This window comes from Streptomyces sp. NPDC001492 (assembly GCF_053597275.1).
Genome location: NZ_JBSFHW010000055.1, coordinates 1 through 57,671, shown reverse-complemented (window position 1 = coordinate 57,671; position 57,671 = coordinate 1). Strand labels below are relative to the sequence as shown.

Annotated in this window: 48 protein-coding genes and 1 pseudogene; 24 read left to right on the top strand and 25 right to left on the bottom strand. The window is 70.3% G+C overall.

What is annotated here, in order from left to right; genetic code table 11:
* Positions 1-48: 48 nt before the first annotated feature.
* Positions 49-2,667 (top strand): glycosyltransferase family 1 protein, encoded by a 2,619-nt coding sequence (locus ACWC1K_RS43435; RefSeq protein WP_450838971.1) that lies wholly within the window; start codon positions 49-51, stop codon positions 2,665-2,667.
* A 136-nt stretch (positions 2,668-2,803) separates the two neighbouring features.
* Here ACWC1K_RS43435 and ACWC1K_RS43430 read toward each other — a convergent pair whose 3' ends face one another.
* From ACWC1K_RS43430 to ACWC1K_RS43400, 7 genes are all read right to left on the bottom strand, one after another.
* Positions 2,804-3,322 (bottom strand): DUF1990 family protein, encoded by a 519-nt coding sequence (locus tag ACWC1K_RS43430; RefSeq protein WP_450838970.1) that lies wholly within the window; start codon positions 3,320-3,322, stop codon positions 2,804-2,806.
* Positions 3,323-3,391: 69 nt separating this feature from the next.
* Positions 3,392-5,056 (bottom strand): M4 family metallopeptidase, encoded by a 1,665-nt coding sequence (locus tag ACWC1K_RS43425; protein ID WP_450838969.1) that lies wholly within the window; start codon positions 5,054-5,056, stop codon positions 3,392-3,394.
* Positions 5,057-5,292: 236 nt separating this feature from the next.
* Positions 5,293-7,314, bottom strand: coding sequence for a M4 family metallopeptidase (locus ACWC1K_RS43420; protein ID WP_450838968.1), 2,022 nt, complete (start codon positions 7,312-7,314; stop codon positions 5,293-5,295).
* 242 nt (positions 7,315-7,556) lie between these two features.
* Positions 7,557-9,311, bottom strand: coding sequence for an ABC transporter ATP-binding protein (locus ACWC1K_RS43415; RefSeq protein ID WP_450838966.1), 1,755 nt, complete (start codon positions 9,309-9,311; stop codon positions 7,557-7,559).
* Positions 9,308-11,104, bottom strand: a complete 1,797-nt coding sequence (locus tag ACWC1K_RS43410; protein ID WP_450838965.1) for an ABC transporter transmembrane domain-containing protein — start codon at positions 11,102-11,104, stop codon at positions 9,308-9,310. The genes ACWC1K_RS43415 and ACWC1K_RS43410 overlap by 4 nt, the downstream gene beginning before the upstream one ends.
* Positions 11,105-11,146: 42 nt before the next feature.
* Positions 11,147-13,006, bottom strand: a complete 1,860-nt coding sequence (locus tag ACWC1K_RS43405) for an ABC transporter ATP-binding protein (RefSeq protein ID WP_450838964.1) — start codon at positions 13,004-13,006, stop codon at positions 11,147-11,149.
* A complete protein-coding gene (locus ACWC1K_RS43400; RefSeq protein ID WP_450838962.1) occupies positions 13,003-14,847 on the bottom strand; it encodes an ABC transporter ATP-binding protein in 1,845 nt (614 codons plus the stop codon). Before ACWC1K_RS43400 ends, ACWC1K_RS43405 begins: the two co-directional genes overlap by 4 nt.
* A gap of 205 nt (positions 14,848-15,052) precedes the next feature.
* Between ACWC1K_RS43400 and ACWC1K_RS43395 the strand changes: the two genes are divergently transcribed.
* Genes ACWC1K_RS43395 through ACWC1K_RS43380 form a run of 4 tightly spaced genes read left to right on the top strand, consistent with a single transcriptional unit; the run spans position 15,053 to position 18,650 of the window.
* Positions 15,053-15,979: an ABC transporter ATP-binding protein gene (locus ACWC1K_RS43395; protein WP_450838960.1), complete on the top strand. Its 927-nt coding sequence runs from the start codon at positions 15,053-15,055 to the stop codon at positions 15,977-15,979.
* A complete protein-coding gene (locus ACWC1K_RS43390; protein WP_450838958.1) occupies positions 15,976-16,710 on the top strand; it encodes an ABC transporter permease in 735 nt (244 codons plus the stop codon). The genes ACWC1K_RS43395 and ACWC1K_RS43390 overlap by 4 nt, the downstream gene beginning before the upstream one ends.
* A 25-nt stretch (positions 16,711-16,735) precedes the next feature.
* The gene (locus tag ACWC1K_RS43385; RefSeq protein ID WP_450838956.1) at positions 16,736-18,004 is read left to right on the top strand and encodes a sensor histidine kinase; all 1,269 of its coding nucleotides are present in this window, start codon (positions 16,736-16,738) and stop codon (positions 18,002-18,004) included.
* A complete protein-coding gene (locus tag ACWC1K_RS43380; RefSeq protein ID WP_351475749.1) occupies positions 17,994-18,650 on the top strand; it encodes a response regulator transcription factor in 657 nt (218 codons plus the stop codon). The genes ACWC1K_RS43385 and ACWC1K_RS43380 overlap by 11 nt, the downstream gene beginning before the upstream one ends.
* Here ACWC1K_RS43380 and ACWC1K_RS43375 read toward each other — a convergent pair.
* The 3 genes from ACWC1K_RS43375 to glgX all read right to left on the bottom strand — a co-directional run bounded on the left by ACWC1K_RS43375 (position 18,647) and on the right by glgX (position 22,578).
* A complete protein-coding gene (locus tag ACWC1K_RS43375; RefSeq protein WP_450838954.1) occupies positions 18,647-20,071 on the bottom strand; it encodes a sulfatase family protein in 1,425 nt (474 codons plus the stop codon). The genes ACWC1K_RS43380 and ACWC1K_RS43375 overlap by 4 nt on opposite strands.
* Before the next feature lie 82 nt (positions 20,072-20,153).
* Complete coding sequence (locus ACWC1K_RS43370; protein ID WP_450838952.1) at positions 20,154-20,249, bottom strand: putative leader peptide; 96 nt, start codon at positions 20,247-20,249, stop codon at positions 20,154-20,156.
* Between the two features lie 85 nt (positions 20,250-20,334).
* Positions 20,335-22,578 carry a glycogen debranching protein GlgX gene (glgX, locus tag ACWC1K_RS43365; RefSeq protein WP_450838950.1) on the bottom strand — a complete coding sequence of 748 codons (2,244 nt, stop codon included), beginning with the start codon at positions 22,576-22,578 and terminating at the stop codon, positions 20,335-20,337.
* A gap of 327 nt (positions 22,579-22,905) precedes the next feature.
* Between glgX and ACWC1K_RS43360 the strand changes: the two genes are divergently transcribed.
* The 7 genes from ACWC1K_RS43360 to ACWC1K_RS43330 all read left to right on the top strand — a co-directional run bounded on the left by ACWC1K_RS43360 (position 22,906) and on the right by ACWC1K_RS43330 (position 30,044).
* Positions 22,906-24,153 carry an Ig-like domain-containing protein gene (locus ACWC1K_RS43360; protein WP_450838948.1) on the top strand — a complete coding sequence of 416 codons (1,248 nt, stop codon included), beginning with the start codon at positions 22,906-22,908 and terminating at the stop codon, positions 24,151-24,153.
* 164 nt (positions 24,154-24,317) lie between these two features.
* Positions 24,318-25,562, top strand: a complete 1,245-nt coding sequence (locus ACWC1K_RS43355; RefSeq protein WP_450838947.1) for a L,D-transpeptidase — start codon at positions 24,318-24,320, stop codon at positions 25,560-25,562.
* Positions 25,563-25,638: 76 nt separating this feature from the next.
* Entirely contained in the window at positions 25,639-26,406 is a 768-nt protein-coding gene (locus tag ACWC1K_RS43350) for an enoyl-CoA hydratase/isomerase family protein (protein ID WP_450838946.1), read from the top strand.
* A gap of 272 nt (positions 26,407-26,678) precedes the next feature.
* Positions 26,679-27,182, top strand: a complete 504-nt coding sequence (locus ACWC1K_RS43345) for an ATP-binding protein (protein ID WP_351475729.1) — start codon at positions 26,679-26,681, stop codon at positions 27,180-27,182.
* Positions 27,183-27,393: 211 nt separating this feature from the next.
* Positions 27,394-28,173, top strand: a complete 780-nt coding sequence (locus tag ACWC1K_RS43340) for a polysaccharide deacetylase family protein (RefSeq protein ID WP_450838944.1) — start codon at positions 27,394-27,396, stop codon at positions 28,171-28,173.
* Positions 28,173-29,357 carry a YncE family protein gene (locus tag ACWC1K_RS43335; RefSeq protein WP_450838943.1) on the top strand — a complete coding sequence of 395 codons (1,185 nt, stop codon included), beginning with the start codon at positions 28,173-28,175 and terminating at the stop codon, positions 29,355-29,357. The genes ACWC1K_RS43340 and ACWC1K_RS43335 overlap by 1 nt, the downstream gene beginning before the upstream one ends.
* A gap of 87 nt (positions 29,358-29,444) precedes the next feature.
* A complete protein-coding gene (locus ACWC1K_RS43330; protein ID WP_450838942.1) occupies positions 29,445-30,044 on the top strand; it encodes an ADP-ribosyltransferase in 600 nt (199 codons plus the stop codon).
* Here the strand turns inward: ACWC1K_RS43330 and ACWC1K_RS43325 are convergent.
* Complete coding sequence (locus tag ACWC1K_RS43325) at positions 29,998-30,666, bottom strand: GNAT family N-acetyltransferase (RefSeq protein WP_450838940.1); 669 nt, start codon at positions 30,664-30,666, stop codon at positions 29,998-30,000. The two genes, ACWC1K_RS43330 and ACWC1K_RS43325, sit on opposite strands and share 47 nt — an antisense overlap.
* Before the next feature lie 49 nt (positions 30,667-30,715).
* Between ACWC1K_RS43325 and ACWC1K_RS43320 the strand changes: the two genes are divergently transcribed.
* Both ACWC1K_RS43320 and ACWC1K_RS43315 read left to right on the top strand, forming a co-directional pair.
* Positions 30,716-31,627 carry a helix-turn-helix domain-containing protein gene (locus tag ACWC1K_RS43320; RefSeq protein ID WP_450838938.1) on the top strand — a complete coding sequence of 304 codons (912 nt, stop codon included), beginning with the start codon at positions 30,716-30,718 and terminating at the stop codon, positions 31,625-31,627.
* 58 nt (positions 31,628-31,685) lie between these two features.
* Positions 31,686-31,898 (top strand): EF-hand domain-containing protein, encoded by a 213-nt coding sequence (locus tag ACWC1K_RS43315; RefSeq protein WP_115905780.1) that lies wholly within the window; start codon positions 31,686-31,688, stop codon positions 31,896-31,898.
* Positions 31,899-31,964: 66 nt separating this feature from the next.
* On the opposite strand, the gene ACWC1K_RS43310 is transcribed toward ACWC1K_RS43315, so the two are convergent.
* Positions 31,965-32,873, bottom strand: coding sequence for an AraC family transcriptional regulator (locus ACWC1K_RS43310; RefSeq protein WP_450838936.1), 909 nt, complete (start codon positions 32,871-32,873; stop codon positions 31,965-31,967).
* A 102-nt stretch (positions 32,874-32,975) separates the two neighbouring features.
* On the opposite strand from ACWC1K_RS43310, the gene ACWC1K_RS43305 reads away from it, so the two are divergent.
* Positions 32,976-33,977, top strand: a complete 1,002-nt coding sequence (locus ACWC1K_RS43305) for a zinc-dependent alcohol dehydrogenase family protein (protein WP_450838934.1) — start codon at positions 32,976-32,978, stop codon at positions 33,975-33,977.
* A gap of 41 nt (positions 33,978-34,018) precedes the next feature.
* Entirely contained in the window at positions 34,019-34,741 is a 723-nt protein-coding gene (locus tag ACWC1K_RS43300; RefSeq protein WP_450838932.1) for an NADPH-dependent F420 reductase, read from the top strand.
* Positions 34,742-34,776: 35 nt separating this feature from the next.
* Here ACWC1K_RS43300 and ACWC1K_RS43295 read toward each other — a convergent pair whose 3' ends face one another.
* Complete coding sequence (locus ACWC1K_RS43295; protein WP_450838930.1) at positions 34,777-35,334, bottom strand: GH25 family lysozyme; 558 nt, start codon at positions 35,332-35,334, stop codon at positions 34,777-34,779.
* 125 nt (positions 35,335-35,459) lie between these two features.
* Entirely contained in the window at positions 35,460-36,323 is an 864-nt protein-coding gene (locus ACWC1K_RS43290) for a YihY/virulence factor BrkB family protein (protein WP_450838928.1), read from the bottom strand.
* A gap of 321 nt (positions 36,324-36,644) precedes the next feature.
* Between ACWC1K_RS43290 and ACWC1K_RS43285 the strand changes: the two genes are divergently transcribed.
* Positions 36,645-36,815: a hydrophobic protein gene (locus ACWC1K_RS43285; RefSeq protein ID WP_351475696.1), complete on the top strand. Its 171-nt coding sequence runs from the start codon at positions 36,645-36,647 to the stop codon at positions 36,813-36,815.
* Positions 36,816-37,184: 369 nt separating this feature from the next.
* Here the strand turns inward: ACWC1K_RS43285 and ACWC1K_RS43280 are convergent, their stop codons facing one another.
* A complete protein-coding gene (locus ACWC1K_RS43280) occupies positions 37,185-37,661 on the bottom strand; it encodes a MarR family winged helix-turn-helix transcriptional regulator (RefSeq protein WP_450838927.1) in 477 nt (158 codons plus the stop codon).
* A gap of 147 nt (positions 37,662-37,808) precedes the next feature.
* On the opposite strand from ACWC1K_RS43280, the gene ACWC1K_RS43275 reads away from it, so the two are divergent.
* The 6 genes from ACWC1K_RS43275 to ACWC1K_RS43250 all read left to right on the top strand — a co-directional run bounded on the left by ACWC1K_RS43275 (position 37,809) and on the right by ACWC1K_RS43250 (position 43,621).
* Positions 37,809-38,969: a PP2C family protein-serine/threonine phosphatase gene (locus ACWC1K_RS43275; RefSeq protein ID WP_450838925.1), complete on the top strand. Its 1,161-nt coding sequence runs from the start codon at positions 37,809-37,811 to the stop codon at positions 38,967-38,969.
* A gap of 142 nt (positions 38,970-39,111) precedes the next feature.
* Positions 39,112-39,996 (top strand): STAS domain-containing protein, encoded by an 885-nt coding sequence (locus tag ACWC1K_RS43270; RefSeq protein WP_450838923.1) that lies wholly within the window; start codon positions 39,112-39,114, stop codon positions 39,994-39,996.
* Positions 39,993-40,406 carry an STAS domain-containing protein gene (locus ACWC1K_RS43265; RefSeq protein ID WP_450838921.1) on the top strand — a complete coding sequence of 138 codons (414 nt, stop codon included), beginning with the start codon at positions 39,993-39,995 and terminating at the stop codon, positions 40,404-40,406. Before ACWC1K_RS43270 ends, ACWC1K_RS43265 begins: the two co-directional genes overlap by 4 nt.
* Entirely contained in the window at positions 40,406-40,849 is a 444-nt protein-coding gene (locus ACWC1K_RS43260; protein ID WP_450838920.1) for an anti-sigma regulatory factor, read from the top strand. Before ACWC1K_RS43265 ends, ACWC1K_RS43260 begins: the two co-directional genes overlap by 1 nt.
* Complete coding sequence (locus ACWC1K_RS43255) at positions 40,849-41,910, top strand: SpoIIE family protein phosphatase (RefSeq protein WP_450838918.1); 1,062 nt, start codon at positions 40,849-40,851, stop codon at positions 41,908-41,910. Before ACWC1K_RS43260 ends, ACWC1K_RS43255 begins: the two co-directional genes overlap by 1 nt.
* Positions 41,897-43,621: a PP2C family protein-serine/threonine phosphatase gene (locus ACWC1K_RS43250; protein WP_450838917.1), complete on the top strand. Its 1,725-nt coding sequence runs from the start codon at positions 41,897-41,899 to the stop codon at positions 43,619-43,621. The genes ACWC1K_RS43255 and ACWC1K_RS43250 overlap by 14 nt, the downstream gene beginning before the upstream one ends.
* A gap of 213 nt (positions 43,622-43,834) precedes the next feature.
* Here the strand turns inward: ACWC1K_RS43250 and ACWC1K_RS43245 are convergent, their stop codons facing one another.
* The gene (locus ACWC1K_RS43245; protein ID WP_450838916.1) at positions 43,835-44,344 is read right to left on the bottom strand and encodes a MarR family winged helix-turn-helix transcriptional regulator; all 510 of its coding nucleotides are present in this window, start codon (positions 44,342-44,344) and stop codon (positions 43,835-43,837) included.
* Between the two features lie 461 nt (positions 44,345-44,805).
* Positions 44,806-45,648 carry an RNA polymerase sigma factor SigF gene (locus tag ACWC1K_RS43240; RefSeq protein WP_450838914.1) on the bottom strand — a complete coding sequence of 281 codons (843 nt, stop codon included), beginning with the start codon at positions 45,646-45,648 and terminating at the stop codon, positions 44,806-44,808.
* A 529-nt stretch (positions 45,649-46,177) separates the two neighbouring features.
* Here ACWC1K_RS43240 and ACWC1K_RS43235 point away from each other — a divergent pair.
* Positions 46,178-46,792 carry a hypothetical protein gene (locus ACWC1K_RS43235; RefSeq protein WP_450838913.1) on the top strand — a complete coding sequence of 205 codons (615 nt, stop codon included), beginning with the start codon at positions 46,178-46,180 and terminating at the stop codon, positions 46,790-46,792.
* Positions 46,793-46,878: 86 nt separating this feature from the next.
* Here the strand turns inward: ACWC1K_RS43235 and ACWC1K_RS43230 are convergent.
* The 8 genes and pseudogenes from ACWC1K_RS43230 to ACWC1K_RS43195 all read right to left on the bottom strand — a co-directional run.
* A pseudogene (locus ACWC1K_RS43230) lies at positions 46,879-47,232 on the bottom strand (IS630 family transposase); the annotation flags it as partial.
* Positions 47,233-47,489: 257 nt separating this feature from the next.
* A complete protein-coding gene (locus ACWC1K_RS43225; protein WP_450838912.1) occupies positions 47,490-48,221 on the bottom strand; it encodes a hypothetical protein in 732 nt (243 codons plus the stop codon).
* Positions 48,222-48,231: 10 nt separating this feature from the next.
* Positions 48,232-49,440: a protein phosphatase 2C domain-containing protein gene (locus ACWC1K_RS43220; protein WP_450838910.1), complete on the bottom strand. Its 1,209-nt coding sequence runs from the start codon at positions 49,438-49,440 to the stop codon at positions 48,232-48,234.
* 5 nt (positions 49,441-49,445) lie between these two features.
* Complete coding sequence (locus tag ACWC1K_RS43215; RefSeq protein ID WP_450838908.1) at positions 49,446-51,470, bottom strand: serine/threonine-protein kinase; 2,025 nt, start codon at positions 51,468-51,470, stop codon at positions 49,446-49,448.
* On the bottom strand, positions 51,467-52,372 hold the full coding sequence (locus ACWC1K_RS43210) for a hypothetical protein (protein WP_450838907.1): 906 nt from the start codon (positions 52,370-52,372) through the stop codon (positions 51,467-51,469). Before ACWC1K_RS43210 ends, ACWC1K_RS43215 begins: the two co-directional genes overlap by 4 nt.
* A 306-nt stretch (positions 52,373-52,678) precedes the next feature.
* A complete protein-coding gene (locus ACWC1K_RS43205) occupies positions 52,679-56,413 on the bottom strand; it encodes an NACHT domain-containing protein (RefSeq protein ID WP_450838905.1) in 3,735 nt (1,244 codons plus the stop codon).
* Positions 56,410-56,781, bottom strand: coding sequence for a hypothetical protein (locus tag ACWC1K_RS43200; protein WP_450838903.1), 372 nt, complete (start codon positions 56,779-56,781; stop codon positions 56,410-56,412). The genes ACWC1K_RS43205 and ACWC1K_RS43200 overlap by 4 nt, the downstream gene beginning before the upstream one ends.
* Positions 56,782-57,440: 659 nt before the next feature.
* Positions 57,441-57,671: L-serine ammonia-lyase, iron-sulfur-dependent, subunit alpha (locus ACWC1K_RS43195; RefSeq protein ID WP_356674309.1), on the bottom strand; the 231-nt coding region annotated here is incomplete at its 5' end.

Below are 57,671 nucleotides of genomic sequence, written 5' to 3'. Positions count from 1 at the left end.
GGCGCACAGCGTTGTGCGTCCGCACAGCGACACGCGTCGAGGTGGAAAGTGAAGGCGATCCGTCGATTCACCGTCCGACCCGTTCTCCCTGAACCCCTGCGGCCGCTCAGCGATCTGGCCCGCAATCTGCGCTGGTCCTGGCATGCGGAGACCCGCGACCTGTTCCAGTCCGTCGACCCCGAGCGCTGGGCCGCCTCGGACGGCGATCCCGTACGGCTCCTGGGCAGCGTGTCGCCGGCGCGGCTCGCGGAGCTGGCCGGCGACCACCGCTTCCTGCGCCGGCTGACGGAGGTCTCGGGCGACCTGGACGACTACATGACCGGCGAACGCTGGTACCAGACCCACTCCGGGGAACTTCCCGCCGCCATCGCCTATTTCTCGCCCGAGTTCGGCATCACGGCCGCTCTGCCCCAGTACTCCGGCGGCCTCGGCATCCTCGCGGGCGACCATCTGAAGGCGGCCAGCGACCTCGGCGTACCCCTGGTCGGCGTGGGCCTCCTCTACCGGCACGGCTACTTCCGCCAGTCGCTGTCCCGGGACGGCTGGCAGCAGGAGCACTACCCGGTCCTGGACCCCAACGAGCTGCCCGTCGCCCTCCTGGAGGAACCCGACGGCACTCCCGCCCAGGTCTCCCTCGCCCTGCCCGGCGGCCGTCAGCTGCACGCCCGTATCTGGCTGGCCCAGGTCGGCCGTGTCCCGCTGCTGATGCTCGACTCGGACGTCGAGGACAACAACTTCGGCGAGCGCGGGGTGACCGACCGGCTCTACGGAGGCGGCAGCGAACACCGGCTGCTGCAGGAGATGCTGCTCGGCATAGGGGGAGTGCGGGCCGTACGGACCTACTGCCGCCTCACCGGCCACCCCGCCCCCGAGGTCTTCCACACCAACGAGGGCCACGCCGGCTTCCTGGGCCTGGAGCGGATCGCCGAGCTCTGCGACGGCGGGCTGGACTTCGACTCCGCGCTGGAAGCGGTCCGCGCCGGGACGGTCTTCACCACCCACACCCCGGTCCCCGCCGGCATCGACCGCTTCGACCGCGAGCTGGTCGCCCACCACTTCGGCCCCGAGGCCGAGCTCCCGCGCATCGACGTCGAACGCATCCTGCGCCTGGGCATGGAGACCTATCCCGGCGGCGAACCGAACCTCTTCAACATGGCCGTGATGGGCCTGCGCCTGGGCCAGCGCGCCAACGGCGTCTCCCTCCTGCACGGCCATGTCAGCCGCGAGATGTTCTCCGGACTGTGGCCGGGATTCGACCCCGAGGAGGTGCCGATCACCTCCGTGACCAACGGGGTGCACGCCCCGACCTGGGTCGCCCCCGAGGTGTTCCGGCTCGGCGCCCGGCAGATCGGCGCCCAGCGCACCGAGGACGCGCTGACCGTCGGCGGCTCGGACCGCTGGGACGCGGTGGGGGACATCCCCGACCAGGACATCTGGGAGCTCAGGCGCAACCTCCGCGAGCAGCTGGTGGACGAGGTACGGGTGCGGCTGCGCGCCTCCTGGCGCCAACGCGGCGCAGGAACAGCCGAGTTGGGGTGGATCGACGGCGTCCTCGACCCGGATGTCCTCACCATCGGCTTCGCGCGCCGCGTCCCGTCGTACAAGCGCCTGACCCTGATGCTGCGCGACCGCGACCGCCTCATGGACCTGCTCCTGCACCCGGAGCGCCCGATCCAGATCGTGGTCGCGGGCAAGGCCCACCCGGCGGACGACGGCGGAAAGCGCCTGGTCCAGGAACTGGTCCGGTTCGCCGACGACCCACGGGTCCGCCACCGCATCGTCTTCCTCCCCGACTACGGCATGGCGATGGCGCAGAAGCTCTACCCGGGCTGCGACATCTGGCTCAACAACCCGCTGCGCCCCCTGGAGGCCTGCGGCACGTCCGGCATGAAGGCGGCGCTCAACGGCTGCCTCAACCTCTCCGTCCTGGACGGCTGGTGGGACGAGTGGTTCCAGCCGGACTTCGGCTGGGCGATCCCCACAGCCGACGGGGCGGGCACCGACCCCGACCACCGCGATGCCATAGAGGCCGACGCGCTCTACGACCTGCTGGAACAGCGCGTGGCTCCCCGCTTCTACGAGCGGGGACAGCACGGCCTGCCCGACCGGTGGATCGAGATGGTCCGCCAGACCCTCACCCTGCTCGGCCCGAAGGTGCTGGCCGGCCGCATGGTCCGCGAGTACGTCGAGCGGCTCTACGCACCCGCCGCCCACGCGCACCGCGCCATGACCCCCGACTCCGCCCGCGAACTCGCCGCCTGGAAGAAAAGGGTGCGGGCCGCCTGGCACGGCGTCACCGTCGACCATGTGGAGACGTCCGCCGCCATGGCCACCGCGGAACTCGGCAGCACGCTCGGACTACGGGTGCACGTGGGCCTCGGCGAGCTCGGCCCCGACGACGTGGAGGTCCAGGTCGTCTCGGGCCGCGTCGACCCCGAGGACCGCATCGCGGACGCGACGACTGTCCCCCTCAAACCGGCGGGCGGCCCCGACCCGGAGGGCAGGTGGGTGTACGAGGGGCCGCTCTCCCTCGACCGCACCGGCCCCTACGGCTACACGGTCCGCGTCCTGCCGGCCCATCGACTCCTGGCGTCCGCTGTGGAACTGGGGCTGGTGGCGGTGCCTTCGGAGGAGACGGGGGAGGGCGCAGGGGTGCTGATGCGGTGAGCGGATCCAGCCCTGACGGGCACTCTCAGGCCGGGCGGGCATTTTCAGCCCGTCCGGCGTTTGAGGACGAGGCCGTTCAGGCCGAAGCGGGGGCCTGGGGGCGGCAGCCCCAGTCAACGGCGCCCAAAACCCCCGCTCACCCCTCGGAGAGCGGTGCGCACAATCCCCGCAAAACCTTCCCGCACCGCCGCGCGTAAGCGCTCTGCAGGCCCCGGGTAGCCGGACCGCCGGCCTTCGCGTACCACTTCTCGGGCCTGCTGAACGCGGACACCGTCAGCCACACCGTGCCGTCGCCCGTGCGTTCCACGAGGAAGAGCTCCTCGCCGCACTCCGGGTGGCCGGTCAGCGTGCCGTACGCCCAGCCCGCGCGGCGGGGTTCGTCGACCGTGTACACGATGCGGCACGGTGCCTTGATCACACCGGCGAGGGTGACGGTGACGTCGACGTCCGGTGCGGCACGCTCCGCGCTCGCGTCGATGCCCACGCCCAGTTCCCGGTGCATCTCCCAGGTGAGGACCGCCTCGGTCGCTCGGCGGAAGCAGGGTTCGCCCTCGCCGATGCGCGTGCGCACATGCATCGGGCGGAAACCCGGCGGGCAGAAACCGACGCGGCCGGTGCCGCCGACGTCGTCGTAGGTGAAGTCCTCCAGGCGCATGGGACACAAGAGTAGGGCGGCACCCGGGAATGCCTTCGTCCCGGGTACCGCCCGCCAACCCCCCTCGGGTCAGCTCACGTTGACCGCGGACCAGGCCGCGGCGACCGTCTTGTACTCGGTGCTGCTGGATCCGTACAGGCTCGCCGCCGCCGCCAGCGTGCCCGCGCGGGCCGCCTTGTAGTTGGTGGTCGAGGTGAACTGCTCGGTCAGCGCCTTGTACCAGATCTGCAGCGCCTTGTCCCGGCCGATGCCGGTGACCGTGGAGCCGTTGGACGTCGGCGAGTTGTAGCTGACGCCGTTGATCGTCTTCGAACCGCTGCCCTCGGCCAGCAGGTAGAAGAAGTGGTTGGCGACACCGGACGAGTAGTGGACGTCCAGGTTGCCGACGGAGGAGGACCAGGAGTCCGCCGAGCCGCCGTCCTTGCTGGGCTTGTCGAAGTAGCGCAGCGGGGTGCCGTCGCCGTTGATGTCGATCTTCTCGCCGATGAGGTAGTCACCCTTGTCGGACGAGTTGTTGGCGTAGAACTCGACGCCGACACCGCCGAGGATGTCGGAGGTCGCCTCGTTGAGGCCGCCGGACTCACCGCTGTAGTCCAGGCCGGCGGTGTTGGCGGTGACGCCGTGGGTCATCTCGTGGCCGGCCACGTCGATCGAGGTCAGCGGGTCCGTGTTGTTGTCACCGTCGCCGTACGTCATGCAGAAGCAGTCGTCGTCCCAGAAGGCGTTGACGTACGAGCTGCCGTAGTGGACGCGGGAGTAGGCGGCCACGCCGTCGTTCTTGATGCCGCTGCGGCCGAAGGTGCTCTTGTAGTAGTCCCAGGTCTCCTGCGCGCCGTAGGCGGCGTCGGCGGCGGCCGTCTGGTCGCTGGAGGAGCTGGAGGCGGTGCCGGTGCCGAAGGTGCTGGACGAGCTGGAGACCAGCGTGCCCTTGCCGGAGGTGCCCCGCTTGAGGTTGTACGTCTTGTGGCTGCCGCGGGTGGCGTCCGTCAGGTTGTACGTCGAGCCCGACTGGGTGACGCTGAGGCTGACCGTGCCCGAGTACAGGGTCTTGCCGGTACCGGTGGCGTTCTCGATGGCCTGGTACTGGAAGAGCTTCTTGCCCGTGGCCGCGTCGGTGATGACGTGCAGCGCGTTCGGGGTGCCGTCGTCCTGGAGGCCGCCGACGACGGTCTCGATGGCGAGGACGGGCTTGCCGGAGCCGGCCCAGATGACCTTGCGGGTCTTGTCCGCCGAGGTCTTGTCCGAACCCGCGGTCCTGGCGGCGGTCAGCGCCTGCTTCTCGGCCTTGGCCGTGGTGATCTGCGGCTTGAGCGAGGCCACCTTGATGGCCGCCTTCGTCGCCTTGACGATGCTCTCGGTCTTGCCGGCCTTCGTCGCGACGACCAGGTCGCCACCGAGGACGGGCAGGCCCGCGTAGGTGCGCTCGTAGCGGGTGTGGACCGTGCCGTCGGCGTCCTTGACGACGTCCTTGACGACCAGCTTCTCCTTGGTGCCGAGGCCTATCTGCTGCGCCGTGGCGGCGAGGCCGGCCTGCGCCTGCTTGATGAGGGAGACGCGGGCCGAGGCCGACAGCGCCGCGGGGGAGCCGGCCGTACGGGCCGTGGCCGTGGAGTCCGCCTTGGTCTGGGCGGTGGCCGAACCGGTGGTCAGACCGGTGGTGAGCAGGGCTCCGGCGGCAACGGCGGTTGCGATGGCCAGAGTCGAGCGCTTGTGACGCGCGTAGAGGGGGGTCACACAAGCTCCTTGTGGTGGGGGAGTCCGGCACGGCGTGGGGCGCCCGGCCGGAGTTGCAGTGAAGTTGTGCGGCGGTTGTGGAGAAGAGTGACATCAAGGCGCGTACATGTCAGGAGCCCCAAGTGATGTTGGCTGAAAATCGACTGTCCGGTTAACGTTTCAGGAATGTAAACGGGCGCCGCCCCGGGAGGTGTTCTCCGGGACGGCGCCCTGTTTCCCAAGCCGCTGCGTGCGGTCTACGGGAATGTCACCTTCCAGCTGTTGAGCGTGCCGACGTCCTGCGCGGCCTGGTCCTGAATCTTCAATTTCCAGGTTCCATTGGCCGTTTCGCTCGACGCGTTGACCGTGTACGTCGCCTGGACGTTGTCGGCCGAGTCCGAGGAGGAGAAGTTCTTCAGGCGGTACGCGGTGCCCGACGGGCCGACCAGGTCGATCACCAGGTCGCCGCGCCAGGTGTGGGTGATGTCGACGCTCACCTGGAGGTTGCTTGGCGCGTTTCCGCTCCTGCCGGAGACGGTGATCGACGAGGTCACGGCCGGCCCGTTGTCCGGGATCGACAGCGGGGTCGTGTTCTCGTACGACGTTCCGCCCCCGCCGCCCCCGCCGGAGCGCGAGCCGACCGCGACGGCCGCCCAGGCGTCCTGCACGGCCTTGTACTCGGTGGAGGTGGTGCCGTACAGCTCACCGGCGGCCGCGAGCGTGCCGGTGCGGGCGCCCGCGTAGTTGGTGGTGGACGTCCACTTGGTGGTCAGCGCCCGGTACCAGATCGCCAGCGCCTTGTCCCGGCCGATGCCGGTGACCGGAAGGCCGTCCGAGGTGGGCGAGTTGTAGCTGACGCCGTTGATGACCTTGGCGCCGCTGCCCTCGCTCAGCAGGTAGAAGAAGTGGTTGGCGACGCCCGAGGAGTAGTGCACGTCGAGGTTGCCGACGCCGGAGTACCAGCTGTCCTTGGACCCGCCGTCCTTGCTCGGCTTGTCCATGTAGCGCAGCGGGGTGCCGTCGCCGTTGATGTCGATCTTCTCGCCGATGAGGTAGTCACCCGGGTCGGACGAGTTGTTGGCGTAGAACTCGACGCCGACGCCGCCGAGGATGTCGGAGGTCGCCTCGTTGAGGCCGCCCGACTCGCCGCTGTAGTTGAGGCCCGCGGTGTTCGAGGTGACGCCGTGGGTCATCTCGTGGCCCGCGACGTCCAGCGAGGTCAGCGGGTCCGCGTTGCCGGAGCCGTCGCCGTACGTCATGCAGAAGCAGCTGTCGTCCCAGAACGCGTTCACGTACGAGTTGCCGTAGTGGACGCGCGAGTAGGCGCCGACGCCGTTGTTCTTGATGCCGCTGCGACCGAAGGTGTTCTTGTAGAAGTCCCAGGTCTCCGCGGCGCCGTAGTGCGCGTCCGCGCCCGCGGTCCCGGCGTTCGACGTGGTGCCGTTGCCCCAGGTGTTGCTGGTCTGCGAGAACAGCGTGCCGGTGCCGGACGTGCCGTGGTTCAGGTTGTACGTCTTGTGGCCGCCGCGGTCGCCGTCGGTCAGGTTGTAGTTCGAGCCCGACTGGGTCGTCGTCAGCGAGACCGTGCCGCTGTACTGGGTGTTGCCGGTGCCGGTCGCGTTCTCGATGCCCTGGTACTCGTAGAGCTTCTTGCCGGTGGTGGCGTCGGTGATGACGTGCAGCGCGTTCGGGGTGCCGTCGTCCTGGAAGCCGCCGATGACCGTCTCGTACGCGAGGACCGGCTTGCCGCTCGCCGCCCAGATCACCTTGCGGGCGCTGTCGGCGGCCGACTTGGTGCCGCCCAGAGCCTTCGCGCGCTTCACGGCCTGCCGCTCGGCGGTCTCCTTGGTGATGTCCGGGGTGACGTCGGAGACCTTGATGGCGGCGTTCGTCGCCTTGATGACGCCCTTGGTGGCGCCCGACTTGGCGGTGTCGACGACCAGGTCGCCGCCGAGGACCGGCAGGCCGGCGTAGGTGCGCTCGTAGCGGGTGTGCAGGGTGCCGTCGGCGTCCTTGACGACGTCACGGGCGACGAGCTTCTCCTTCGCGCCCAGGCCGATGTCCTTGGCGGTCCGCGCACGCGCGCTGTCGGCGTCGCGTATCAGCTCCGCGCGCTGGGAGGGAGAGAGTTTGACCGCCATGTGCGCCTTGTTCGCGGACGAGGCCTGGGCGGGGGTGGCGGACGCGGCGCCCGACTGGACGGCCGCGGCGAGCAGTGCGGTGACGCCGGCGACGGCGACGATGTGGGAGGTGCGTCTGCGAGAGGAACTGCTTCTCAACACTGACTCCTTCTGCGTGGCCGCGGATTGCGCGGCCAGGGGAGATCCGGACGGTGGGTCGACCGTCCGGGCAGAACTGGGGGTGGAGCTTGTGGGGTTGCTGTGTTGAAGCTGTGGGAAGGGTGGCAGGAGATTTAGGCCCTGTCAGGAGCGCGTCACAAAGTTGGCCGGAAATGGTTCGTTGTCCGGTTGTTCATGTTCGGTATGCGAACCAGATGTTTGATCGTGAGCGAAACGCGCGGCTACGACGGCTCGCCGTGCCAGGTGTGCCAGAGCGCCGCGTACGCCCCCTCGGCCGCCACGAGCTCTTCGTGCGTGCCGAGTTCGGTGAGCCGGCCGTCCTCCATCACGGCCACCCGGTCCGCGTCGTGGGCGGTGTGCAGACGGTGGGCGATGGCGATGACCGTGCGGCCCTCCAGGACGGCGGCCAGGGCACGCTCGGTGTGGCGCGCCGTCGCCGGGTCGAGGAGCGCGGTGGCCTCGTCGAGGATCAGGGTGTGCGGGTCGGCCAGGACCACGCGGGCGAGGGCGAGCTGCTGGGCCTGGGAGCCGTCGGTGCGGGTGCCGCCGTCTCCGAGCGGGGTGTCCAGTCCGTCCGGCAGTTCGCGCACCCAGTCGTCGGCTCCCACCGCCGTCAGCGCCGCCCACAACTCCTCGTCGGCAGCCCCCGGTTCGGCGATCAGCAGGTTGTCGCGGACCGAGCCGAGGAACACATGGTGCTCCTGCGTGACCAGGACGACCTGGCGGCGCAGCTGCTCGGGGCCGAGGTCGACCACGGGCACCCCGCCGACGGTCACCGTCCCCTCGGTGGGCGCGTCGACCCCCGCCAGCAGCCTGCTCAGCGTGGTCTTTCCGGCACCCGAGGGGCCGACGACCGCCAGCCGCTCGCCGGGCCGCACGGTCAGGTCGACGCCGTGCAGCACCTCGCCGCCGCGGTCGTAGGCGTAGCGCACCCCGGACACGTCGAAGCGGTCGTCCGCCGGGGCGGGCGCCTCGGCCTGTTGCGCGCGCGGTGCCCGGGCCAGGCCCTCCACCCGGGCGAAGGAGGCGCTGCTGTTCTGCAGTTGCTCGACGCGCATCAGGATCTCGTCGAGGGGCCCGCTCAGCCGCTGCAGATACAGGGCCGCCGTCACGACCGCGCCGAGACTCAGCGTGCCGCGCCCGTGCAGCACCCCGCCGACCAGCAGCACCGCGGACACCGGAACCAGGTAGGAGACCTCCACCGCCGGGAAGAACACGGTGCGCAGGAACAGGGTGTACAGCCGGGTGCGCCGGGACGTCTCCAACGCGTCCCGGCTCGCCGCGATCCGCCGCCGCTCCAGCCGCAGTGCCTCGACCGTGCGGGCGCCGGACGCGGTCGCCGCGAGGATCTCGGCGACCTCGGAGGTGGCGGCGCCCTCGGCGAGGTAGCCGTCGCGGGCCCGGCGCAGATACCAGCGCAGCGCGCACCAGATGCCGACCAGACCGAGCAGACCGCACCCGCCGAGCAGCGGGTTCAGCCAGAACACCGCGCCGAGCAGGAACAGCGCCTGCACGCTGTTGATGAGCAGTTCGGGCCCGACGTCACGCAGCGTCGTGCCGACCGTGGCCACGTCGGCCGTCCCGCGCGCCGTCAGATCACCGGTGCCGGCCCGCTCCACGACCGCCGCGGGCAGCGCGAGCGCCCGGTCGACGAACTCCTCGCGCACCCGGGCCAGCGTCCGCTCCCCGAAGCGGTGTCCCACATACCGGGCCCAGCGGGCGAGTACCAGTTGCGCCAGCGAACAGAGCAGGATCCACAGGGCCAGCCGGTCGACGGCGCCCACGCCGTGTCCGGCCCGCACCTCGTCGATGATCCGGCCGACCAGCCAGGGTCCGGCGAGACCGGCGCCGGCCGCGAGTGCGTTGAGTGCGAGCACGATGGCGAAGGCGCGGGCGTCGGCCCGTACGAGGCGCACCAGGGCGCGGCGTACGTCCTGCCGTTCGGCGACGGGGAGGTGGGCTGAGGCCGCTGTCATCGGACCGTCTCCTCGGCGTCCCGTGCGACGAGAGCACGGTAGCCCGGCTCGGTTTCGAGCAGGTCCCGGTGCCCGCCGGCGGCTGCCACCTTGCCGTCCACCAGGTAGTACACGGTGTCCGCGTGGTCCAGGACGAGCGGGGAAGTGGTGGTGACCAGGGTGGTACGGCCCTGCCGTGCCGCCCGCAGGCGTTGGGCCACCCGGGCCTCGGTGTGCGCGTCGAGCGCCGACGTCGGTTCTACGGCGAGCAGTACCTCGGGGTCGGCCGCCAGTGCTCTGGCCAGGCGGATGCGTTGTCTCTGGCCGCCGGAGAGGTTGCGGGCCTGCGGGTCGATTGCTGAGGCCAGGCCATCGGGCAGGCCCTGGACGATGTCGTCTGCGACGGCTGCGCGCAGGGCATTGGCGAGATGCGCGTCATCGTCTGCCTCGGTATGTCGTATGGCGTCTGCGAGTGGTTCGTGGTTGCTCGCGCCCCGCGGCGGAGCCGCATATCGATGCAGCCCCGCGCCCCTGAAAGACGCGCCGCCGAGTACGTCGCGCAGGGGGCCTGCGAAGAGGTCTGCCTCGTGGTCGGCGACCAAGATGTGCTGCCTGATCTGCTTCAGCTTGATCTCGTTGAGCGGTACGTCGCCCCAGGTGGCCCTCGACGGGGTGTACCGGCCCAGGCGGTCCACGACTGTTGCCGCGTCCGCCGGGCGGGCGCCGGCCAGCGCGGTCAGGCGGCCGGGTCGTACCCGTACTCCCGAATCGGGATCGTGCAGTACCGCCGGCTCCGCAGGGGCGTCCCGGGTGCCGATGTCGGCCAGTGGCTCCAGTTGCAGGAAGCGGACGACCCGGCGGGCCGAGACCAGGCCGCGGCTGATCTGGTAGCCGCACTCCACCCAGAAGGCCACCGGGCCCACCAGGACGGCCACGTAGCCGTACACCGACACCAATTCGCCGATGGTGATGGAGCCTTGGGCCGCGAGGCGGGCCGCCAGCCAGGTGACCACCGCCAGGAACAGGGTCGGCAGCCCGATGCCCAGGGCCTGGACCCAGCTGGTGACCGCGCCGACCCGGTAGCCCTGGCGGCGCAGCCGCTGGGAGTCGTGGTGGAAGGCCTCCGCGAACAGGCCCTTGCCGCCGAGGCCGTTGAGGACGCGCAGGCCGCCCGCGAGGTCGGCGATCCGGGCCGTGAGGACGCCCTGCCGGTTGCGGTACTCGGTCTCCGCGCCTTGCAGACGCGCCAGCAGCGGTCCGACGAGGACGACGATCAGGGGGAGGCCGAGCAGCACGACCGCGGCGATCAAGGGGGAGACCGAGAGGAGAGCGGCCGCGACCGCCAGGTAGGCGACCACCGCCCCCACCCCGGGGCCGACCACCGTCAGCGACTGGCTGATCGTCTGTACGTCGCCGACGCCGATGGTGACGACCTCCCCGGCCCCCACCCGGCGCGGCAGCGCGGCGCCCAGCCGGACCGCCTGGCCGACGATCACCTTCACGGTGCGGAAGTTGGCGTCCATCCGCACCCGCGTCATCGTGCGGTGCCGCATGATGCTCAGCCAGGCGTTGAACGTCCCGACCGCGAAGAGCACCGCGGTCCAGCCCGCCAGCGCCGGATAGTCACCGGGTTCCAGTCCGTCGTCGATCGCCCGGGAGAGGAGATACGGCGTCGCCGCCAGCAGCACCATCCACACGCTGCCCAGCACCGCCCCGGCGAGCGACCGGCCGGGCTGGCAGCGCACCAGCCACAGCAGATAGCGGGCGCCCCCGCGGCGGTCGGGTTCGCCCGGGTCCTCGTACGCGTCGATCATGCTCCCCCGATCCCTGCCGGTCCCTGCCGATCCCTGCGATCTCTACGCCAGACTGTCCCGCCACGCCCGGTGCAGGTCCGCGAACCGCCCGGTGCCCTCGATGAGTTCGGCCGGGCTGCCGTCCTCCACGATCTTCCCGTGCTCCATGACCAGTACTCGGTCCGCGATCTCGACGGTCGACAGCCGGTGCGCGATGACCACGGCCGTACGTCCGCGCAGGACCGTCAACATCGCGCGCTGCACCGCCCGTTCGCCCGGAATGTCGAGCGAGCTGGTCGCCTCGTCGAGGATCAGCACGGCCGGGTCGGCGAGCAGCGCCCGGGCGAAGGCGACGAGCTGGCGCTGGCCCGCGGAGATACGGCCGCCTCGCTTCCGTACGTCCGTGTCGTACCCGTCGGGCAGGGCGCTGATGAACTCGTGCGCACCGATCGCCTTCGCCGCCTGCTCGATCTGCTCGCGGGTCGCGTCCGGGCGGCCGATGGCGATGTTCTCGGCGACCGTGCCGGAGAACAGGAACGCCTCCTGCGTCACCATCACCACCCCGCGCCGCAGCTCGGGCACGGCGAGGTCGCGCAGGTCGACGCCGTCCAGCAGGACCCGCCCGGCGGAGGGGTCGTAGAAGCGGGCCAGCAGCTTGGCGAGGGTCGACTTGCCGGCGCCCGTCGAGCCGACGACCGCGACCGTCTGCCCGGCGGGGATCGTCAGATCGAAGGCCGGCAGGACCTCGCCGCCGGTGCGGTAGCCGAAACTGACGCCGTCGAAGACGACCTCGCGGCCCGGGTGTTCGCTCTCGAGCACCGGAAGCTCCACGGGATCCGACGGCTCGGGCACGGACGGTGTCTGCGCGAGCAGCCCGGCGATCTTCTCCAGGGAGGCCGCCGCCGACTGGTACGAGTTCAGGAACATGCCGAGGCGGTCGATGGGGTCGTAGAGGCGGCGCAGATACAGGACCGCGGCCGCCAGGACACCCAGCTCCAGCGAGCCGCCCGCCACCCGGTAGGCGCCCCACAGCACGATCACCGCGACGGCCGTGTTGGCGACCAGCCGGGAGCCGACGACATAGCGGGCCATCTCCAGCATCGCGTCCCCGTTGACCCGCTCGTGGCGGCGGTTCAGCGCCAGGAAGTCGGCGTCGTTGGCGGCCTCGCGGCGGAACGCGCGCACCGGCCGGATGCCGTTCATGGTCTCGACGAACTTGACGATGACGGCCGCGATCGCGGTGGACCGCACCCGGTACACCCGTACCGCGCGCCGCTGGTAGACCCGTACCAGCAGGTACAGCGGCACGAAGGACGCCACCGCGACCGCGCCGAGCCCCAGGTCCAGCCAGAGCAGCATGGCCGAGATGTAGACGAAGGACAGAATGACCGTGATGAGTTCCTGCAGGCCCTCGTTGAGCAGCTCCCGCAGTGACTCGACGTCCGCCGTGGACCGGGAGATCAGGCGGCCGCTCGTGTAGCGCTCGTGGAAGTCGATGCTCAGCGCCTGGGCATGCCGGAAGATACGGCCGCGCAGATCGAGCAGCACGTCCTGGTTGACCCGGGCGGAGGCGAGGACGAACGCGTACTGCAGCCCGCCGGAGACGAGTGCGCACAGCAGATAGCCCGCGGCCACCGCGATCAGCGGGCCGTGGTCGTGGTCCCGGAACGCCGGTACGGCCCTGTCGATCGCGTACGCCACCAGCAGCGGGCCCGCCTGCACCGCCGCCTGCTGGAGCAGCAGCAGGAGCGTGGTGACGGCGACGCGGGCCTTCATGGGGGCGAGCAGGGAGCGCAGCAGCCCGGCGGTGGCGCCCGGCGGAGTGGGCAGGACGTCCCGGTCGAAGGGGTCGCCGGCAGCCTTGGGGCGGGGGAGGTCCGGCTCGTCGTCCGCCGTGGGGACGGAGGTGGTGGGGGCCGTCATCGCTCGTCCTCCGCTTCTGGGGTCCCGGACATCAGATGGGCGTACTCGGCGTTCGTGCGCAGCAGTTCGTGGTGCGTGCCGACGGCGGTGATGCGGCCGCCGGAGAGCAGCGCGACCCGGTCGGCGAGCAGGACGGTGGACGGGCGGTGCGCCACGATGAGCGCCGTCGTGTCCGCGAGGACGTCCCGCAGCGCGGCCTCGACGGCGGCCTCGGTGTGCACGTCGAGGGCGGACAGGGGGTCGTCCAGGACGAGGAACCTCGGTCTGCCCACGACGGCCCGCGCCAGCGCCAGCCGCTGCCGCTGCCCGCCGGAGAGGCTGAGGCCCTGCTCGCCGACCTGGGTGTCGGTCCCCTGCGGCAGCGCATGCGCGAACTCGGCCTGCGCGACGGCGAGGGCGCGGTTCAGCTCGGCGTCGCCCGCGCCGTCCCGGGCACCCATGAGCACGTTGTCCCCGACGCTCGCGGAGAAGAGCGTGGGTTCCTCGAAGGCGACGGCGACGAGGGAGCGCAGTTCCTCGCGGGGCATGGCGGTGATGTCCTCGCCGTCGAGCGTGATGCGACCGGACGTGACCTCGTGGAGGCGGGGGACGAGTGCGGTCAGCGTCGTCTTGCCGCTCCCGGTCGCGCCCACCAGGGCCATGGATTCGCCGGGGCGGATGTGGAGGTCGATGCGGTCGAGGACGGGAGGGGAGTCGACGGGGGCGTCCGGGTAACGGAACCGTACGTTGTGGAACCGGAGGCCGCGCAACTCGGCGGTGCGAGGTGCCGCTCTCTGTGGGTCGGGTGCCGCCCCAGCGGCACGAATGCCCGCAGCTACGGCGGACTCGTCCTCCGGCACCTCGTCCATGACCTCGAAGTACCGCTCCGTAGCCGTAGCAGCCTCCTGGCTCATGGCCAGCAGAAACCCGATGGAATCCACCGGCCACCGCAGAGCAAGCGCCGTCGACAGAAACGCCACCAACGTCCCCGCGGACAACGACCCGTCCGCAACCTGCACCACCCCCAGCACCAACGCCGCCCCGATGGCCACCTCCGGCAGCGTCACGATGACACCCCAGATCGTGGCGAGCAGCCGAGCCTTGCGCAGCTCCGTCCCCCGCAGCGTCCGCGTCAGCTCCCGGAACGCCCGCGCCTGGCTGCGGTGGCGCCCGAAGCCCTTGATGATCCGGATGCCGAGCACGCTCTCCTCGACGACGGTCGTCAGATCACCGACCTGGTCCTGCGCGAGCCGCGCCACAGCGGCGTACCGCTTCTCGAAGATCACGCAGGTGACCATCACGGGGACGGCCGGCCCCAGGATCACCAGCCCGAGCGTCCAGTCCTGAAGCAGCATGATCACCACGCCGACGAGGATCGTCACCCCGTTGACCAGCAGGAACGTCATCGGGAAGGCGAGGAACATGCGCAGCAGCATCAGGTCCGTCGTGCCGCGCGACAGCAACTGGCCCGAGGCCCAGCGGTCGTGGAAGGCGACCGGAAGCCGCTGCAGATGCCGGTACAGATCCGCCCGCATCCCCGCCTCGACGCCCGCGAGCGGCCGCGCCACCAGCCACCGCCGCAGCCCGAACAGCAGCGCCTCCCCGAGCCCGAGGAGCAGCAGGTACAGCGCCCCGAGCCACACGCCCGCGGGGTCCCGGCCGGCGACCGGCCCGTCCACCATCCACTTCAGCACGAGCGGGATCACGAGGCCCGTACAGGAGGCGAGCACGGCGACGAACGCGGCGGTGAACAGCCGCGCCCGCACGGGCCGTACGTACGGCCACAGGCGCAGCAGTGTGCGTACGGCGGATCGGCCGGTGGTCCTTGCGGGGTCCTTGGTGGTTGCACGTGTCGAGGGCATCGTCTGTGAGCCTACGGATCGGCTCTGACAACGCCCACCGAGTTTTGGCCGGACCCGGATCGGCCGCTGGTCCTACGACCTGCGCGTTCGAGGGGTCGTACAAGAGATGCGGAGGGGTCGTAGGGCGGCATCGACCGATCGGTTGATGCGGCTTCGAGCGCGACGGCCGATGTGGCGGCGGGGTGCTTCCCGCGAATCTGATGGCATGTCCGTCATCGAAGTCACCGAACTGCGCAAGTCCTACGCCGGCCGGACCGTCGTCGACGGTGTCTCCTTCGCCGTCGAGGAGGGAGAGATCTTCGGGATCCTCGGCCCGAACGGCGCCGGCAAGACCACCACCGTCGAGTGCGTCGAGGGACTGCGGGTCCCGGACGCGGGCCGGGTACGCGTCACCGGCCTCGACCCGATCGCCGACCACGCGCGCGTGGCCCGCGTCCTCGGCGCCCAGCTCCAGCAGAGCGAACTGCAGCCCAAGCTCACTGTCCGCGAGGCGCTGGAGCTGTACGCCTCCTTCTACCCGAACCCGCTCGACTGGGCGCCGCTCGCCGAACGCCTCGGGCTGGCCCAGAAGCTGACCACCCGGTTCGGCAAGCTCTCCGGCGGCCAGAAGCAGCGCCTGTTCATCGCGCTCGCCCTGATCGGCAACCCGCGGGTGGTCGTCCTGGACGAGCTGACGACCGGCCTGGACCCGCGGGCCCGCCGGGACACCTGGGCGCTGATCGAGGATGTCCGGGCCAGTGGCGTGACGGTTCTCCTCGTCACCCACTTCATGGAGGAGGCGCAGCGCCTGTGCGACCGGATCGCCGTGATCGACAAGGGCAGGGTGGCCGCACTGGACACCCCGGCCGGCCTCATCCGGCGCTCGGCGGGGGCCACCGTCATCAGCTTCACGCCGTCCGCCCCGCTGGACGACCGTGACCTCGCCGCCCTGCCCGCGCTCGCGTCCGTCGAGCACAAGGACGGCCGCGTCACCCTCTCCGGCACGGACGAGACGGTCAACGCCGTCATCACCCTCCTCGCCCGCCACCACGTCACCGCCCACCAGCTGCGTGTCGTGGACGCCACGCTGGACGACGCCTTCCTCGACCTGACGAAGACCGACGACACCGACACCGAGGAGACAGCGGCATGAGCTCCGCCGTACTGAGGACCGAGATCCGCCTCTTCCGCCGGGAACCCGGCGCCATCTTCTGGATCCTGCTCTTCCCGACCCTCCTGCTGGTGATCCTCGGCTCCATCCCCTCCTTCCGTGACCACCAGGCCGACCTCGGCGGTCTGCGCACCATCGACGTCTACGTCCCGGTCGCCGTGCTGCTCGGCATGATCGTCGGCGGCCTCCAGTCGATGCCGCAGACCCTCACCGGCTACCGGGAGCGCGGCATCCTGCGCCGGATGGCCACCACCCCGGTCCGGCCGGGCGCCCTGCTGTCGGCGCAGATGGTGGTGTACGGCGCTGCCGCCCTGGTGTCCGCGCTGCTCGCCCTCGCGGTCGGGCGCCTCGCCTTCGCCGTACGACTGCCGAAACAGCCCCTCGGATACGTCCTCGCCCTGCTGCTGGCGGTCCTGGCCGCCCTCGCTCTCGGATCGGTGGTGTCGGCCCTGTCCCGTACGACGAAGATCGCGGGTGCGATCGGCTCGGCCGTCTTCTTCCCGTCGATGTTCTGCGCGGGTGTGTGGCTGCCGACGCAGTCCATGCCGCACCTGATGGCCCGGATCGTCGGGTACACGCCCTTCGGCGCGGCCGCGCAGGCCCTGAACCGGGCGGCGGCCGGGCACTGGCCGGGCTGGGGGCACCTGGGTGTGCTGGCGATGTGGATCCTGCTGCTCACGGGTGCGGCGAGCCGCTGGTTCCGCTGGGAGTAGGCGACCGGCCGTGAATACTGAGGACATGACCGTGGTGGACAGTCAGATCGACCGGCGCTGGGACCAACTGCACACCTGGGGGCCGTACGGGCTGCTCCTCATCGGTCTCGTCCCCGCCCTCGCGACCGCCGACCCGCATGCCTCCCCGGCCAAGTGGTACACCGCCTGGGCCCTGTTCGGCGCGGCGATCGCGCTGCAACTGTCGTGGCACGGCATCCGGGTGCGCCGGCCCGGCCGCGGCCGGACACCGTCCCGCGCCGGGACGGCGTACTACGCCGTCCGCTGGGCCCTCGCCTTCGTCCTCACCTGGATCAACCCGTTCTTCGCGTTCTACGCCGCCGCCGGCTACATGGACGCCGACGAGACCATCCCGGGCAGGGCGTGGCAGCGGCTCGGGCTGCTCGCGAGCGCGGTCACCGTGGCCGGCGCGCAGGCCGGCGGGATGCCGTTCGGGAGCGGAGTGCAGTGGGCCGTCTTCGCCGCGCTGCTGGTCGCCAACTCGGGCCTGCAGATGGTGGTCGCCCATCTCACCGAGCAGGAGATGCAGCGGGCCCGCGAACGCACCGCGACCATCGCCGAACTCGAACGCACCAACGCCGCCCTGCACCAGGCGCTCGACGAGAACGCCGCCCTCCACGCCCAACTGCTCGTCCAGGCAAGGGAAGCGGGGGTGGCAGACGAACGGCGGCGGCTCGCGGCCGAGATCCACGACACCATCGCCCAGGGGCTGACCGGCATCATCGCCCAGCTCCAGGTCGTCTCCAGCACGCCCGGTCCGGGGCCGGCCCGCGAACACCTGGACCGCGCCATGGACCTGGCCCGGCACAGCCTCGGCGAGGCCCGCCGCTCCGTGCACAACCTGGCCCCGGTGGAGCTGGCGGACGCCGGACTGCCCGAGGCGCTGAAGAAGACGGTCACCGAATGGGGCGAACGGACGGGCGTGCGCGCCGAGTTCACGGTCACCGGCACCGCGGAACAGCTGCACGAGGAGGTCTCGGCCACCCTTCTGCGCATCGCCCAGGAGGCCCTGTCCAACGCGGCCCGGCACGCCCGCGCCTCCCGTCTCGGCGTCACCCTCTCCTTCATGGGCGACGAGGTGATCCTCGACATCCGCGACGACGGCACCGGCTTCGACCCCCTGGCGCTGCCCGCCCGCAACGGTTCGGGCGGCTTCGGCCTCGACGGCATGCGCGCCCGCGCCGAACGCATCGCGGGCTCCCTGACCGTCGAGACGGAACCGGGCCACGGCACGGCACTGTCGGCTCGCGTACCGTTGGTCCGCCATGACAGCTGATGTGAGCGGCACCCCGCGGATCTCCCTGCTGATCGTCGACGACCATCCCGTCGTACGCGACGGTCTGCGCGGCATGTTCGAGTCGGCCCCCGGATTCGCCGTCCTCGGTGAGGCGTCCAACGGCGTCGAGGCGCTCGAACGGGCCGCGGCCCTCGACCCCGACGTGATCCTCATGGACCTGCGGATGCCGGGCGGCGGGGGAGTGGACGCGATCGCGGAGCTGGCCCGGCGCGGCGCCCGGGCCAAGGTCCTGGTCCTGACGACGTACGACACGGACTCGGACACCCTGCCCGCGATCGAGGCGGGCGCGACCGGCTATCTGCTCAAGGACGCCCCGCGCGACGAGCTCTTCACCGCCGTCCGCGCGGCGGCGGAGGGCCGCACCGTGCTGTCCCCCGCCGTCGCCTCCCGTCTGGTCTCCGCCGTCCGTACGCCCAGGCCGCCCGGGAACGAGCCCCTCTCCGCCCGCGAGCGCGAGGTCCTCGCCCTGGTCGCCAAGGGCACCTCCAACCGCGAGATCGCCCGCGAACTGTTCATCAGCGAGGCGACCGTGAAGACCCATCTCACCCATCTCTACGGCAAGTTGGGCGTCAACGACCGCGCGGCAGCGGTGGCGACGGCGTACGAGCGGGGGATCCTCGGCTAGCTGGTCCGCTGCGGATAGGGCAGCAGACCGGCGGCGATCTTCTCCCACGACGCCTTGAGTTCCGCCAGCAACTCCGGCTTGTCGGGTGCCAGGTCGGCCTGCTCGCGCAGGTCGGCACCGAGGTCGTAGAGGTGGTCGTCGCCATCGGCGTCCTGGTAGTACTTCCAGTCGCCGCGCCGGAGCGCCCGGTTGGCCCGGACCCGCCAGAACAGGTCGCGCTCCGGGAGCTCTGCGCCGCGCAGCAGGTACCCGGCCAGGCTCGTTCCGTCCAGCGGGTAGGCAGGGTCGGGGCGGGCGCCCGCCACCTCCAGGAAGGTCGCCGTCCAGTCGGGGGAGAAGTTCGGCTCGTGGCTGACCTGGTGGGCGTCGATGCGGTGCGGCCAGCGCACGATCGTCGGCACCCGGATGCCGCCCTCCTGCAGCACGAACTTCTCACCGCTCAGCGGCCACAGGTACGACCAGCGCTCACCTCCGTTGTCGCTGGCGAAGTACACCAGCGTGTGTTCCTCCTGCCCGGAGCGGCGCAGCGCGGCGAGCACCTCGCCGACGGCCGCGTCCAGGCTCTGCACCATCTCCGTGTACTTGGCGACCGAGCCGCCGTCGTAGTGGTTGAGGGCGCTGCTGACCTCCGCCTGGCTCTTCGCGGCCCGGATCTTCGCCGCGATCTCGGCGCCGGTCTCCTCGTCGCCCTCCGCCAGCCAGGGCCAGTGCGGGGTGGTGAAGTTGAGGTTGAGCAGCCAGGGTGTCCCGTGCTCGCGGCTGACGTACTCGACGGCCCGCTCGGTCAGGACGCTCGTGTAGTACCGCAGGTCCTGGTACGCCGCGTCGCCCTCGTAGAGGTCGTAGTCGCCCAGCTGCCCCAGCTTGGAGAAGTACTCCAGCACCCCGCCGTGGTTGCCGAAGAACTCGTCCCAGCCGGACTTGGTGGGGCTGTAGTCGGGCAGCCAGCCGCAGTGCCACTTGCCGATCAGCGCGGTGGAGTAGCCGGCCTTCTTCAGGAGGGAGGCCAGGGTCGGGTGGTTCGGGTCCAGCCCCTGCGTCCTGTTCGCGATCGGCTCGGCGAGCCCGCCCTTCGTACGTCCGGGATAGCGCCCGGTGTACAGGCTGAACCGGGTCGGTGAGCAGGTCGCGGAGCCGGAGTAGGCGTCCGTGAAGCGCACGCCCTGCCGGGCCAGCCGGTCCAGGTTCGGCGTCCTGATGTGGGGGGCGCCGTAGGAGGAGAGGTCGGCCCAGCCGAGGTCGTCGCCGAGGATGACCAGCAGGTTGGGGCGCTTTGTGGCCGCGGGGGCCGTACGGGCGCGGAACGGGCGCTCGGCGGGGGCGGCTTCGGCGGCGCTCGCGGCGCCCGCGGAACCGGCGACGGCGGTCACGGCACCGCCGCCGACGAGACCACCGAAAGCACGACGGGATATGTCAGGCATAGGGGATCCCGGGGGTCGGCGCACCCTGCAACACGGCACGCGAAGTGAGGGGGAGAGGGAAAAAGGGGGAGGGGGCTGCGGCTCAGCGACAGAGGGCGCTGGACTGCCGGCACAGATCCACGTGGCGTCGCTCCACGAGCGCGACGGGCGCGCGGCGGTGGTCAGCGGACAGCCTCATGACCATGGACGGTGCCAGTGCGGCGGTTGAGCCGTCAAGGACGTGTTCGCACTGTGGAACGGCCGCGGCCGCCCCGGACGACCGCTCAGCCGACCCGCAGCAACAGCACCGCCCGCGCCGGCACCGTGATCGCCGCTCCCGCCCGGTGCACCACCCCGGGCGCCTCCCCCTGCGCCTCCCGCGACGTGTCGACGACCACCTCGTACTGCTCGGCCCACGGCGGACCCGGCAGCACGAAGCTCACCGGGCGGTCCCCGGCGTGCAGGACGGCGAGGAAGCTGTCGTCGAGGATCGGGTCGCCGCGCTCGTCGCGGCCCGGTATGTCCCGCCCGGACAGATACATGCCCAGCGTGGCGGCGGGCGCGTACCAGTCCCGTTCCGTCATCTCCGTGCCGCGCGCGGTGAACCAGGCCAGGTCGCGCAGACCGTCGGCGGAGTGCGCCCGCCCCGAGAAGAAGGCCCGGCGGCGCAGCACGGGGTGTTGGTGCCGCAGCTCGATGAGCCGGGCCGTGAGGTCGAACAGGGCCTTCCAGCCCGGTTCCTCCAGCAGCTCCCAGTCCAGCCAGCTGATCTCGTTGTCCTGGCAGTACGCGTTGTTGTTGCCGCGCTGGGTGCGCCCGAGTTCGTCCCCGGCCACCAGCATCGGCACGCCCGTCGACAGCAGCAGGGTCGTCAGCAGATTGCGCAGCTGCCGCCGCCTGAGCCCCCGTACCCGCTCGTCGGGCGTCTCGCCCTCCGCCCCGCAGTTCCACGACCGGTTGTCGTCCGAACCGTCCCGGTTCCCTTCGCCGTTGGCCTCGTTGTGCTTGCGCTCGTACGACACCAGGTCGCGCAGTGTGAAACCGTCGTGCGCGGTGATGAAGTTGACCGACGCGTAGGGCCGGCGGCCGCCCCACGCGTACAGGTCGCTCGACCCCGACAGCCGGTACCCGAGGTCCCGCACGTCCGGCAGCGCGCCCCGCCAGAAGTCCCGTACGGCGTTGCGGTACCGGTCGTTCCACTCCGTCCACAGCGGCGGGAAGGCCCCCACCTGATAGCCGCCGGACCCGACGTCCCACGGCTCGGCGATCAGCTTGACCCGCCGCAGCACCGGGTCCTGCGCGATGACCGCGAGAAACGGCGACAGCATGTCCACGTCGTGCATGGACCGGGCGAGGGCGGCGGCCAGATCGAAGCGGAAGCCGTCGACGCCCATCTCCGTCACCCAGTAGCGCAGGGAGTCGGTGATGAGGCGGAGCACGTGGGGTTGTACGACGTGGAGCGTGTTCCCGCAGCCCGTGTAGTCGGCGTAGCGGCGCGCGTCCGACTGGAGCCGGTAGTACCCCCGGTTGTCGATCCCCTTCAACGACAGGGTCGGACCGAGCTCGCCCGCCTCCGCGGTGTGGTTGTAGACCACGTCGAGGATGACCTCGATGCCGGCCGCGTGCAGCGCGCGCACCATGCGCTTGAACTCGCCGACCTGCTGTCCCGTCGTACCGGACGCGGCGTACGCGGCATGCGGGGCGAAATAGCCGATCGAGTTGTAGCCCCAGTAGTTCTTCAGACCGCGGCGCAGCAGATGGTCCTCGTGCGCGAACTGGTGGACAGGGAGCAGCTCGACAGCCGTGACGCCCAGTTTGACGAGGTGTTCGACGGCGGCGGGGTGCGCCAGTCCGGCATAGGTGCCGCGCAGTTCCTCCGGGATCCCCGGGTGCAGGGCGGTGAATCCCCTGACATGCAGCTCGTAGATGACCGAGTCCGCCCACGGCGTCTTCGGGCGGCGGTCGTCGGCCCAGTCGTCGTCATCGTGGACCACGACGCCCTTGGGGACGTACGGCGCCGAGTCCCGGTCGTCGCGCACGGTGTCCGCGACCTGCTGCTGCGGCCAGTCCCGCACATGCCCGTACACCTCGGGCGGCAGGCTGAAGTCGCCGTCCACCGCGCGCGCGTACGGGTCGAGGAGCAGCTTCGCCGGGTTCCAGCGGCCGCCGGTCCACGGGTCCCAGCGGCCGTGCACCCGGTAGCCGTACCGCTGCCCGGGCATCACACCCGGCACGAAGCCGTGCCAGATCTCGTGCGTCAGCTCGGTCAGCCGGGCGCGGGTCTCCTTGCCGGCCTCGTCGAACAGACACAGTTCCACCGCCTCCGCCCCGCCCGCCCACAGCGCGAAGTTGGTGCCCGCCACCCCGTCCGGGCCGACCCGGAACCTGGCCCCCAGCGGCATCGGCGCCCCCGGCCGCACGGGCACGCCCGGCACCTTGCGGGGCGCGCCGTTGACCGCGCCGGCCGGGCGTTCACCCTCCTCGGCGCGCCCCTCGGCCACCGCCTCCTGCTCGGCTGCGCTGGACACCAGTCCGCCTCCCACGGCTCGCGGAACGACCTCCAAAAAGAGCGCACGGCGTCCCGGCCGCGGCTCCCCGTCGCGTCGTCCTCCCCACTGTTCTGCCCAGAGCTCGGGGCGCGAAGTCCCCTCCGGTTCGCCAACGTCTTCAAGGGGCGCGAGGCCCTGACATCTGCGGCTCCGCCGCGATGGGGGTCCCCGCTCGAGCGAAGTCGAGAGTGGGGGAGCGACCAGCCACGACGGCCCCACAGGCGATCGACGGCCGATCGCGGCATCCCCCGGCGGAGCGCCCCGCACTCACGTTTCCCCAGGGCGGGGCCGGTCGTTGGGAAGCTCGTGAGGCATGGACAAGGGCGCGCACGGCGCGCGGGGGCCGCGCTGGCCGCCGTACTGACATGGGCAGGACTGCTGGCCGGAGCCGCCGGCTGTACCCCGGACCCGGCGGACCGCAGCGACATCGGGGAGGCGTTCGGCAAGGCCCGGGCACCCGAGGACGTCATCCGGATCTCCCCGGACGACGGCAGCAAGGGCGTCCGCCCCGGCCGCAGACTCCGGGTGGGGGTGCCCAGCGGCCGCCTGGAGTCCGTGAAGGTCGTCAAGGCGCAGGACGCGCAGGACTCCGAGGTGCCCGGCCGCATCTCCGAGGACGGCCTGCGCTGGGAACCCGACGAGCCCCGGCTCGCGCTGGCCGCCAAGTACACCGTCGACGCGGTGGCCCTGGACGGCCACGGCCGCAGGTCCGCACGGCACACGACGTTCACCACGTTCGTCCCCGACGAGCGCTTCATCGGCTACGTCACCCCGGAGAACCGTTCCACGGTCGGCACCGGAATGATCGTCTCCCTGGAGTTCAACCGGGAGGTCGAGCACCGCGCGGCCGTCGAGCGTGCCATTCACGTCACCGCGCGACCGCCGGTCGAGATCCGCCCGCACTGGTTCGGCAAGGACCGCCTCGACTTCCGCCCCCAGCGCTACTGGAAACCCGGCACCCAGGTCACCGTCTCCCTCCGGCTCCGCGACGTCGAGGGGGCACCCGGCGTCTACGGGCTGCAGTACAAGACGTTCTCCTTCACCGTCGGCCGCAGCCAGGTCTCCGTGGTCGACGCGGCCGCGCACACCATGCAGGTACGGCGCGACGGCGCGCTGCTCGCCACGGTGCCGATCACGGCCGGGGCGCCCAAACACACCACCTACAACGGGAAGATGGTGGTGATGGAGATGCTCGAGCTGACCCGGATGAACGGCGCCACGGTCGGCTTCAAGAAGCGGAACGGCAAGGGCGAGTACGACATCCCGGACGTCCCGCACGCCCTGCGCCTCACCGACTCCGGCACCTTCCTGCACGGCAACTACTGGGCGCCGAACGCCCCCGGCCACGTCAACGTCAGCCACGGCTGCGTGGGGCTCATGGACGTCAAGGGCGGCAGTTCCGACACCCCGGCCGGCTGGTTCTTCGACCGCAGCCTCGTCGGGGACGTCGTCCAGGTCATCCACAGCAATGACAAAAAGGTCGCTCCCGACAACGGCCTCGGAGGATGGAACATGGGCTGGAAGGAGTGGAAGGCGGGCAGCGCGGTCAAGTAACCCGAGGGGGGCGGGTACGGGGCCGGGCGCGGGGTCGGTGTTTGCGACGGAACGGTGACCTTCACCTGACACGATCCCCAAAACCTTGCAGTTAATATGCGCCAATGCGCGCGCGGGACGCGCCGGGGTGCGGGCCTGACCAGGGCCGGCGAGGGGAGAACAACTTGAACGTGCGGCCGATATCGGGGGCGTCGGTTGACGCGCGCGGGAGATGGCGCAAGGGGCGGCTGGCACTCATATCCGGGGTGCTGCTGCTGTCCGTCACCGCGTGCGGAGGGGGAGGCTCGGGTTCCGGGTCCGGTTCCGGCGACGGCAAGGGCAAGGACGCGGGCGCGGCGCAGACCAAGCAGTCCGCGGCCGTCGTCACGATTGCCCCCAAGGACGGCGCGAAGTCCGTCGAGACCAGCGGCGTCCTCAAGGTCGGCGCGAGCAAGGGCAAGCTGACCGAGGTCGAGGTCAAGGACACCAAGGGCGGGGAGATAGCAGGGAAGATCACCGCCGACGGCTCCGGCTGGACGCCGTCCACTCACCTGGCCGCGTCCACCAAGTACACGGTGCACGCGGTCGCGAAGGACTCCGAGGGGCGTGAGGCCGCGGAGGACTCCAGCTTCACCACGCTCACTCCGAAGAACACCTTCATCGGCACCTTCACCCCCGAGGACGGCTCCACCGTCGGCGTCGGGATGCCGTTCTCCGTCCGCTTCACCCGGGGCATCACACATCCCGAGGACGTCAAGAAGGCCATCACCATCAAGACCGAACCGGCCGTCGAGGTCGAGGGCCACTGGTTCGGCAACGACCGCCTCGACTTCCGCCCGGAGCACTACTGGAAGTCCGGTACGAAGGTCACGGTGAGCCTGAACCTCGACGGCGTCGAGGGCCGGCCCGGTGTCTACGGCAAGCAGGACAAGACGGTGAAGTTCACCATCGGCCGCAACCAGGTCTCCATCGTCGACGCCAAGACCCACCACATGAAGGTCACCCAGGACGGCAAGGTCATCAAGACCATCCCGGTCACCACCGGCAAGCCGGGCTACGACACCTGGAACGGCCAGATGGTCATCAGCGAGAAGCTCCGGGTGACCCGTATGAACAGCGAGACGGTCAACCTCGGCAAGGAGTACGACATCAAGGATGTCCCGGACGCCATGCGGCTGACGGACTCCGGCACCTTCCTGCACGGCAACTACTGGTCCGGCGGCGCCTTCGGCAACTACAACGCCAGCCACGGCTGCATCGGCCTGCGGGACGTGCGGGGCGGCTACGACCGCGGGCTGCCGGCGGGCTGGATGTACGACCACTCGATCCTTGGCGACGTGGTGATCGTCAAGCACGCCCATGACGAGACCGTCTCCCCGGACAACGGGCTCAACGGCTGGAACATGTCGTGGGAGAAGTGGAAGTCGTAGTCGGACGCTGGTGCACGGCCCCGGTGTGAGCGACGGCACCGGGGCCGTTGCCGTTAGTCCCCGTTAACCTGCCTTCATGACCGTGAATCTCGAAGTCGCCGAAGGCGTCGGCACCATCCGGCTCGACCGTCCGCCGATGAACGCGCTGGACATCGCCACCCAGGACCGGCTCAAGGAGCTGGCCGAGGAGGCGACCCGGCGCGACGACGTACGGGCCGTGATCGTGTACGGCGGGGAGAAGGTGTTCGCGGCGGGCGCGGACATCAAGGAGATGCAGAACATGGACCACACGGCGATGGTCCTGCGCGCCCGCGCCCTGCAGGACTCGTTCACCGCGGTGGCCCGTATCCCCAAGCCGGTGGTGGCGGCGATCACGGGCTATGCGCTCGGCGGTGGCTGCGAGTTGGCGCTGTGCGCCGACTACCGGATCGCGGCCGAGAACGCCAAGCTGGGCCAGCCGGAGATCCTGCTGGGCCTGATCCCGGGCGCCGGCGGCACCCAGCGGCTGTCCCGGCTGGTCGGCCCGTCGAAGGCGAAGGACCTGATCTTCACCGGCCGGATGGTCAAGGCGGACGAGGCGCTGACGCTGGGTCTGGTGGACCGGGTGGTGCCGGCCGAGGAGGTCTACACCGCCGCGCACGAGTGGGCGGCGAAGCTGGCCCAGGGGCCGGCGATCGCGCTGCGGGCCGCGAAGGAGTCCATCGACACCGGCCTGGAGACGGACATCGAGACGGGCCTCGCCGTCGAACGGAACTGGTTCGCGGGCCTGTTCGCCACGGAGGACCGTGAGCGCGGGATGCGCAGCTTCGTGGAGGAGGGGCCGGGCAAGGCCAAGTTCCTCTGAGTTCCTCTGAACCACTTGCAATTGACGCGCTGTCTGATCCGGGTCCCTCGATGGGGCGGTTTATGGGAGCCTTAAGGCAACCTTAAGTCTGCCTTGTCGAGGGAGACCGTCGATTGCCCCCACGAGAGCCTTCAGCGCAGGTCGGGCGGGCTGTGGAAGCCCCTGAACTGCCCATGGCATATGTCAACCGGCCTATTCGGAACGACGTATTCCGGGGGGCGTATTCCTCAGGAACGGCCCCGGAGGGCGCTCTGGGCGGCCATGATGGGGGCATGGCGGGGCTGGAGGGCATCGAACAGCCGCGGGGACACGGCCGTGTGACGGCGGCGCGCTGGTCGCCCGCGGTGGAGGACGAACGGGCGCTCAAGGCGCTGGAGTTGTTCGGCAACCCGACCGAGGCGGAGGTCCCGCTGCCGTCCCGCCCGGAGTCCGCCGCCACCGCCCGCCGGCTCACCCAGGTCGTGGTCCTGCGCCAGTGGGGCCTGACGCCCAAGATGACGGAGGACGCCGTCCTGCTCGTCTCCGAACTGGTCGGCAACGCGGTCCGCCACACCGGCGCCCGGGTCTTCGGCCTTCGGATGCGCCGCCGCCGGGGCTGGATCCGCATCGAGGTCCGCGATCCCTCCCGGGGCCTGCCCTGTCTGATGCCGGTCCAGGAGACGGACATCAGCGGCCGGGGCCTGTTCCTGGTCGACAAGCTCTCCGACCGCTGGGGGGTCGACCTCCTGCCGCGCGGCAAGACGACCTGGTTCGAAATGAGGGTCGCCGACCGCTAGGTCGAGCCGTGTCCGGTGCGCGCGAGTGGGGGTTGCCGTCCCTGGGGGCTGCGCCCCCAGACCCCCGTCGGCCCGAAGGGCCTCGCCCTCAAACGCCGGGCGGGCTGAAGTGGGCTGAAGTGGGTTGTGTTCGTGTCGGCCGCGACCCGACGAATGTCCCCCGATCGGGTCAATCGGCCCTTTTCTTACCCTTCGCCTCTTAAATGGTGCGGTGACCTCGACCGACCGCCGGACAGCGCTCCGCACGGGTGCCGGCCTTCTCGCCGCGGGCGCCCTCACCGCAGGGTGCGCCACGAACGGCGCCGTCGTGCACCCCGCTTCATCGGCGCACCCGTCGTCCACCCCGTCCCCCACGCCATCCGCCGCCCCCGCCCCGCGCCGCTTCCCCGGCCAACCCGCCCAGCTCACCCACGGCCCCCGCACCCACCCCCGGGTCGCCCTCACGTTTCACGGCCAGGGCGACCCCGCCATCGCCCACGCCCTCCTCGCCGAGGCCGAGCGGCGCGGTGCCCGCCTCACCGTCCTGGCCGTCGGCAGCTGGCTGGACCAGCACCCGGACATGGCCCGCCGCGTCCTCGACGGCGGCCACGACCTCGGCAACCACACCGAGCGCCATCTGACCGTCAACGCCATGCCCGAGGCCGACGCCCGCGGCGAGATCACCGCCTGCGCCGACCGTCTGGAGCACCTCACGGGCTCCATCGGCACCTGGTTCCGCCCCTCCCGCGCCCCCCTCGCGTCCCCGCTGGTCCTGCGCCTGGCCCGCAGCGCCGGCTATCCGCACGTCCTCTCGTACGACGTCGACTCCCTCGACTACACCCGGCCCGGCGCCGGCGCCGTCCAGCGCAAGGTCCTCGACGAGGTCCGGGGCGGCTCCGTGGTGAGCATGCACTTCGGGTATCCGGACACGGTCGCTGCCCTCCCCGTCGTACTGGAAGAACTCGCCCGCCGCGGCCTGGCCGCGGTGACCACCACGGAGTTGTTCAGCTGATGAACCCCACCCGGCTCGCCCGCGCCCTCGTCGCGACCGTCGCCCTCGCCTCGCTCACCACCCTCGCCGCCTGCACCGCCGGCTCCCGGCACGAGGACGAGGCCCTCGGCAAGAAGGCCGCCGTCGCCCCGCCGAAGAAGAAGGCCGCGGTGGTGGGCCTGGCCGGGATGCCGCCCGTCCTCGACCCGCACGACGTGTACGCGGCCGACCGCCCGAACCGGCTCTCCCCGGTGGTGCGGCACTTCCCGTCCCGGGTCTACGTCCCCAACACCAACTCCAACACGGTCTCCGTCATCGACCCGAAGACGTACAAGGTCATCGAGACGATCCCGGTGGGCGCCCAGCCCCAGCACGTCGTCCCCTCCTGGGACATGAAGACGCTGTGGGTCAACAACGACCGGGGCAACACCCTCACCCCCATCGACCCGAGGACGGGGAAGGCCGGCAAGGCCGTCGACGTGCACGACCCCTACAACCTCTACTTCACGCCGAACGGCAAGTACGCGATCGTCATGGCCTCCCTCGACCGCGAGCTCGTCTTCCGCGACGCGCACACCATGAAGCGCGAGAAGACCGTGCCGGTCAGCTGCTACGGCGTCAACCACGCCGACTTCTCCCTGGACGGCCGCTACTTCATCGTCTCCTGCGAGTTCAGCGGTGAACTGCTCAAGGTCGACACGGCGAAGATGAAGGTGATCGGGCAGGAGAAGCTGCCCTTCCAGGGCGCGATGCCGCAGGACGTCAAGATCTCACCCGACGGCAGGAAGTTCTACATCGCCGACATGATGGCCGACGGGGTGTGGATCCTCGACGGCGACCGGTTCACCAAGCCCACCCTCCTGCCCACCGGCAAGGGCGCCCACGGCCTCTACGTCAGCCGCGACTCCCGCGAGATGTACATCTCCAACCGGGGCGAAGGCACCATCTCGCTCTTCGACTTCACGCAGAACAGGCTCACCAAGAAGTGGCACCTGCCGGACGGCGGCAGCCCCGACATGGGCGGCGTCTCCGCGGACGGCAAGGTCCTGTGGCTGTCGGGCCGCTACAACTCGGAGGTGTACGCCATCGACACCAGCACCGGTACCCAGCTGGCCCGCATCAAGGTCGGCAGCGGCCCGCACGGCCTCGCGGTGTACCCGCAGCCGGGCCGCTACTCGCTCGGCCACACGGGCATCTTCCGCTGAGACACGGCGAGTTGGGGAGAGCGGGACACGCCGCCGAACGGGTGACCTCGCGCATTCCGCCGCCGCGGCACGGGGATCGTCCACACCATGATCACAACTCGCCTGCGGCGGCGGGCCGCTGCCGTCGTCCTGTCCCTCGCGGCCCTGTTCGGCACGACGGCCGCGACCGCCTCCACCGCCACCCCCGCGCAGGCCGCAGCTCCTGCCTGTCCCCAGTTCGACGACCCGGTGAAGGCGGCCGTCGACCGCCGTGTCGACGTCGACCGCATCACGCCCCAGCCGGTCTGGCGCAAGACCTGCGGCACGCTCTACCGCAGCGACAGCCGCGCCCCCGCGACCGTCTTCGAGGAGGGCTTCCATCCCAAGGACGTCATCAACGGCCAGTACGACATCGAGCAGTACGTCCTGGTCAACCAGCCCTCCCCGTACGTGTCGACGACGTACGACCACGACCTCTACAAGACCTGGTACAAGTCGGGCTACAACTACTACATCGACGCTCCCGGCGGCGTCGACGTCAACAAGACCATCGGTGACACCCACAAATGGGCCGACCAGGTCGAGGTGGCCTTCCCCGGCGGCATCGCGCGGCAGTACATCATCGGTGTCTGCCCGGTCGACAAGAAGACCAGGACCGAGATCATGAACGACTGCCAGAGCAACCCGTACTACCGGCCCTGGCACTGAGCAGCAGGGCTTCCGAGCCCACAGGACGGTAGCCCGCCGCCTGGAACGCCCGCATGCTGCGGGCGTTCCCCGGCGACACCTGGGCCCACACCGGCTCCCCGGCCAGGTGCCGCGCCGCCGTCACCAGCAGCCGCCCCAGCCCCCGGTGCCGTACCTCCTCGTCCACCTCGACCGCGACCTCCAGCCGCCCGGCGACCCCGCGCCCCAGCACCACCACGCCGCCCTGCGCCGCCCACAGCCGCACGTCCTCGCGGTGCGTACGGGCCCGGGCGGCCCGGCGATGACCGGCCTCGGTGATCTCCGTCAGGGCGAGCGGAGGCACGCCAGGCAGCGGGTCGCCGACCAGGAGGGCGTCGATGGTGTCCGTCCGGCGACCCGTCCGCTCCAGCAGCGCCGTGAGGAACCGGGCGTTCATGCTCGCGGCCAGCTCGTCGCAGTCGACGGCGCGCAGTGTCTCGTACACCCACGTCGGATCCTCGTCGGTGAAGACGACGGAGTGCGCGGTGAAGGCGATGACCCCGGCGTCCCGGTGCGAGGCCTGCGGGACGACGGTCGTACGGCCGTCGTCGGGCGGGAAGACACCGCGCGCGGCCGCGTCGAGAATGTCCCGCAGAGTCTCCATCGCCCCGCTCCTTGAGTCTCCACCCACTGGAAGGCCCAGACTCACACACATGATCGACGACGGCACCGGACTTTTCACCATAGGCGAGCTGGCGCGGTCCACGGGCCTGACCGTGCGCACCATCCGCTACTGGTCCGACGAGGGCGTCCTGACCCCCGTGACCCGCTCCTTGGGCGGATACCGGCTCTACGACGCCGGGTCCGCCGCCCGTCTGGAGCTGATCCGCACGCTGCGTGAGCTGGGCCTCGGTCTGGACGACGTACGCAAGGTGCTGGACGGGGAGCGGACGGTCGCTCAGGTCGCGGCGGCGCACGTGGTGGCGCTGGACGCGCAGATCCGCTCGCTGAAGGTGACCCGTGCGGTGCTGTCGACCGTGGCGCGACGCGGTTCGACCGCAGAGGAGATGACCCTGATGAACAATCTGGCGCGGCTGTCGGCGGCCGAGCGCAGGCGGATCATGGAGGAGTTCGTGGAGGAGATGTTCCACGGGCTCGACCTCGTGGATCCGGACATCCGCGAGCGGATGCGCAACACCGCCGTCAATCTGCCGGACGACCCGACTCCCGAGCAGGTCGACGCCTGGGTGGAACTGGCCGAGATGGTGCAGGACCCCGAGTTCCGGGTGCAGATGCGCAGGGCGGCCGAGTACAACCACGGCGGCCGGACGCAGGACACGCCCGCCGGGGCGTCCATGCGGTTCGTCAAGCAGCTCATCGAGCTGGCGGGGCAGGCGCGCGAGCGCGGGATCGTGCCCGAGTCGCCGGAGGCCGAGAAGGTGCTGCGGAAACTGTTCGGGAACGCCGACCGCGCCGAGATCCTCGAACGCGTCAGGGCGACCCACAACGTCCGGCTCGCCCGCTACCGCGAACTGCTCGGCATCCTGAAGGGAACGCCGGTCAAGGCCTACGAGGAGGAGTTCGCGTGGGTGGGCGCCGCGCTGGAGGCGCACGCGGCCAGCTAATCTGACCTGCGACAGCAACACAGCAAGACGTGCATTGACGAAGAAAAGGGGCGGATCGGTGGCGGACATCGAGGCAGCGCGCAAGGAGTTCCAGCGGATCGACACCGACGGCGACGGGTTCATCACCGCCGCGGAGTTCAAGACCGCCCTTGCCCAGGGGGGCGACTGGAACGTCACCGAGTCGGTCGCCGAGGTGATCATCAAGGCCCGTGACCTGAACGGCGACAAGGTCCTGTCGTTCGACGAGTTCTGGGCGTACCTGAACAAGTAGGGCGTCCTGGGGGTGCCCGTCCGCACGGCGGACGGGCACCCCTTCGTCATGCCGCGCCCGCCGGCCTCAGGACACCTGCCTCCGGTACTGCCCCGGCGCCACCCCGAACTCCCGCTTGAACGCCTTGGCGAAGGCGAACTCCGAGGTGTAGCCCGCGCGTTGGGCGATCAGACGCAGGGGGAGGTCCTCCTCGCGCAGAAGGCGGCCCGCGGTCGTCATGCGCCACCAGGTGAGGTAGGCGAGCGGCGGTTCGCCGACCAGCGTGGTGAAGCGGCGGGCGAAGGCGGCGCGGGACAGGCCGCTCTCCATGCCGAGCTCCTCGACCGTCCAGGGGCGGGCCGGGTCGCCGTGGATGGCGCGCAGGGCCGCGGCGACGGCCGGGTCGTCGAGCGCGGCCGACCAGCCGGTGGCCTTGCGGTCGTGCTGCCACCAGGCGCGCAGGATGTACAGCAGCAGGGTGTCGAGCAGCGAGGTGACGATGGCGTCCGAGCCCGGCTGCGGCTCCTCCAGCTCCATGCCGAGCAACTCCACCGCCGCCCGCAGTGAGCGGTGGGCGCCGACCCGGGCGGGCAGGTGCACCACGTCGGGCAGCTCGGAGACCAGACGGTGGGTGCGGCTGCGGTCCATCTGGTAGGAGCCGCAGAGCAGGACCGCGTCCGGTGTTCCCTCCGGTGGAGTGTTCGTCGGCGCGGGCCACCGGTTGTCCGAACCCGGCCGTACGTGCTCCAGCGGCACGTCGAGCCCGCTGGCCAGCGCGTGCCCCCGCCCGTGCGCCAGGAACACCACGTCCCCGGGCCCGACCGCGACCGGCTCGCCCTGCGCCGGGATGAGCCAGGCCGACCCGCGCAGCACCACATGGAAGCCGGCCCCCGGGGATGCCTCGAACCGCATGCCCCAGGGTGCGTACTTGTCCCGGCGTGAGGAGTGCGGCCGTCCGGTGCGCATCGCGCTCACGGCATCACTGAGTACGTCCATGTCCGAACGGTAACCGGGAGCCGTACCGGAGAGACGATCGGACAGGAAAGGGAGAGCGGTGGACATGGATCGTCTCGTAACGCGCGGCCTAGCGTGTTCCGCATGCCAACTACCGCACGCACTGTGCTTTTTCATGAAATCGGCGGACCTGAAGTACTCACCGTCGAGGACGTGCCCGTCCCCGACCCCGCGCCCGGCCAAGTGGCCGTACGGGTCGAGGCCTTGGGCCTCAACCGTGCCGAAGCCCTTTTCCGGAGCGGCGGTTACTACTACCAGCCCGCCCTCCCCGCCTCCCGGCTCGGCTACGAGGCCGCCGGCGTCGTCGAGGCGGTCGGCGAGGGCGTGACCGAACTCGCCGTCGGCGACCCGGTGATGACCGGCCCCGGCATCGAGATGAGCGCGCAGGGCGTGTACGCCGAGCGGGTCGTCCTGCCCGAGACCGCGGTCCTGCGCCGCCCCGCCTCCGTCGACGCCGTCACCGGTGCCGCGGCCTGGCTGACGTACACGACCGCGTACGGCGCCCTGCTGGAGACCGCCCGCCTCAGGCCCGGCGACCATGTGCTGATCACCGGCGCGTCCAGCGGCGTCGGCACCGCCGCGATCCAGGTCGCCCGCCGCATCGGCGCGATCCCGCTCGCCACCACCCGCACCGAGGACAAACGGGAGCGGCTGCTGGAGCTCGGCGCGGCCGAGGTGATCGTCACCGGCGCATCGGCACCCGAGGCCGTGGCCAAGGAGGTCAAACGTCTCACCGGGGGCAACGGCGCCGAAGTGATCTTCGACGCGATCGGCGGCCCCGGCTTCGGCCCGCTCGCCGAGGGCCTGGCACCGGGCGGCTCCGTGGTCGTCTACGGCTGGCTGGACACCCGCCCGGCCGAGATCCCCCGGAACTGGCCCTTCACCCTGCACACCTACGCCAACCTGATCCTCACCGGCACACCCGCCGGCCGCCGCCGCTCCACCGCCTTCCTCGACGCCGGCCTCGCCGACGGCGGGTTCCGCCCGGTCGTCGGCGAGGTCCTCGACGGCCTCGACCGCATCCAGGACGCGCACCGCCTGATGGAGTCCAACCGGCACACGGGCAAGATCGTCGTCCGGGTCTGAGGGCCTCACCCGTTCGGCCGCAGCGACGGAATAGGCCGCCGATGTCCGAGGTTGACGCGACCCAGACGTCTGCACGTGCATCATCCACGGAAAGGCCTGTCATGAAGATCGGCATCATCGGCGCGGGCAACATCGGCGGCAACCTCACCCGGCGGCTCACCGCCCTCGGTCACGACGTCTCCGTCGCCAACTCCCGCGGTCCCCACACGCTCACCGAACTGGCCGAGGAGACCGGCGCGACCCCCGTGCCCGTGGAGAAGGCGGCGCGCGGCGCGGAGGTCGTGGTGATCACGATCCCCGTCAAGGCGATCCCCCACCTGCCCGCGGGCGTCCTGGACGGCGCGGCCGAGAACGTCGCCGTGATCGACACCGGCAACTACTACCCCCGGCAGCGGGACGGCAGGATCGCGGCGATCGAGGACGAGGGGCTCACGGAGAGCGCCTGGACGGCACAGCAGATCGGCCACACCGTCATCAAGGCGTTCAACGGCACCTTCGCCCAGGACATCCTGGAGCGCCCGCGTCCCGCGGGCGACCCCGACCGGCAGGCGATCCCGGTCGCGGGCGACGACGAGGCAGCGAAGCGCCTGGTCAGGAACCTGATCGACGAGCTCGGCTTCGACACGGTCGACACCGGCACCCTCGCCGACTCCTGGCGCCAGCAGCCGGGCACACCGGTGTACGGTCTGCGCGCGGGCGTGGACGCAGTGACCAAGGCACTGGCGGAGGCGCCCCGGGAACGCCCGGCGGACTTCCGGGGGTAACGGCGCCGCGTACGGCCCGCCGTACGACTCACACGTCACCCATTCCTGGCCCACTCCTTCAGCGCGGCCTTGTCGGCGAAGTCCGCGACATCCTTGTCGTGCGGCTCGCTGGTGTACTGGTGGAAGCGCCACTTGGCCTTGATACGGGGCTTGCCCGCCGTGACGTAGTCGGCGATCCAGAGGCCGTCGCCGGCGTACGAGGTCGTGTCGACGTTGAGCCAGAAGTCGCGGTTGGTGTAGAGCACGACCTGGTTGTTCGGCCGCAGTTCCTTCACTTTGCGGATGAACAGGTCCTTCTCCGCGTTGCTGGCATGCGTCCCGGCGCTGGTGCGCTCCCAGTCCACGGCGAGGATGTCGCCCGCCTTCTCGGGGGCGTGCTCGACGAAGTACTCGGCCTGGGCCTGGAGATGGCCCGGCCACAGGAAGTGGTAGAAGCCGACGACGAGGCCGGCGTCCCGGCCGTGTTTCGTCTGGGCACCGAGTCTTGGATTGACGTACGAGCGGCCCTCCGTCGCCTTGACGAAGACGAAGGAGAGGCCGTCCGTGCCGTACGAGGAGGGCTGGTAGGCGCTTACGTCGATACCGCGCAGCATGGAAGGACTCCCTGAAGTGCCGGTGGGGGGACAGCGGTTGATTCCTCCCCACCTTTGCACGGGTGATCCGTTCCGGATGTGGAAACGACGTGCAAAACGTCAGCGCGCGACTGCGAGCGCTCCGTTCAAGTTCTGCGTGGGGGCGCGTTGTCAGGCTTCGCCAGCTCCGCGTTGAACTGAGCGCCGACAAGAAGAGCCAGATTGGACAGCCACAGCCAGACCAGGAAGACCACCACGCCTGCCAGCGAGCCATACAGATCGTGATACGTGCTGACATGGGAGGTGTAAACGGCGAATCCGACTGAGACGGTCAACAGGAGCGCTACCGCCAATACGCCGCCGGGAGCCATTTTCCCGACAGGGCGGGAGCGTGCCGGGCCCGAGCGGTACAGGATGAGCACCAGTGCGACGGCGACCGCGGTCACGACCGGCCACCGCAGTGCGTGCCAGGCGGCCTGCGGTCCCGTTCCGAGATTCAGTGCTCGGCCCAAGTGCCGCGCCAGGCTGCCGGTGAGCAGCAACGCCAGGGTCGACGTGAGAAGCAGGGTGATCAGGGCGAGGGCTGTGGCGATGATGCGCGGAGCGGTGCGCCACACGGGCCGGTGCGAGCTCATCCGGTGCATGGCGTGCAACGCCCGGCGGAAGACGCTCAGATAGCTGGATCCCGACCACAGGGCTCCCGATGCTCCCAGGCAGACCAGCGTCCATTCCGTCGACGGCTGCCCGGCCATCTGCCGAAGGGTGCCGCGCAGCACAGCGCGGGACTCGGCTGGGGTGGCCTGAAGGATGTGGTCGATGACCTCCGGCTTGTCCGTGGGCATGGTCAGACCCAGGACCGAGAGGACCACCAGCAGCAAGGGGAACAGGGCCAGGACCGCATAGTAGGTGAGGGCGGCGGCCCAGTCGGTGACGTCGTCGTTCCAGACGGCCGTCGGCGTCCTGCGCAAAGCCGCCCACCAGTGGGCCGTGGGACCGTCTGCATCGTCCATGACGCGGATGCTCTCACCCCCGGCCTCGGGCCCCGGCCGTGTTCCAGTTCTCGGCGACGCCTCGAAGAAAGGCTTCCCGGACTGACGCCGGACATGCCCCCTTTCCCGTCTCCTCATGAGGTCATGAAGGGTCATTGTTCAAAGGCCTCCTCGGCCTTTCCTTGGCTTCCTGGACATTGCCCCTATTCATTTCTGTTGTCCCTCAGCTGCCACACGGTCGTTCCCGATGGCGCCTCGGCGTCATGGAGGACACCTCCTGACAGGTCGTGTGTGAATGGCTTCAGAAACGCGGGGCACTTGAGCGTGCAGGAGGTCAAAAACATGGTTCCTTTGCTGCTTGTTCTGCTTCTCGCGCTGGTGCTCTTCGGTGCCGGCTTCGCCCTCAAGGTCCTGTGGTGGGTCGCCGTCGCCGTCCTGGTGCTGTGGCTTCTCGGCTTCGTCATGCGTTCCACCACAGCCGGTGGTGGCAGAGGACGCTGGTACCGATGGTGATCTGACCCAGCGCGCGCCTTCAGCACGGGGTTCGGCCGATACGTCGGCCGAACCCCGTGCTTGGCCGTGCGAGAAGCCGACCCGCTCCGGGCCGCCGGCGACGGCGCGGGCGGGGCGCGCCGCGTGCGTGCGGTGCACTGAAGTTCGAGGCGAGGCTCACAGTCGGCCGGCGGTGTTCCGGGGTACTCGAAGCCATGAAGGTCCCCAAGACGTCTATTGCCATTTGACAACAATGAGCCCAGGGAACAAAGTAACCGTGTCGTACCGCACGGGGAAGGATTACGGAATGGTCCGGTGGGCGGAGACCGCTCCGCGTGCTGGCCACCGGCGCTCCCGGGCGCCGGGGTGTCCGGCGGCGCAGGCCGCCGTTCAGGCCGTGCGGTCGCCGGGCTGCGCGTGTATCTGCAGCGCAGCCGCGTCGCAGAACGCCTCCAGTCCCTCCAGCAGTGCCGCTCGTTTGCTGACGGGCATGAGCCTCAGCACCGCCTGCAGCTCCTGCTCCCTGCGGGCGCGCAGCTCGTCGAGGAAGGTACGGCCCCGGTTGCTGAGGTGCAGCCGGATCTCGCGCCGGTCGGCCTTGCCGATCACGCGCTCGACGAAACCGGCTGCGACCAGCCGGTCGCAGAGCCGGCTGGTGGCGGGTGGCGTGGAGGAGAGCGCGTCACACAGCGTGCGCAGGTTGATACCGTCCTGGTGCTCCAAGGTCAACAGCACCCGCATCTGCGATGCCGACGCCGGCGCAGTGGAGGCTCGGCCCCACAGGACTTCCAGCAACTCTCCAGCCGTCGCGGTCACTCGGGCGACCTCGACGGCTTCCGGGTGGGGGCGGAAGACGGCCACTGTCACACTCTCGCAGGCACTGGGACGGTCGCCAGCGTACTAGGCGCCCGCAGCGGCCAGAGATGGTTCGGACGGCTTGGCGCGGCTTGTCGAGCGGCCTCGTCGCGAGCGAGGCCGGTAAGTGTCGGCCGAAGGATTGGTGTGTTTTCCACCGTGAACAGATATGTGACCGCTGAACGGGCTCTGCGTGCAGCGGCACCCCACGAGTTGCTCGGCGCTGTCCGTCGTGTGCTGGTTGAGCAGTACGGGGCGGAGTCCGTCGAGCTGTTGATGGCCGATTACGGTCTGACGGTGCTCCAGCCGGTGTCGGAGCTGCCGGACGCCGAGGAGCCGGTTTCCGTGCACAACAGCGTGGTGGGCCGTGCTTTCGGTGCCCAGGAACCCGTCGTCGAATCCGCCTCCCACGGTCGCGTGCGCGTGCACCTTCCGGTCAGCGTGCGCGGGGACCGACTGGGTGTGCTGTCCGTGACCCTGCCGGAGCAGGGCGGGGTTCAGGACGTGCTCGGTGAGCTCTCCGACATCGCGGAGGTGCTCGGGCACGAGGTGGTCGTGGCGGAGCGGGACACCGATGTCTATCTGCAGGCACGGCGCAAGGACCGGCTCACGCTGGCCGCCGAGATGCAGTGGCAGTTGCTGCCCGGGCGCTCCTGTTCCCGCCCCGAATACGAGCTGGGCGCGCAGTTGGAGCCGGCGTATGCGATCTTCGGTGACAACTTCGACTGGTCCGCGACGGCCGACCACCTGATGCTCTACGTCACCAATGGCATGGGGGAGGGCATAGAAGCCTCCCTGCTGACGAATCTGGCCATCAACGCGCTGCGTAACGCCCGGCGCGCCGGTCTCGCCATCGACGACCAGGCAGCCCTGGCCGACCAGGCGGTGTACGCCCACTACCAGGGCCGCTGCTACCTGTCGGTGCTGATGTTCGACTTCGACCTCGCGACGGGCTGTGCCAAGGTCGTGGACGCCGGCTCCCCGCAGTTGTTGCGGCTGCGAGGCGGGACGGTGGAACGCGTCACCTTCGAGGCGCAGCTTCCGCTGGGCATGTTCGAGGAGACCGACTACGTGGCTCAGGAGTTCCGGGTCGAGCCCGGTGACCGCCTCGTCTTCGTCAGCGACGGGGTGTACGCGGTCGCCGACCGCAAGGGGGAGGCGTACGGCGAGATCGCCCTCGCCCGGGCGATCCAGGTCACCCGGCTGCTGCCGGCCGCCGAGGTTCCGCGTGCCATCCTGCGGGAGTTGACCGGCCACCGCGGTCGTTCCCTTCCCGACGACGACGCACTCGTCGTCTGCCTCGACTGGCACGGAAGCTGACCGGGTCCTCGATCGCCACCACCGCCCCCCAGTATGTGGCGATCTCGTGTTGTTTGTGTCTGGCCCTCGACGCTAACGTTTGCCATAAGGCAATAATCGCGTCTCGGGTGTGGTCGATCGGCGGCCCTGTGCAGAGGAGACGATGAAGGTGTCGGAGCAAGAGGCGGTCGGGTCGACGGCGCGCCGACTGGGAGCTTTCCTGGAACTCCGCCGAGAACAGATTGCTCAGCGCTGGGCCGATGAGCCTCTCTTCAAGACGGTCTTCACCGTGTCGCGCGAAGAAGCTGTCGAAGCGTGCAAGGCCATCGTGGACGCGTTGACCGACGTCGCCTCGTCCGGACGCCTGGAAGACATCGCCGCGCCCGGCTTCGACAGCGTGCGCGACCAGTTGGGGCGCATGTCCGGTACGCGGATCCGGGCGGGGTCGAGCGCGGCCCGGATCGCCGACGAGGTGGCCGCCCTGCGGTCGCCGGTCGCCGAATTGCTGCGGGCGGAGTTCTCCGATCCCACCACCCCTGAGGCGGCCGAGGGGCTGCTGGCGCTGACGGTCCTGATGGGCACTCTGCGCCTGGTGGTGATGCAGACGGCGCTGAGCTCGGGCGAGGAGCTGATCGCTCGGCAGCGGCAGCAGCTGCTCGAAGTCGCCACCCCGGTCATCAGCCTGTGGGACGGCGTCGTCGCCGTACCGCTGATCGGCACGCTGGACAGCGCCCGCAGCCAGGTCGTCATGGAGTCCCTGCTGGAGGGCATCGTCGACAAGCGCGCCCAGTACGCCATCCTGGACATCACGGGTGTGCCCACGGTCGACTCGCTCGTCGCGCAACACCTGATGAAGACCGTGGCCGCCGCGCGGCTCATGGGTGCCGAGTGCATCGTCTCCGGCATCCGCCCGGCCATCGCGCAGACCATCGTGCAACTCGGCATCGATCTCAGCTCCGTCCTCACCCGCGCCTCACTCGCCGACGCCCTGGCCTACGCCCTCAGCCGGCTGGGCATCGAGGTGTCTCCCCGTGAGAGCACGCGATGACCTTTCCTTCCCAGGGTCCCGCGCCTGTGGTGCCCGTCCTGGCGCTGCGGGAGACCCTGCTGGTCACCCTTCAGGGGGAGCTGCACGACGGTATGGCCGAGCAACTCCAGGAGGACATAAATCGCCGAATCGCCGGCAGCGGGGCGACCGGTGTGATCATCGACATCTCCGGTGTGGAGATCGTCGACTCCTTCCTGGGGCGGATTCTTGCCGAGATCGCGGCGAGCGCCAGTCTGCTGGCGGCCCGCACCGTCGTCGCCGGCATGCGTCCGGCTGTGGCGATCACTCTGGTCGAGCTGGGTCTCACCCTGCCAGGACTGACCACCGCGCTCGACGTGGATCGCGCACTGGAACTCCTCACTCGGGCGTCCACGCCGAGCGCCTCGGACGGACGCGAGAGGGGGACGTGATGCCGGCCTCCGAACCCGCCGTCGAAACAACCCTGCCGATCGGCTCGGACGCGGACCTCGCGTGGGTCCGCCAGCACGTACGCCAGACCGCAGCCGACCTCGGCTTCGGGCTGGTGCAGCAGACGAAGCTGGTCACCGCCGCCAGCGAACTGGCCCGCAACACCCTGGTCCACGGCGGCGGCGGACATGTGGAGGTCACGCCCCTCACCCGAGGCGTGACCCCGGGGCTTCGGCTGTCCTTCGTCGACAGCGGCCCCGGCATCCGCGATGTCGAGCTGGCCATGACCGACGGATACACCAGTGGGGGCGGTCTGGGACTCGGGCTCAGCGGTGCCAAACGCCTCGTCGACGAGTTTGAGATCGACACCGAACCCGGCCAGGGCACGACCGTCACCGTCATCGCCTGGACCACGGGCGTACCCGCGGCACGGACGGGGTCGTGATGGCGCGCGTCTGGGACATTCCGGTTCACGACTCCACCCGCGTACGGGACGTCCGGGTGGCCGTCGAGGCGGCCAGCACCCATGTCCGTCTCGATCCGCACCGGACCGCGGTCGCCGCCCTGGTCGCCACCGAGCTGGCCACCAACCTGGTCAAGCACGCCAGGGGCGGCCGCGTCGTGATCGACCTCGTCGACCGGCCCGGGGCGGTCACGCGCACTCCCGGGGTGCAGGTGACAGCCATCGACTACGGTCCGGGCATTCGCGACGTCACCGCGGCCATCCGCGACGGGTACAGCACGAGCGAGGCGTCGCTGGGCGCAGGCCTGGGCACCTGCATGCGGATATCCAGCGGCTTCGACCTGTACAGCACTCCTCGTGGCACCGTCGCGGTCGCCCGGGTCGACCAGGAGCCCGCGACGGGTCAAGAACGGATGCGGAAGGGCCCGACGTCGGGCGGGATCAACGTACCGCTCGGCCGGGACGAGCACTCGGGAGACGCCTGGAGCTGCGCCCGGTCGGGCACCCGCCTGACCCTGATGCTCGCCGACGGCCTCGGCCACGGCACCAAGGCAGCGCACGCGTCCAGCGCCGCCGTCGACGAACTGCATCGCTCGGCACACCTGCCGCCGGAGGAGATCCTGCGCCACATGCACCCGGCCCTTCGGCACACCCGCGGCGCGGCAGTCGCCGTGGCACAAGTGGACACCGACACCGGTGAACTGGCCTTCGCCGGCGTCGGCAACATCGGGGCCCGCCTGCACGCGGGCGACTCCTGGGGGCACCTGATCTCCCACCCCGGTATCGTCGGCGCCCAGTTCCCGGCGACCGTACCCGTACGTCGCGTGCCCTGGGGGCAGGGCAGTCTGCTTGTTCTGCACAGCGACGGTCTGCCCAGCCGATGGGTACCGCCGACCGATCCCGACCTCCTCACCCATGACCCGGCGGTGGTCGCGGCGACCATCCTGCGTGATGCCAGCAGCGCCGCCAGTCCCGTGCGCGACGACACCAGCGTGGCCGTCCTGGCCTCCGACCCCAGGGACCGACGCCATGATCCCGCCTGACGTCCGGAAGATCACCACAGCCGCCGAGACCGCCCACGCCCGGGCGTTCGTGGCGCACCTCGCAGCCTCCCTGGGCGCGCCGGAGATCGAACGGGCGCGATTCCTGACCGCACTCACCGCACAGTTGCGGGAGTGTCTCGGCCAAGGCGGGGCGGAACTCACCCTCACCGTCCAGCAGCCAGGTGCGGACAGGTCCGTGCGTCTGGAGGCGGTCGTACGGCCGACCGCACCGGCCTCGGAACACGCCTCGCCGTGGTGCCTCGCTCTCTCCTGCCCCGGCCCTGTGACACAGGACCCGCCTCCCTCGGCGCACCCGAACGACGTCGTGTCGGCCGAAGCCCTACTGGCAGCGGATGAGGAGACGGCGGCGGTTCTGCGGAGCCTGGACGAGTCGGAGAACCTGCTTCGGCTCCACCGTGAGGAGCTGCACCAGACCAACCAGGGTGTGCTGGCCCTGCACGCCGAACTGGACGCCGCCGCGCTGACCCAAAGGGAACTGCTCGACGCGGAACGGGCCGCGCGCGGCGAGGCGGAGAAGGCCCGGCGCCTGCTGACCTTCCTTGCCAACGCCAGTGCGGTCGTCACCGCGTCGCTCGATCACGAGGACATCGTGCGCCGCCTGCCGGAACTCCTCATGCCGGAGTACGCGAGCCAGGTCGACGTGTGGCTCTTCGACGAGGACGAGCGGACAGCCGGCCATGGCGTCCACTCCGCCGCCGCGGTGACCGCCGCCCGCACCGACCGCCCCCAGCACGCGGGACCGCACCCGGGTGGCCTGCCCGGCACCGACGACTGCCCACCCTCTGCCCTGTCGCCGGATCGGCCTCTGCTGTGCATCCCCCTGGCCGTGCGCCGGACCCTGGGCGTGCTGTCCCTCACGGCACCGGGTGACCGCTTCGATGCCGACACCAGCGTCATGCTGCTCGAACTGGCCCGTCGTGTCGCCATCGCCCTGGACAACGCCCTGCGCTACGAGCAGCACCGGGACACTGCCGAAGAACTGCAGCGCGCCCAGCTCACCGACCTGCCCGCTGCCGATGGCCTGCACCTGGCGGCCCGGTACCTGCCCGCCACCCGTGGCCTCAACATCGGCGGCGACTGGTACGACGCCTTCTTCCAGCCCGACGGCAGCCTGCTGACCGTCATAGGGGACGTCACCGGGCACGGGCTGCGTGCGGCCGTCATCATGGGCCAGCTGCGCACGGCACTGCGCGCGTACGCGGTCGAGGAGACCAGCCCCGCCCGGATCCTCACACGGCTGCACCGCATGCTCTGCCACCAGCAGCCCAACCTCTACGCGACCGCCATGATCGCGCGCTTCAGACCCGGCGAGCCCCAGGCGACATGGGCCGCAGCCGGCCACCCCCCGGCGGTGGTCCGTGCTCCCGGCGGCGCCGTGCGGGTCCTGGACGAAAAGCCCGGGGTCATGCTGGGCGTGCCGATTCCCTTCGAGTACGCGGACCACACGACCGAGATCGAACCGGGCTCGACTCTGGTGCTCTACACCGACGGCCTGGTCGAGCGGCGTACTGAAGGGATCGACGTGGGTATCGGGTTGCTCGCCCAGACCCTGGCGGCACTGCACGAAACCGACCTCGAAAACCTGGACGCGTGCGCCGAGTCCCTCCTCAAACCCCTTGTTCACGAGTCCGAGCGCGACGACGACGTCTGCCTCCTGCTGTGCCGCACCACCCCGCTCCCGAATTCCTGAAGGGGGCACGGACGGCGAGGTGGCCGGCGCCAATCCCGGGCGGCAGCGTTCCTTCGTTCTGACGTGCTCGTGGCCTCACAGTCCTGCAACCGGTCACCCACCTGCCCGTCACCGTCCGCGGCGACCGGCTCGGCATGCTCTCGATGCGCCTCAACGGCACATGCGGCGAACCCGGCCACCGCGATCAGCCTGAGTGAGTTCGCCGCGGCCCCGTCACCGGTTGCCAGGGGGCTCTCCCAAGGCGGGCGGTGCCCCGCTCCGGGCGGCGAGAAAGGCCTTCATTCCGCGGCTCAGCGCCGACCGCTCCGCCGGGTGCATGGCCGTCAACGCGACCGTCAGTGCCTCTGCCCGGCGCGACGCCACCTCGTCCAGTACCCGGTGTCCCTGTGTGGTGAGGATCAGCCGGACCTCGCGGCGGTTCTGCGGGTGCAGGGACCGTTCCAGCATTCCCGCCGCCTCCAGCCGGTCGCACAGCCTGCTGGCCGTGGGCAGCCCTATGTCCAGCCGCTCGGCCAAAGCGGTCAGGTTCAGTCCGGGTGTTGCCTGAAGCATCCGCAGCGCCCGCAGCTGGTGCAGGGACAGCCGCAAGGCCGCCTCCTGAGCGGCCAGCGACCACAGGTCGGCGAGACTCTCCACAGCGTTGGCGATCTCCAGGGCGACGGCGTCCGGGCCATCACCGGATCCCTCCACGCGGTCGTCGCCTGGGCCGTCGAGACGGGTCACGAACACATCGCTTTCACTCAGTTTCGGACGCTGTAGAGATAATTCTCATCCCAAAGAGATAATCCTCATCCCATCGCTGTACCCGAAGGCAAGGGGTGCAAGCGGGTGCTGGATCGGCCGGACATCGCCAGTGGCGGGCCGGAGACCGGGGCCCGACCGATGGGGGGTGCCGGGGCTTCGCTCCATGGTAGGAGTGCCCCTGGCCTCCCGGGGCGAGCTCGGGGACCAAGGGCACCGGGGTACCACAGAAGTGTCGGGGGCTGTCCCCGCGTCGGCGCGAGCGGGACGCGTGTGAAGGGGCGGGAGAGCCGCCGGCGGGTTCACCGCAGAGTGTGCGCTCGGAGAATGTTCAGTCACTGCTTCCGACCGCCGGCCTCGAGTTCATGCCGGGCGGCCGGCCGGGGCGACACCGCGGCAGAGGCCACGCGGGCCCCTGCCGGACCGACGGAGTCATCTGCCCGTCATTCCGTGCTGAGCATGCCTTCGCGCAGATGTGCCAGGAGGCGCGTGATCAGACGGGAGATCTGCATCTGGGAGACGTTCAGGCGTTCACCGATCTGGGCCTGGGTGAGCTCCTCGACGAAGCGCCAATGGATTATCTTGCGGTCGCGTTCGTCCAGTTCGGCGATCATCGGTGCGAGGGCGTGGAAGTCCTCGACCCGTTCCATGGCCTCGTCCTCGCCGCCGATGAAGTCCGCGAGCACGGCCTCGCCGTCCTCGCTGCCGCTGATCGCGGCGTCCAGGGACGCCGACTTGTAGCCGTTGGAGGCCAGTTGGGCCTCGACGACCTCGTCCTCCGGGAGACTCATCAGCTCGGACAGCTCCCTGACCGTCGGTGTCCGACCGAGTCGGGTGCACAGTTCCTCATGGGCACGCGCGAGCTGGACGCGGGCTTCCTGGAGCCGGCGCGGGACGTGCACGGCCCAGGAGGTGTCCCGGAAGAAGCGCTTGATCTCGCCGACGATGTAGGGGATGGCGAAGGAGGTGAACTCGACCTCACGCGACAGCTCGAAGCGGTCGATGGCCTTGATCAGACCGATCACGCCGACCTGGACGATGTCCTCCATCTCCTCCGGACCCCGGCTGCGGAACCGGCCGGCGGCGTAGCGGACGAGGGACATGTTCATCTCGATCAGCGTGTTGCGCGCGTACTGGTGCTCCGGTGTTCCCTCGTCAGAAACCTCCATCTGGCCGAAGAAGAGCTTCGACATCTCCCGTGCATCCTTCGGCGTGACCTTGGACGGGTCCGCGACCTCCGGAACCTCCACCATCGGCTCGGCAGTCCGCACGGTCGTCGCCGCCATCAAGCACCCCTCCCAGTCGCTCCGCATCCTTGTGCCGGTCCATCGACCGGCAAGCACGCGCATACCCCGGCCGCCGACCGGCATTCGTCGAGCGCCGTCAATTCCCGCTCGGCTCTCCGTCTTTGCGTACGGCCTCCTTCACCGGAAGGCGCGTCGCGCGACGCTCTTCATCGCGCAGGCTGGAGAGCACGCGGTGAGAGGGCGGGGGAGCGGCCGACTGTCCTTGGAAGACGTCCCCGACCCGGGCGATCCCGGCGTTCATCTTGGATCCCGGCAGCACGCGAAACTTCCTGCCGCAGCATCCTGTCGAGCCCGAGGACCGTGTTGGCGGACAGCGAGCCGGAGCTCATGGCTGTCCTCAACACTCGATGATGTTCACCGCGAGGCCGCCCCGAGCCGTCTCCTTGTCCTTCACCTTCACTCGGTTGCTGGGGACTTCTCAGGGACAATTTGATGTTGATCTTGCTCCAGTCCTGCGTCCGTCGCGGCCGGAGGCTGATCGCCACAGCGGTCGCATACGACATCTACGATGTGGCGACGCCGCCGAGCGGCCCAGCGCACGCAGACGGCCGTGCACGACGGGGTGAGCCTGGCGGGCCGGTTTGCGAGCGCGGGCTACGGCGCCGGGGCCAGCTCCTTCGGCGGGCAGGTCGGGCTGTGGTCGGCAGCGGGATCGGCGAGGGCCATTGTGGACGGAATCGAGGATCTGTTCCAGATGAGGAACTGGCTGGCAACGCTGCTCAGGAAGGAGCGGCACCGCAGTGCGGAAGAGGACTCGGCAGCGGTCTCGTCGCCAGGCCCGGTGTGGAGCGATCCGGAGATCCCGGACGAGGAGCGCGCGGTTCTGCTCGTATGCCTCCTCGAGGACCCTACGGCGCGCGAGGACGAGCAGGAGGACGCGGCGTCGTGTCTGGAGTTCCTCTCTGGTCCGTTCGTCGAGGCGGCTTTGATCCGGGCCATCCGGGACGGCGACTTCAACAGCGACCTGGCCCAGGCCTGCGCCGAGTCCCTCGCCGGTATCTGGGCCAGGGAGGGCCAAGTCGATGCCGCCTTCCTGGCGGAACTGCGCGGCCTGGCGAAGGAGCTGATCTTCGGCATCCTCGGCGACCGTGCCCCGCACTTGCTGCCCCCCAGCGCCCTCTAGCCCGGGCCTTTTCACGGGCGGTGATCACGAGAGGGTGACGTAGACGCAGAGAGTGCTCCTGAGCTGGAACGATCGGACTGGCGGCGAAACTCGGCCCCGAACCGGCGCCGCACGATCTCGCCGATGCGGACCAGCGTCCCGCACTGGTCACTCCAGCCCGACGCGGCCGGACCGACCTCCAACACCGCCTCCAGCACGCGTAGCTGATCGGCGTCGAGCTTGCATCTGGCGCCACCGGGCCCCTTGGAGACCTGCGCCTGGCGGCCGCCCGTGGCCAAGGCCCGACGCCAACGGTTCGCCGACATCCTGGTCACCCTGAACCGCCGAGCCACCTCCCCGTTACTGGCCCAGGCCTCGATCAAGTCAGCCGCCGCGAGCCGGACCTGCTCACGCCGATCCCGCTCCTCGGCCGTCAGCCCACCGCCATCGGGATACCTCATCTCTCCGGCACAGCGCGGCCCACGACAACCGTCACGACCCCCGTAACCCCAACCATGAGAGATCTCTAGACGTCCCAGTGGCCGCTGGCGGTGGAGTGCCGCCGGAACTGGCCCGGCTGCAGGACGACTTCGAGGAGTGGCTGCTGAGCGTCGTCCGCCTGGAGGGCCTGCGCAATCCGGAACTGATGCTGGGCACCGTGCCCCGGCCCGGTAGGCGCCGCCGGCGCCGGAGCGTGCCGTGCCGCCGCCACTCGTCATCAGGGCGAGCGGTGGTGACCACAGCCGACGTGGCGGAGGGTCAGCATGTCGGCGGCGCTGAGCAACCCGCGGGTCAGGAAGTAGTCGGCGAGTTCGGCACGGCTGGGGCGGGCGGAGGTGTCCGGCCACAGCCCGGCCCTGACCTCCTTGAGTACCTTGTCGACGTACCCCACGCTGTAGCCGGCGCACCGCGCGGCAACCGCACGGTCCTTCAGGTCCTGAAGGGCGGGGTCCCCGGACAGCCACGGGGCCAGGACGGCGACCAGCACGGTTCTGGACGACTGCTGGACGAGCATCCGCTCCACCTGCGGGGTGGGTTCGGGCCCGCGGTAGGTCATCGTCCCCGACTGGGTCTCGCTCTCCTCCTCGGGTTCGGCTGCCGGCCCGATCACGACGCCGACCTGGATCTCGCCGTTCGGTCCGAAGTAGAGGACGGTCCGACCGGGGCTGAGGCGGACCGCCCCGCCCAGTCCGATCTCCTCGTACCCGCCGCGCGGGAACGCGACCCTGAGGCGTCGGCTTCGGGACTCGTTCAACAGGGTCCAGCGGTTCGCGAGGTATGCGATCTGCGGGCAACGGCCGCGCATGCGTGAAATGAAGCGTCCGACTTCCGGGTCGTCCGGTGCGACCACCAGCCGGGTGAGGTGGAAGGGCTGCTCCGGGACGAGTTGGAAGGACCTCAGGCCGCCCCGCGTCGGGAGTTCGACGGTCGCTCTTGGTGCGTTGTGCATGACCCCCCGATCATTCGCTGAGCAAGAATGGCTGGTCGATTGATCCACTGAAGACCACATCAGCGACAATTACGGTGATGTTATCGGTTCCTCCCGCTTTGAGAGCTGCCTTCATCAGATTCGAAGCGGTTTCCGCGGGCGCCATGTCGGCGGTCGAGAGGATCAGCCGACGCAGCTGCCGTTCGTCCAGGTCGGCCGGCAGCCCGTCGCTCGACAGCACCAGCCGGGTGTCCGGACGGGCGTCGATGACCCACAGGTCGGGTTGAACCGGTACGGACGAGCCGATCATCCTCAACAGCGGCCCCTGTGGAGCGGAGTGCGGCTTGGTGATCTGGCGCACCGTCGTCCGCTCGGGAGGCACCGCCCAGACATAGCCGTCCCCGACGTGCGCCCCCACGATTCGGTCGCCGATCACGGCGCAGGCATCCAGGGTCGTGGCCATGCCCCGCAGCCGTGGGTTGCCCTTCACGTGCTGCAGGACGGCCGCGTTGGCGTCCCGGAAGCCTCCCTGGAGGTGATAGCGGGTGTGCTGCGCACCTCGCCGCCAGGCCCGGACCACCGCCTCGACGGCCAGCTTCGAGGCGACCTCGCCCGCCGGAGCACCACCGACACCGTCGGCCACGACCAGCAGATCCGTGTCCGCGAAGTGGGCGTCCTCGTTCCGTCGCCGGTGCCGGCCGGCTGTGGTCGCCGCACCGGTGTGCAGCCACACCCCGGAGCCGTCCTCACGCTGTCGCCGCGGGACCGTGTCCGACAGCGGCACCAACTCCCCTGCCGCCCTGGGGTCCGGGGCTTCCGGATGCTTTTCGGGTGGCAGCGCGGGCAACGTCTTGCGGGGTGTCACGAGCGGTGTGGGCGGAGGCTGTTCCTCCGTGGAGGTCTCGTCCTGCGCGGCGCTCGGTCCCTTCACGGCCGTCGGCGGACCGAGCGCCGGAAGCGTACGCGACGGCTCGCGCAGCCGGGGCTCGACACGGGGGCCGGACGTCTCGGGGGTGTGCTTCTTGGCGGGTGCCGCAACACGCACATCCTTCTTCGGCGCACCGGGGTCGCTCGGCGCGTGACCGTGCGGCGCGGTCGACGAGCGGCGCCCGGCCCGGCGGGCGTCCTGGTGTCGGGAACGGCGTACGAAGGTGAGGCGCAGTTCTCTCAACAAAAGGATCACCACCGCGAGAAGGGGGACGAGGAGGACGATGGCCATCAGGTTCGCGAGTTTCAGCATGGCGGCTACTCCGACTCCGTCTTGGTGCCCGCCTCGTCGCTGAGGCTCTCCTCCGCTCCGCGGGGCAGCCCGCTGAGCGCGATGTCCGGTCCGACGGGCATGGCCAGGGCGTTCGGATCGTCCCTGATCAGTTCCTGGGTCACCTGCTGCAGCATGAACAGCGCGTTCTTGGCCGGTGTCGCCTCGTCGTGCTCGGTCAGGCGCTGGTGCGGGTCGTAGGCCAGCCACTGGTCGGCCAGGTCCGCGACGTTCTTCGGCAGACCCTTGACCAACTCGTCCAGCCGTGCCGGGCGGTGGTTGCGCTTCATCAGGTCCGCGATGACCATCAGGTCAGGGTCCTCGGAGAGGGCGTTCGCCTCGCGGGACAGAGCGGGTTTGCCGGAGATCAGCCAGTACAGCAGGCTGCCCATGGCGTAGATGTCCGACAGGGGGGACCGGTTGTCGCGGAACCTGGTCACCGTCATCTGCTCGAAGGACATGTAGAACGGGGTGCCGCGCGGGCGGTCGCTCTGGGTGGAGTTGGCCTGCGAGAACTGCTTGGCCAGACCGAAGTCCGCGAGCGCGGGGCGCATGCTGCGGTGTTCGTCGTCCTCCCAGGACAGCAAGACGTTCTGCGGCTTGATGTCCAGGTGTGCGATGTCCTGTTCGTGGACCGCGTCGAGTCCCCACAGCAACTGCTCGACCATGATCAGGCACCACTCCAGAGGCCTCGTGCTGACCACGCCGCGCCCGTACATCGCGAGCGAACCCGGTACGTAGCGCGGGGTGACCGTCCACAGCCACTTCTCGGTCGCGCCGCTGTCGAGCACCTTGACCGCCCAGTCGCTCCGCACCTTCTCGGCGGCCTCCAACTCCCTGCGCCACTCCTTGGCGTTGCGGCCCTCCTTGGACAGCAGCTTGATGACGTAGGAGGCAGGTGCCCCCGCCTGGCGCAGGTCCCGGCAGAGCAGGACGGCGGCCGCGTACCCGGGGGTGTCGGAGTTCGGGAGGTCCCCCACGACCTGCCACCGGCCGACGAAGGTGCTGCCGGGCGGCACCACCATGACCGGTGCGTCCACGTCGTCACCGATGCTCTCGGCAGGGCCTTCCTCGGTCTGCCCGGAGAGGTCCTTGTCATCCCCCCGGGCGCTGGTGACGGACCGCCCTCGCCGCCCGGCCGCGGCCGAGCCGCCGAGTCGGGCCACGGCCTCCACCGTGGTCGGGGTGATGACCGACGCGTTGCGGTGCGCGAGGTCGGTCACCATGCGGGCCGGCAGCAGGACCAGCCTGAACGCCACGTGCACGAGCGCCACGAGAAGCAGCCACACACCCATCAAGGCGTAGTCCACGGCCCAGCCCACTGCGAGCGACCCCACGCTGGTGATGGCTGCCGTGCCACCGCCGGCCGCGTACGCCGCCACGCTGTCCATTCCCGTCGCGGCCGTGTTCCCGCTGGTGGTCAGGTACGCGCGATAGCAGCCGAGGACCATCGAGCCCACCACGGCCACCACCGACAGCACGTAGACCGCGCCGGTCACGGCGCGCTTGACGCTGCGCGGCTGCTGGTCGAGCGGGCCGACCCGATGCGAGTTGCGGTCGGCCAGGACGAACGGCAGTCCGCCCAGTACCAGCGTCCCGCCCACGAAGACCCAGGCCACCGACTTGGCCATCTCGAGTTCCGGGCCGCTGGCGTGGATCACGCCCTTGGCGGCGTCGTACTGGTCGGGTGCGAAGATGGCCTTGGCGGTCAGCGAGACCAGGTAGTACTCGGACCTGACGAACAAGAACGCCCCGGTCACCGCGATGATCGCGGCGATCATCGGCCACACCGGCCAGCCGCCCTTGGAGATGCCGTGCCGGGCGGCGGACACCGCGCGGCCGGTGGTGTCGGCGGCTTCCTGCAGCTCCGCCGTCACGAGCGAGACGCAGTAGGCGCACCACTCGGCCACGGCGACGGCGACGGTGTGCAGTTGCCTGCGCAGGAAGGCGGACAGGGGCAGCAGCAGGAGAACGCCGACGCCGACCCAGATGATGACCGGAATGTTGCTCACGCGCCGCCTCCCGTGGAACCGGCGGAGTCCCCGAAAAGGTGTTCGGGATATCCGGGACGGGTGATGGAGACGGTGGCAGCGCCAAGTTCACGGAACTTCTTCGTCCACCGGGTTTTCCGTGCGTCGCACCGGACGGCCTGCGAACAGGTGAAGTCGATGACCGACACCGTCGCACCCGCGAGGCGTGCCGTGGACTGCTGCTGCAATCCGTTGGGGTCCAGATCGGATGCCATCACGAGGTGACGCGGGCCTTTCAGGGAGGGGTCGGCGAACTGGTCGGACGCGTTCTTGAGGCAGCCGCCGAGGTCCGTTCCCGATTCGGAGGCCGACACCTTCAGGGCGTCCAGTCGCTGCCCTTCGGCCCGCGCGGAGGAGAGCGCCTGGTCGTGCAGTTGTCCCCACCGCTTGACGAATTTCTCCGCGCTTCCGGATACATGGCTGCCCTGCAGGGGAGCGGAACTCGCCCCGACGGCGACCGGCTGGGCCCGCAGGGCCGGGATGTCCAGCTTCAGCTTGGGCGGTTCGCCGTACGTGTTGACGCCGATCGTGTAGACGTAGACCGTGCTGGCCTTCCGACCAGGGACGACAAGGTTCGGCAAGGCTTTGGCGACCGCGTTCCGCGCCGACTCGCGTTCGGCGATGGGGTAGGAACTGGACGTGTCGAGGCAGACGACGACGACGGCTCCGGGCCGGGTCGCGGCCGGAAAGGAGTCGTCACTGACGCCGACAGTTCCGGCGCCGGAATTCCCTGACGGGGCGCACGCCCCGCAGACCAACGCAGTGATCAGAAACGAACCGGAAAGAAGAATTCTTCGCGGCCGCTGAGCGCGAAACATAGTGTGCATGATCAACCCCCACGCATGATCTTTCACCGAAGGGTGCGCGAAAGCACCGGTCGGCATGACGGCATGAACTGCCGTCGCAGACGAAAAACGAAGAGACGAGAGCCAAGCCGTCATGTTCGACGGCGAATTCAGGCAGCCGACGTGCTGTGCGTGAACCCTCGGCGCCACGGGAGCTGACCCCGTGGCGACAATTCCAGCACCGCCGCCCGTACTGCGGCCAGTACGAAGCCTCGTACTCTTTCGGCGCCCCCCGGTCGCCGTGCCCCTCCCTCGGACTTCCCCTTCACATTTTGCCGAAGAAAACCATTCCGGAACGGTCTTTCTGTGAAACCGGTAAGGCCGGTCCGGCGCCGGCCGCCCGCCTCAGACCACGTCCCCGGCGTCCGGCCGCTCCCGCAGGGCGGTGAGAACCGCATGGTGTTCCCTGACCGCCAGCCGGGCCGACCACGGCTGCTCGTGCCGCAACGCCTCTTCCACCGTCTCCGCCGTGCCGGGCACGTGCGGCCACTGCCAGACCAGCATCCGCATCGCCAGTTCACGCAGAGCGGGATCGGGATCGTGGCGAGCCCGGTCGCGGACCAGAGCCTCCGCATCCTCCTGCCCCAGCAACCAGTGCCGGAAGGCCGCCTGACGCGGGTGCCACGCCAGGTCCTTTGCCGCTCGGTCGGCGAACAGCGCCCGCACCTCCTCGTCCTGCGGATACCGTTCACCGAGGAGGTCCAGCGCCGTGGCGCGCGGCCGGGCGGCGGGGTCGTCGACGGCGCGTTCGACCAGCAGGCGGCGCACTTCGGGATCGTCGGGCCACTGGGTGCCCAGCACCTGGAGCGCGACCACCCGGGGATGGCTGTCGGGGTCGTCCACCGCCCGCTCCAGCAGCAGCCGCCGGGCCCGGGCGTCGCCGTCGGGCCATTGACCGGCCAGCAACCGCACCGCGGCGGCACGCAGCAGCGGCTCCCCCTCCTCGACGGCGCGGACCAGCAGCAGATCCGCGGCCCGCTCATCAGTGAGCCGCCGTCCGGCGACGATCCGCAGCGCCTCCAGCCGGGTCCCCCCGTTGCGGTCGTGAGCCGCGTGATCCAGCAGCACGTCGGCCACCCGCTCGTCTTCGGGCCGGCGCTCGCCGAGCAAGCGGAGCAGGAACGCGCGTACTCCACCTCGCGGTTCCTCGGCGGCCCTTCCCAGCAGGAACGTCCATACGTCCGGGTCGGCAGCGCACCGGTCGGCCAGTGCGCGCAGCGCGGCCCGGCGCACCGAGGGCTCGGCGTCCCCCACGGCGCGTTCCCGTAGCAGGCCGGGCTCCAGGATGTCCTCCGGCCACTGTTCGGCGAGCAGCGTCAGCGCGGTGGAACGGACGAGCGCGTGCTGGTCGGAGGCGGCGTGCTCACGCAACAGGGCCGGAACGTGCTCGCGCGGCTCGTAGTGCTCGGCGACCATCCGCAGCGCACCGGCCCGTACCGCGCCGACGGTGGAATCGAGCGCCCGACGCGCGAGCGCGAGCACCTGCGGACGGTCCGCCCAGTGCTGTCCGAGCAGGCCGAAGGCGATCCGCGCCACATGGGCGGACCTCGAATTCTCGGCCTGCGCGCAGAGCACTTCGACAGTCCGCTCGTCGTCCGCCCACCGCTGAGCCAGCGCCGTCAGCGCAGCACCGCGGGCGTAGTCACTGGACTCCTCGGCGACGCGCCGCAGCAGCAGCGCATGCACCGGTTCCGCACGCCACCAGTGCTCACCCAGTACCTGCAGCGCCGTATGGCGCACACGGTCGTCGCGATCGGTGACGGCGCGTTCGAGCGCCAGCTCCAGACCGCGTCCGTCCCTGGGGCGGTGCTCGGCCAGCACCCGTAGGGCGGCGGCCCGGATGCCGCCACCCTGGTGGAAGCGGGCCAGTGTCCGTAGCCGGGCCGGCTCTTCGTAGAGGTGGCAGGCCAGATGCGCGGCGGCGGACTCCTCCGAGATGACCAACCCGCCGTCCTCGTAGAAGCTGTACTCGGGGACGAACTGTCCGTTCAGATGGAACCAGCGCAGGTAACGAGCGCGCCCTTCCCATGATTCGGGCAGACCGGCGAGGACCGGTCCCAACTCCCTCAGACCGTCACCGGGGCCGACCGACAAGGCGGCGGTGAGTTCGTCGACGACCATCCTGCTTTGCGCGGCGAGCAGCTGCGGTCGGCCGAACTCGGCCAGACAGCGCGCCGCCAGGACGAGGATGCCGGGGTCGGCGCTGCGCCGGTACAGGGCGAGCAGGTGCTCGACCATGGCCGCCGCCTCGCGGTCGTTCAGCTGTCCGGCGAGCAGCAGCAGCACCTCACGCCAGGAGGGGTCGGCGGCATGCCGGGCGACGACGTCATCCAGCAAGTCCCCTATGTCCGTCCAGCTCCGCCGGTCCCGGTAGCGGGCGGCTATGTCCCGGGCGGCCAGGTACTCCAGGAAGGCCCGGTGGACGAAGCCGTACACGTCGCCGCCGTACCACGCCAGGATGAAGTTGCGTCGCCACAGATGGGCGAGGAGAGCGCGGGCACCGGCCCGCACGTCCGGCTCCGGCAGCGTGTACTGGCCGAGGAACTCCCGGAACACGCTGTGGAGTTCGCTCCTGTGGATCTGGTTGCCGGCGATGCCGACGCTGCCCTCCTGCATCCGGCGGGCCAGGAACTCCAGCAGTTCCATGCGCTCTTCGGGCCCCAGTACGTCCGCCACGGCGGCCGGTAGTGTCTCGTCCAGCAACTTGGCGTCGAGGTCCCAGTGCGCGACGAGCACGCTCACGGCGTGGTCGTAGACGCCCCGGCGGTGTCGGGGCAACGAACGCCGTCGGCCGATGATGGCGAGGATGGTCAGCAGCAGCGGATTGCCCGCCAGTTCCCTCATCTGCCGGGACCGGCGCAGCGCGCCGACCAGTCGGCCGCCCAACTGTTCGGCCAGTCCCGGATCGTACGGGCAGGCGACTGCGTACCAGCGGCGGACGAACGTCTCGATCTGCGGCTGATCGAGCTCCTGGAGCACGTGGTGCCCGAACCCGGCCTCGTCCAGCACCACGTCCTCGTACCCGATCGTCCGGGAGGTGACGAGGATCCGGGCCAGTGGGTTGGCCCTGGCGAACTCGGCGATCCTGCGTTCCATTTCTCGGCGCAGAATCGGAGCGAAGATCTCGTCGAGACCGTCGAAGACGACCAGGGCCCGGCCTTGGTCCATCCGCAGGCGTAGAACCTCGTACGGGACGGACAGCCCCTCCTCACTGTGCAGATGGCGCAGCAGGCCCTCGAAGCCGACCTTGCGCCAGCGGGGTTCGGCGAAGCGGCGCAACTCGATGATGACGGGAAGGGTTCCTGTGAGCGCGTCGAGGGCGGTGGGCCGTCCGCCAGATACGGGGTGGGTCGGTTCGGCCTCGGCCAGGAGTGCCAGTGCCACGTACCGCGCGACGGTGGACTTGCCCGATCCGGGACTGCCGAGCAGGACGACGCAGCGGTTGCCCGGTGCGGACAACAAGGAGAGCACAGACTGGCGGGGCCGCCCGAGGTGGGCGCCGCGCGCGCGGACGGAGGTGAGCGCGTCCGTCGGCCAGGTGAGCTGGTCCGCCGACAGTTCACCCTGCTCCAGTAATCGCCGCACCAGTTCCCTGGGCAGGTCCACCGGCCGGGACTCGGCCCGCACCAAGGGAGGGACGAACACGTCCTGGAGGCGGACGACGGGCTGCGGGCGCTGGTCGTCCAGCGGGGTGATCACAGCGAGGTCGAGGCGTCCGTAGGTTTCGCGCATGCGGTCCGCGTACTTGCGTGTCGCGGCGTCGATCTCTTCGGGGGAGGGTTCGGGCGCCGCGCCGGGAGCCATGGTGAACTCGACGTGGTCACCGGTGATGACGACGTCGGCGCCCCCGCCGATCACGACGGATCGGTCGCCGTTCGCCTGGGCCGTGACGGCGGGTACAAGGTGAACGGCCGGCGTGGCCGGTACGGGGACGAGGGGTGTGGGGACGTGCGGCTCCAGAGCGGCGGGGGCGGCGGTGGGCGGCTCTGAAGCGGGTGCCTCCAGGCCGGTCGCGGCGTCCGTGTCCGGGGAGCGGCGGCGGACCAGACCGGTTATGCGACGGGTGATGCGGCGTATCAAAGCTGCGTACCATCCCCCGTGATGATCTCCTCGGCGTCTCCGCCCACCGCCGCGGCGCGGCTTCCCGACGCCGAGACGTCCGGCTGGGGGGCATGGGGAGTGGCCGCGGGAGCCGGTGCGAGTGGAGGTACTGGCGTCGTGGCCGGCAGCGTGGAGTTGTCACCGGTGATCACCCGCCCGGCGTTGCCTCCTATGGCGGCCGCCCTTTCGCCGCTTGCGCTCACCGTGCCGCCGGTACGGTCGCCGGCCTTCACCAGGGTGAAAACGGACAAGGTGAGACCGGCCAGCGCGACCACCCCGCTGATCACACTGGCGACGGCGCCGGCCGTGCCCAAGTCCACCACGATCGCCACGACGATCAAGGCCACGATCGCGCCTCCGCAGACGGATCCCACGGCCCAGGGCCATAACCGGCGCATAGGTGTTGGTGCCATGTTGGCTCTTTCCCTGAAATAAGCCTCGTTTCCCGGCTTCTGCACGCGGGGCGCATAACTGTAGGGGCTCTCACCACCATTCCGACAGAGATCCAGAGCGACTTTGGAGGCACCTGCAGCGATCGTGGGGGTCGAATACGACCGAGGGGTTGGACAGTCATCCACCATCCGCCGTACACCGTGCTCAGCCCCTGCCGCATGAGAGTCGTTGGCGCGCGGGCGACCCGCCGTCGTCGGTAGCGGTTGGTCGCCCCCGGGCGAGGAGCCGAGGGCGGCGAAGGCCCGGAGTGAAAGCCTCCCCTTGATCACGGACGCCTGTGGACGGTGCACCACGACGTACGAGCAGTGGGACCGCGGTCACTGCTCTGAGCTGCGAAAACTGGATCCGATGCGATCGCAGGGGCACGACTCGTCACGATCGCTGTCGCCCTCGTGATCCGTAGGTCAGGAGTCCCTTCTGTGGGGACTTCCTGGGGACGTTTCAGGGACTTTCACGTCTGTCCCAGGGACGTTCCGGGGACTTTCCGCCGCGTAAGCAGGGAAGGCCCAGACAGTGTTGAAGGAGGCGAACACGCTGGTCAGAGCCCACCTCCTCAACACTCGATGATGTTGACCGCCAGCCCGCCCCGAGCCGTCTCCTTGTACTTCACGGACATGTCCGCGCCCGTGTCCTTCATCGTCTTGATGACCTTGTCCAGGGACACCTTGTGGGAGCCGTCACCGCGCATCGCCATCCGGGCCGCGGTGACCGCCTTGACCGCGGCCATGCCGTTGCGCTCGATGCAGGGGATCTGGACCAGGCCGCCGACCGGGTCGCAGGTGAG

Bases quoted from the DNA above. Each gene is read 5' to 3' on its own strand.
- ACWC1K_RS43430 (WP_450838970.1), bottom strand. From the start codon at position 3,322: ATGCGCCTGGAGGACTTCACCTACGACGACGTCGGCGGCACCGGCCGC.
- ACWC1K_RS43415 (WP_450838966.1), bottom strand. From the start codon at position 9,311: ATGACAGCGGCCTCAGCCCACCTCCCCGTCGCCGAACGGCAGGACGTA.
- ACWC1K_RS43410 (WP_450838965.1), bottom strand. From the start codon at position 11,104: ATGATCGACGCGTACGAGGACCCGGGCGAACCCGACCGCCGCGGGGGC.
- ACWC1K_RS43405 (WP_450838964.1), bottom strand. From the start codon at position 13,006: ATGACGGCCCCCACCACCTCCGTCCCCACGGCGGACGACGAGCCGGAC.
- ACWC1K_RS43400 (WP_450838962.1), bottom strand. From the start codon at position 14,847: ATGCCCTCGACACGTGCAACCACCAAGGACCCCGCAAGGACCACCGGC.
- ACWC1K_RS43395 (WP_450838960.1), top strand. From the start codon at position 15,053: ATGTCCGTCATCGAAGTCACCGAACTGCGCAAGTCCTACGCCGGCCGG.
- ACWC1K_RS43390 (WP_450838958.1), top strand. From the start codon at position 15,976: ATGAGCTCCGCCGTACTGAGGACCGAGATCCGCCTCTTCCGCCGGGAA.
- ACWC1K_RS43385 (WP_450838956.1), top strand. From the start codon at position 16,736: ATGACCGTGGTGGACAGTCAGATCGACCGGCGCTGGGACCAACTGCAC.
- ACWC1K_RS43380 (WP_351475749.1), top strand. From the start codon at position 17,994: ATGACAGCTGATGTGAGCGGCACCCCGCGGATCTCCCTGCTGATCGTC.
- ACWC1K_RS43375 (WP_450838954.1), bottom strand. From the start codon at position 20,071: ATGCCTGACATATCCCGTCGTGCTTTCGGTGGTCTCGTCGGCGGCGGT.
- ACWC1K_RS43370 (WP_450838952.1), bottom strand. From the start codon at position 20,249: ATGAGGCTGTCCGCTGACCACCGCCGCGCGCCCGTCGCGCTCGTGGAG.
- ACWC1K_RS43350 (WP_450838946.1), top strand. From the start codon at position 25,639: ATGACCGTGAATCTCGAAGTCGCCGAAGGCGTCGGCACCATCCGGCTC.
- ACWC1K_RS43345 (WP_351475729.1), top strand. From the start codon at position 26,679: ATGGCGGGGCTGGAGGGCATCGAACAGCCGCGGGGACACGGCCGTGTG.
- ACWC1K_RS43335 (WP_450838943.1), top strand. From the start codon at position 28,173: ATGAACCCCACCCGGCTCGCCCGCGCCCTCGTCGCGACCGTCGCCCTC.
- ACWC1K_RS43330 (WP_450838942.1), top strand. From the start codon at position 29,445: ATGATCACAACTCGCCTGCGGCGGCGGGCCGCTGCCGTCGTCCTGTCC.
- ACWC1K_RS43325 (WP_450838940.1), bottom strand. From the start codon at position 30,666: ATGGAGACTCTGCGGGACATTCTCGACGCGGCCGCGCGCGGTGTCTTC.
- ACWC1K_RS43320 (WP_450838938.1), top strand. From the start codon at position 30,716: ATGATCGACGACGGCACCGGACTTTTCACCATAGGCGAGCTGGCGCGG.
- ACWC1K_RS43310 (WP_450838936.1), bottom strand. From the start codon at position 32,873: ATGGACGTACTCAGTGATGCCGTGAGCGCGATGCGCACCGGACGGCCG.
- ACWC1K_RS43305 (WP_450838934.1), top strand. From the start codon at position 32,976: ATGCCAACTACCGCACGCACTGTGCTTTTTCATGAAATCGGCGGACCT.
- ACWC1K_RS43300 (WP_450838932.1), top strand. From the start codon at position 34,019: ATGTCCGAGGTTGACGCGACCCAGACGTCTGCACGTGCATCATCCACG.
- ACWC1K_RS43295 (WP_450838930.1), bottom strand. From the start codon at position 35,334: ATGCTGCGCGGTATCGACGTAAGCGCCTACCAGCCCTCCTCGTACGGC.
- ACWC1K_RS43290 (WP_450838928.1), bottom strand. From the start codon at position 36,323: ATGGACGATGCAGACGGTCCCACGGCCCACTGGTGGGCGGCTTTGCGC.
- ACWC1K_RS43285 (WP_351475696.1), top strand. From the start codon at position 36,645: ATGGTTCCTTTGCTGCTTGTTCTGCTTCTCGCGCTGGTGCTCTTCGGT.
- ACWC1K_RS43270 (WP_450838923.1), top strand. From the start codon at position 39,112: ATGAAGGTGTCGGAGCAAGAGGCGGTCGGGTCGACGGCGCGCCGACTG.
- ACWC1K_RS43265 (WP_450838921.1), top strand. From the start codon at position 39,993: ATGACCTTTCCTTCCCAGGGTCCCGCGCCTGTGGTGCCCGTCCTGGCG.
- ACWC1K_RS43260 (WP_450838920.1), top strand. From the start codon at position 40,406: ATGCCGGCCTCCGAACCCGCCGTCGAAACAACCCTGCCGATCGGCTCG.
- ACWC1K_RS43255 (WP_450838918.1), top strand. From the start codon at position 40,849: ATGGCGCGCGTCTGGGACATTCCGGTTCACGACTCCACCCGCGTACGG.
- ACWC1K_RS43250 (WP_450838917.1), top strand. From the start codon at position 41,897: ATGATCCCGCCTGACGTCCGGAAGATCACCACAGCCGCCGAGACCGCC.
- ACWC1K_RS43240 (WP_450838914.1), bottom strand. From the start codon at position 45,648: ATGGCGGCGACGACCGTGCGGACTGCCGAGCCGATGGTGGAGGTTCCG.
- ACWC1K_RS43235 (WP_450838913.1), top strand. From the start codon at position 46,178: ATGTGGCGACGCCGCCGAGCGGCCCAGCGCACGCAGACGGCCGTGCAC.
- ACWC1K_RS43225 (WP_450838912.1), bottom strand. From the start codon at position 48,221: ATGCACAACGCACCAAGAGCGACCGTCGAACTCCCGACGCGGGGCGGC.
- ACWC1K_RS43220 (WP_450838910.1), bottom strand. From the start codon at position 49,440: ATGCTGAAACTCGCGAACCTGATGGCCATCGTCCTCCTCGTCCCCCTT.
- ACWC1K_RS43210 (WP_450838907.1), bottom strand. From the start codon at position 52,372: ATGCCGACCGGTGCTTTCGCGCACCCTTCGGTGAAAGATCATGCGTGG.